The organism is Streptomyces lacaronensis (genome assembly GCF_047337785.1).
In the GTDB taxonomy this organism is placed as follows: Bacteria; Actinomycetota; Actinomycetes; order Streptomycetales; family Streptomycetaceae; genus Streptomyces; species Streptomyces lycopersici.
Window position 1 is genome coordinate 9,618,813 of the sequence record NZ_JBLHDK010000003.1, and the last position, 57,671, is coordinate 9,676,483.

General features: G+C 72.4%; 34 protein-coding genes and 4 pseudogenes (2 of these 38 cut by a window edge). 11 read left to right on the forward strand and 27 right to left on the reverse strand.

Features of this window, described 5'->3' with window-relative positions; translation table 11 throughout:
• Together ACMTAK_RS41960 and ACMTAK_RS41965 are read right to left on the reverse strand one after the other, a co-directional pair.
• A protein-coding gene (locus ACMTAK_RS41960; RefSeq protein WP_413810974.1) for an MFS transporter crosses the window boundary here: on the reverse strand, positions 1-728 show its 5' portion. It extends 547 nt beyond the left edge of the window; 728 of the gene's 1,275 nt are visible here — the first part of the coding sequence; its start codon is at positions 726-728; its stop codon lies beyond the left edge, outside the window.
• Positions 725-1,417, reverse strand: a complete 693-nt coding sequence (locus ACMTAK_RS41965; protein WP_413810975.1) for a FadR/GntR family transcriptional regulator — start codon at positions 1,415-1,417, stop codon at positions 725-727. The genes ACMTAK_RS41960 and ACMTAK_RS41965 overlap by 4 nt, the downstream gene beginning before the upstream one ends.
• Positions 1,418-1,948: 531 nt before the next feature.
• Between ACMTAK_RS41965 and ACMTAK_RS41970 the strand changes: the two genes are divergently transcribed.
• Positions 1,949-2,260 (forward strand): ATP-binding protein, encoded by a 312-nt coding sequence (locus tag ACMTAK_RS41970; RefSeq protein WP_413813163.1) that lies wholly within the window; start codon positions 1,949-1,951, stop codon positions 2,258-2,260.
• A gap of 267 nt (positions 2,261-2,527) precedes the next feature.
• Here ACMTAK_RS41970 and ACMTAK_RS41975 read toward each other — a convergent pair.
• Together ACMTAK_RS41975 and ACMTAK_RS41980 are read right to left on the reverse strand one after the other, a co-directional pair.
• Positions 2,528-3,694: pseudogene (locus ACMTAK_RS41975) on the reverse strand (ATP-binding protein); the annotation flags it as partial.
• Positions 3,694-4,692, reverse strand: a pseudogene (locus ACMTAK_RS41980) (acyl-CoA carboxylase subunit beta); the annotation flags it as partial. The pseudogenes ACMTAK_RS41975 and ACMTAK_RS41980, both read right to left, overlap by 1 nt.
• A 953-nt stretch (positions 4,693-5,645) precedes the next feature.
• Between ACMTAK_RS41980 and ACMTAK_RS52745 the strand changes: the two are divergent.
• The 3 genes and pseudogenes from ACMTAK_RS52745 (at position 5,646) to ACMTAK_RS42000 (ending at position 10,005) form a co-directional block, all read left to right on the forward strand.
• Positions 5,646-6,665: pseudogene (locus ACMTAK_RS52745) on the forward strand (transposase).
• 45 nt (positions 6,666-6,710) lie between these two features.
• A complete protein-coding gene (locus ACMTAK_RS41995; RefSeq protein ID WP_413810976.1) occupies positions 6,711-7,163 on the forward strand; it encodes a transposase in 453 nt (150 codons plus the stop codon).
• Positions 7,164-8,157: 994 nt separating this feature from the next.
• Positions 8,158-10,005 carry an AfsR/SARP family transcriptional regulator gene (locus tag ACMTAK_RS42000; protein WP_413810977.1) on the forward strand — a complete coding sequence of 616 codons (1,848 nt, stop codon included), beginning with the start codon at positions 8,158-8,160 and terminating at the stop codon, positions 10,003-10,005.
• A gap of 52 nt (positions 10,006-10,057) precedes the next feature.
• Here ACMTAK_RS42000 and ACMTAK_RS42005 read toward each other — a convergent pair whose 3' ends face one another.
• From ACMTAK_RS42005 to ACMTAK_RS42090, 18 genes are all read right to left on the reverse strand, one after another.
• Positions 10,058-11,014: an ornithine carbamoyltransferase gene (locus tag ACMTAK_RS42005; protein WP_413810978.1), complete on the reverse strand. Its 957-nt coding sequence runs from the start codon at positions 11,012-11,014 to the stop codon at positions 10,058-10,060.
• A gap of 37 nt (positions 11,015-11,051) precedes the next feature.
• The gene (locus tag ACMTAK_RS42010) at positions 11,052-15,140 is read right to left on the reverse strand and encodes a non-ribosomal peptide synthetase (protein ID WP_413810979.1); all 4,089 of its coding nucleotides are present in this window, start codon (positions 15,138-15,140) and stop codon (positions 11,052-11,054) included.
• A 27-nt stretch (positions 15,141-15,167) separates the two neighbouring features.
• Complete coding sequence (locus ACMTAK_RS42015; RefSeq protein ID WP_413810980.1) at positions 15,168-16,007, reverse strand: 2OG-Fe(II)-dependent halogenase WelO5 family protein; 840 nt, start codon at positions 16,005-16,007, stop codon at positions 15,168-15,170.
• Between the two features lie 25 nt (positions 16,008-16,032).
• Positions 16,033-16,704 (reverse strand): FMN-binding negative transcriptional regulator, encoded by a 672-nt coding sequence (locus ACMTAK_RS42020; protein WP_413810981.1) that lies wholly within the window; start codon positions 16,702-16,704, stop codon positions 16,033-16,035.
• Positions 16,691-18,058, reverse strand: a complete 1,368-nt coding sequence (locus ACMTAK_RS42025; protein WP_413810982.1) for a lysine N(6)-hydroxylase/L-ornithine N(5)-oxygenase family protein — start codon at positions 18,056-18,058, stop codon at positions 16,691-16,693. Before ACMTAK_RS42025 ends, ACMTAK_RS42020 begins: the two co-directional genes overlap by 14 nt.
• Positions 18,059-18,068: 10 nt before the next feature.
• A complete protein-coding gene (locus ACMTAK_RS42030) occupies positions 18,069-18,287 on the reverse strand; it encodes an MbtH family protein (protein WP_413810983.1) in 219 nt (72 codons plus the stop codon).
• A gap of 70 nt (positions 18,288-18,357) precedes the next feature.
• Positions 18,358-19,293, reverse strand: a complete 936-nt coding sequence (locus ACMTAK_RS42035) for a class I SAM-dependent methyltransferase (protein ID WP_413810984.1) — start codon at positions 19,291-19,293, stop codon at positions 18,358-18,360.
• Positions 19,290-21,110: a condensation domain-containing protein gene (locus ACMTAK_RS42040; protein ID WP_413810985.1), complete on the reverse strand. Its 1,821-nt coding sequence runs from the start codon at positions 21,108-21,110 to the stop codon at positions 19,290-19,292. Before ACMTAK_RS42040 ends, ACMTAK_RS42035 begins: the two co-directional genes overlap by 4 nt.
• Complete coding sequence (locus ACMTAK_RS42045) at positions 21,107-24,490, reverse strand: non-ribosomal peptide synthetase (protein ID WP_413810986.1); 3,384 nt, start codon at positions 24,488-24,490, stop codon at positions 21,107-21,109. Before ACMTAK_RS42045 ends, ACMTAK_RS42040 begins: the two co-directional genes overlap by 4 nt.
• Entirely contained in the window at positions 24,487-27,774 is a 3,288-nt protein-coding gene (locus ACMTAK_RS42050; protein WP_413810987.1) for a non-ribosomal peptide synthetase, read from the reverse strand. Before ACMTAK_RS42050 ends, ACMTAK_RS42045 begins: the two co-directional genes overlap by 4 nt.
• Positions 27,771-32,276 carry an SDR family NAD(P)-dependent oxidoreductase gene (locus tag ACMTAK_RS42055; protein WP_413810988.1) on the reverse strand — a complete coding sequence of 1,502 codons (4,506 nt, stop codon included), beginning with the start codon at positions 32,274-32,276 and terminating at the stop codon, positions 27,771-27,773. Before ACMTAK_RS42055 ends, ACMTAK_RS42050 begins: the two co-directional genes overlap by 4 nt.
• Positions 32,266-35,580 carry a non-ribosomal peptide synthetase gene (locus tag ACMTAK_RS42060; protein WP_413810989.1) on the reverse strand — a complete coding sequence of 1,105 codons (3,315 nt, stop codon included), beginning with the start codon at positions 35,578-35,580 and terminating at the stop codon, positions 32,266-32,268. Before ACMTAK_RS42060 ends, ACMTAK_RS42055 begins: the two co-directional genes overlap by 11 nt.
• A complete protein-coding gene (locus ACMTAK_RS42065; protein ID WP_413810990.1) occupies positions 35,573-37,324 on the reverse strand; it encodes a hypothetical protein in 1,752 nt (583 codons plus the stop codon). The genes ACMTAK_RS42060 and ACMTAK_RS42065 overlap by 8 nt, the downstream gene beginning before the upstream one ends.
• Positions 37,321-38,526, reverse strand: coding sequence for a 2-oxo acid dehydrogenase subunit E2 (locus ACMTAK_RS42070; protein WP_413810991.1), 1,206 nt, complete (start codon positions 38,524-38,526; stop codon positions 37,321-37,323). Before ACMTAK_RS42070 ends, ACMTAK_RS42065 begins: the two co-directional genes overlap by 4 nt.
• Positions 38,523-39,545, reverse strand: coding sequence for an alpha-ketoacid dehydrogenase subunit beta (locus tag ACMTAK_RS42075; RefSeq protein ID WP_413810992.1), 1,023 nt, complete (start codon positions 39,543-39,545; stop codon positions 38,523-38,525). Before ACMTAK_RS42075 ends, ACMTAK_RS42070 begins: the two co-directional genes overlap by 4 nt.
• The gene (locus ACMTAK_RS42080) at positions 39,542-40,492 is read right to left on the reverse strand and encodes a thiamine pyrophosphate-dependent dehydrogenase E1 component subunit alpha (RefSeq protein WP_413810993.1); all 951 of its coding nucleotides are present in this window, start codon (positions 40,490-40,492) and stop codon (positions 39,542-39,544) included. Before ACMTAK_RS42080 ends, ACMTAK_RS42075 begins: the two co-directional genes overlap by 4 nt.
• The gene (locus ACMTAK_RS42085) at positions 40,485-40,751 is read right to left on the reverse strand and encodes an acyl carrier protein (RefSeq protein WP_413810994.1); all 267 of its coding nucleotides are present in this window, start codon (positions 40,749-40,751) and stop codon (positions 40,485-40,487) included. The genes ACMTAK_RS42080 and ACMTAK_RS42085 overlap by 8 nt, the downstream gene beginning before the upstream one ends.
• Positions 40,752-40,766: 15 nt before the next feature.
• Positions 40,767-41,843: a hypothetical protein gene (locus tag ACMTAK_RS42090; RefSeq protein WP_413810995.1), complete on the reverse strand. Its 1,077-nt coding sequence runs from the start codon at positions 41,841-41,843 to the stop codon at positions 40,767-40,769.
• A gap of 283 nt (positions 41,844-42,126) precedes the next feature.
• Here ACMTAK_RS42090 and ACMTAK_RS42095 point away from each other — a divergent pair, with 283 nt between their 5' ends.
• Positions 42,127-42,297, forward strand: coding sequence for a mersacidin/lichenicidin family type 2 lantibiotic (locus tag ACMTAK_RS42095; RefSeq protein WP_179938161.1), 171 nt, complete (start codon positions 42,127-42,129; stop codon positions 42,295-42,297).
• A gap of 97 nt (positions 42,298-42,394) precedes the next feature.
• A complete protein-coding gene (locus ACMTAK_RS42100; RefSeq protein WP_413810996.1) occupies positions 42,395-45,721 on the forward strand; it encodes a type 2 lanthipeptide synthetase LanM family protein in 3,327 nt (1,108 codons plus the stop codon).
• Between the two features lie 59 nt (positions 45,722-45,780).
• On the opposite strand, the gene ACMTAK_RS42105 is transcribed toward ACMTAK_RS42100, so the two are convergent.
• The gene (locus ACMTAK_RS42105; protein WP_413810997.1) at positions 45,781-47,304 is read right to left on the reverse strand and encodes an MFS transporter; all 1,524 of its coding nucleotides are present in this window, start codon (positions 47,302-47,304) and stop codon (positions 45,781-45,783) included.
• Positions 47,305-47,400: 96 nt separating this feature from the next.
• Between ACMTAK_RS42105 and ACMTAK_RS42110 the strand changes: the two genes are divergently transcribed.
• Both ACMTAK_RS42110 and ACMTAK_RS42115 read left to right on the forward strand, forming a co-directional pair.
• Positions 47,401-48,129 (forward strand): TetR/AcrR family transcriptional regulator C-terminal domain-containing protein, encoded by a 729-nt coding sequence (locus ACMTAK_RS42110; RefSeq protein WP_413810998.1) that lies wholly within the window; start codon positions 47,401-47,403, stop codon positions 48,127-48,129.
• 411 nt (positions 48,130-48,540) lie between these two features.
• Positions 48,541-48,726, forward strand: a pseudogene (locus ACMTAK_RS42115) (integrase); the annotation flags it as partial.
• Between the two features lie 596 nt (positions 48,727-49,322).
• On the opposite strand, the gene couO reads toward ACMTAK_RS42115, so the two are convergent.
• The 4 genes from couO to ACMTAK_RS42135 all read right to left on the reverse strand — a co-directional run bounded on the left by couO (position 49,323) and on the right by ACMTAK_RS42135 (position 55,009).
• Positions 49,323-50,189, reverse strand: coding sequence for a 4-hydroxyphenyl-beta-ketoacyl-CoA hydrolase (couO, locus tag ACMTAK_RS42120; protein ID WP_413810999.1), 867 nt, complete (start codon positions 50,187-50,189; stop codon positions 49,323-49,325).
• Positions 50,190-50,232: 43 nt separating this feature from the next.
• The gene (locus tag ACMTAK_RS42125) at positions 50,233-52,197 is read right to left on the reverse strand and encodes an acetoacetate--CoA ligase (RefSeq protein WP_413811000.1); all 1,965 of its coding nucleotides are present in this window, start codon (positions 52,195-52,197) and stop codon (positions 50,233-50,235) included.
• A 143-nt stretch (positions 52,198-52,340) separates the two neighbouring features.
• Positions 52,341-53,651: an aminotransferase class III-fold pyridoxal phosphate-dependent enzyme gene (locus ACMTAK_RS42130; RefSeq protein ID WP_413811001.1), complete on the reverse strand. Its 1,311-nt coding sequence runs from the start codon at positions 53,649-53,651 to the stop codon at positions 52,341-52,343.
• Positions 53,648-55,009: an aminotransferase class III-fold pyridoxal phosphate-dependent enzyme gene (locus tag ACMTAK_RS42135; RefSeq protein WP_413811002.1), complete on the reverse strand. Its 1,362-nt coding sequence runs from the start codon at positions 55,007-55,009 to the stop codon at positions 53,648-53,650. Before ACMTAK_RS42135 ends, ACMTAK_RS42130 begins: the two co-directional genes overlap by 4 nt.
• 237 nt (positions 55,010-55,246) lie before the next feature.
• Between ACMTAK_RS42135 and ACMTAK_RS42140 the strand changes: the two genes are divergently transcribed.
• The 3 genes in view from ACMTAK_RS42140 to ACMTAK_RS42150 are tightly spaced (each overlapping or abutting the next) and all read left to right on the forward strand, a layout consistent with a single transcriptional unit that may run on beyond the window.
• A complete protein-coding gene (locus ACMTAK_RS42140; protein WP_413811003.1) occupies positions 55,247-56,602 on the forward strand; it encodes an MFS transporter in 1,356 nt (451 codons plus the stop codon).
• The gene (locus tag ACMTAK_RS42145) at positions 56,599-57,627 is read left to right on the forward strand and encodes a phosphotriesterase family protein (protein WP_413811004.1); all 1,029 of its coding nucleotides are present in this window, start codon (positions 56,599-56,601) and stop codon (positions 57,625-57,627) included. Before ACMTAK_RS42140 ends, ACMTAK_RS42145 begins: the two co-directional genes overlap by 4 nt.
• On the forward strand, positions 57,624-57,671 hold the beginning of the coding sequence (locus ACMTAK_RS42150; protein WP_413811005.1) for a phosphotriesterase family protein. Its footprint extends 930 nt past the window's final position; the window shows 48 of its 978 coding nt (coding positions 1-48); the start codon lies at positions 57,624-57,626; the stop codon falls past the right edge of the window. Before ACMTAK_RS42145 ends, ACMTAK_RS42150 begins: the two co-directional genes overlap by 4 nt.

Consider the following 57,671-nt stretch of genomic DNA (forward strand, 5'->3'; position numbering starts at 1 on the left):
ATGAAGAAGGACACCTGCCACGCCAGCCAGGATCGCCATGGGGTTCGAGCGTGTGTCCCACGAGACCGCACGCCGCCGTCCGGCCGGGACCCGCGTAGCCGAGGCAGCCACACGGCGAGAGCGGCGACGGCGACGACTACTCCCCAGGCCAGGGCGGAATGCCAGGTTCCAGGTAGGACCTCGGCAAGCGGGACGGAGATGCCGGACGACAGAGCAGCGACCATTCCCATAGCGGTGACGTAGAGAGCGCTGACGGTATGAACCCGCGAGCCGGGCACGTGGGTGCGGATCACCGTAGGCAGCAGGACGTTGCCAACCGCGATCGCCACCGAGAGGATCACGGTTCCGACGAACAAACAGGCAAGCGAAGGCAAGGACCGGATCACGGTGCCCGCTGCCAGCACTGCGAGGGCGGCCACGAGGAGGCGGGTGGTGCCGACCCGGTGCGAGGTGCGTCCGACAAAGGGCGAAGTCACAGCAAACACAAACAGCGGCAGGGTGCTCAGTACGCCACCCTCTGACGCAGTCAGCCCGGTGTCGTGCTCGATGGCCGGCAACAGTGTGCCCACACCCGTCAAGGTCACGCGTAGGTTGGCCGCCACCAAAAGGATCGCGATCAAGAGGCCGGCCGAAAGGGCGGGCGTAGTAACCGGCGTCTTCGGGGTTGCGATCCGGTCGGCCTTCGTAGCCGTGGTGAGGCCGGCGCGGGAGTCCCTCGAGGTGGTCACTTCTGTCGTTCCGTTCCGGTCTCGGTGAGCTTCACGATCTCGGTGGCGCAGTAGCGTGCACCGACCTCGTCTTGGGCAGCGATCGCCTCAACGAGACGCCTGTGCAGAAGGCTGTGCTCTGCGGCCGTCGTGCTGGGCCAGAGCGTGCCGCCGATCTGTTCGGTGACCGCGATGCTGAGGACGTCGTACACCTCGGTAAGAAGGGTGTTCCCGCTGGCACTCACCACGGCCTGGTGGAAGCGGGTATCGATCTCCGCGATGGCGGCCATCTCCGGTGAATCCGCTGTCGCCTCGGCTTCGTCGAGGAGGTGCCGCAGGCGATTCAGGTCGTCTTCGGTACGCCGCAACGCGGCCAAGCCCGAGGCGTACTCTTCCAGCACGGCGCGCAGTTCCAGCACGTCGCTCCGCCTCGAGGTGTTGGCACGTCTCATCAGTACCGAGTGCATTTCGCTCGATGTCCGGACGTACGTCCCGTCACCCTTCCGAGCCTCCAGCAGGCCCAGATGCACCAGCGCGCCGAGCGCCTCGCGCACCGTCGTACGCCCGACACCGAGTTGCTCGACCAGATCATGTTCCGCCGGAATCCGCATCCCTACAGGCCATGCGCCGGATGTGATCTGCTCACGAAGGGTGTCCACCAGTTGCGCCGACAAGCTCGCGACGCGGCGCGGCGCACGAAGATCTTTCATAAGGCGACCCTAACACCGAATGTCTGACATCTGTACGTGATGTAGGTCGCCACCCGCCTTGGTCCGCCTGGCGTGCATGGGTTTCGACGCGGCGAATGCGTTGATCGCGGTGGCGCGGGTGGGCGTCTTGACGACTCGGCCTAGGTGAGCAGCCGGTAACTTTTTTCCTTTTCGTCTGTGTCTTGACTCCGCTGATACCAGGACATACGTTGAATGTGAATCACCCATAACGTTAGTCGTCGATAACGACGGAAGAGTCGGTACCGGACGTCATCGTCATGACTGAGGGGCTACCCCCGCCGGATTCCCGGTGGCCTGGCGCCGCCACACCGCGCCCGAGACGTTCCTCTCCGGCCTCGCCGTCCCCCGCCCCACCGGGAACACCCCCAGGACAGCACCATGAATCACGACCTGCCCGTGAACCTCAGCAACAGCCTTGAGACAGTCTCATCCGCTCGGACAGATGTGGTCTTCCCTCTGCCTCACATCCCAGAAGGTCTTGCCGCCGTCCGCCGACGCGCCGCCCGCGCCATGCAACAGTGGCGCATCCCCTCGGACCTTGCGGACGATGCGCTCCTGGTCATCTCCGAACTGATCACCAATGCGGTCGTTCACGCGCTTCCCCCTGCGTCGCTGTGCTTGTCCCGGCAGGGTGGCCGGGCTGCGTGTGCTGTCCGCATCGAGGTCACTGACGCGGGCCCGGCGCTGCTGCGCCACCACGGCGGCAGTCCTCGGCAGCCCGAGGAGAGCGGCCGCGGGAGCGCCATCGTCGCCGCACTGTCCGCCTGCTCCGGAACCACGACCTACCAAAGCGGGACCACTCGATGGGCGGAAATCCAATAGCCCACGCCCTGACCAGGCCCCCGGCGTCCACCCCGCGCGGCAGCGTGCGGTCGCGCGGCAGACGTGTCACCTGCGGCTGGTGGAGGCGGTCAAGGGCGAGCTTCGCGAGCTCTGACGGCACGTACTCGGAAGTCACAGATGCCTGACCGGCGACGCGTCGTGGTCCCGCCGGGCGGTCGGCTAATCCTGCCGAGGGCAGCGGAAGCGCCAGTCAATCCTGGGGCTTACCTCCGAGTGGAGCCACAGCGATCATTCCTGTCAGTCCTTGATATCGCCCTCGGCCACGGTGTCGCCCTCGCCCACGGCGACCTTGACGATGGTGCCCTGCATCGGGGAGGCCAGGGTGTCACCGGAGGCGGCGGAGCCGGACTTCTTGACCGCCTTGCGCTTCGGCTTCTTCGAGCCGCCCGCCGGGGCGGTGGCCACGCCCAGGGAGGCGGGCAGCGAGACCTCAAGCCGTTTGCCGCCGACCTCGACGACGACCGTCTCCCGGCCGGTGGGCTCCTCGGTCTCGTCCGCGCCGGTCGGGGTGAACGGGGCGATGGTGTTGTTGAACTCGGTCTCGATCCAGCGGGTGTGGATGGTGAAGGGCTCGCTGGTGAACGCCGGGTCCTTGACCACCGCCTGGTGGAACGGGATCGCGGTCGCCATGCCCTCGACCTGGAACTCCGCCAGGGCGCGGGCCGCGCGCTGGAGGGCTTGTGTGCGGGTGGCGCCGGTGACGATCAGCTTGGCCAGCAGGGAGTCCCACGCGGGCCCGATGACGCTGCCGGACTCCACGCCCGCGTCCAGCCGCACACCGGGGCCGGCGGGCGGGGCGAAGGAGGTCACGGTGCCCGGGGCGGGCAGGAAGTTGCGGCCCGGGTCCTCGCCGTTGATGCGGAACTCGAACGAATGCCCCCGCATCGGCGGATCGTCGTAGCCGATGGCCTCGCCGTCGGCGATACGGAACATCTCGCGGACCAGGTCGATGCCGGTGACCTCTTCGGTGACCGGGTGCTCCACCTGGAGCCGGGTGTTGACCTCCAGGAAGGAGATGGTGCCGTCGTTGCCGACCAGGAACTCCACCGTGCCCGCGCCGACGTAGCCGGCCTCTTTGAGGATGGCCTTGGAGGCGGCGTAGAGCTGGGCGTTCTGGTCTTCGGTGAGGAAGGGGGCGGGGGCCTCTTCGACGAGTTTCTGGTGGCGGCGCTGGAGGGAGCAGTCGCGGGTGGAGACCACGACGACGTTGCCGTGGGTGTCGGCCAGGCACTGGGTCTCGACGTGGCGGGGCTTGTCCAGGTAGCGCTCGACGAAGCATTCGCCGCGGCCGAAGGCGGCCACGGCCTCGCGGACGGCGGAGTCGTAGAGCTCGGGCACTTCCTCCATGGTGCGGGCGACCTTCAGGCCGCGGCCGCCGCCGCCGAAGGCGGCCTTGATGGCGATGGGCAGGCCTGGCCGAAGCCGGTGATGATGTTGGGCGCGAAGAGCGCCTGCGTCTCCATGAACTCGTTGTCGTCCAGCACGTGCTCGATGGCCTTGCGCACGTCGTACGGCTGGTTCGCCGAGTCCGGGATCAGGGTGTCCATCTCCCGGTCCTCGTCCGAGACCTCCAGATCGGCCTCGTCGGGGAAGGCCGGGGGCTCGGAGAGGTTGTTGGAGGGGAGGTAGGACAGCAGCGCCTTGACGTACTCGATGCCGTCCTTCTCGTCCCCGGCCATGTAGTGCGCGACACCGGAGGTGGTGTTGTGGGTCCGGGCGCCGCCCAGCGCCTCGAAGCCGACGTCCTCACCCGTGACCGTCTTGATCACATCCGGCCCGGTGATGAACATGTGCGATGTCTGGTCGACCATCACCGTGAAGTCGGTGATCGCCGGGGAGTAGACCGCCCCGCCCGCGCACGGGCCCACGACCAGGCTGATCTGCGGGATCACCCCGGAGGCATGGGTGTTGCGGCGGAAGATCTCGCCGTACATGCCGAGGGAGACCACACCCTCCTGGATGCGGGCGCCACCGGAGTCGTTGATGCCGACGACCGGGCAGCCGGTCTTCAGCGCGAAGTCCATGACCTTGACGATCTTCTCGCCGAACACCTCCCCGAGCGCCCCGCCGAAGACCGTGAAGTCCTGGGAGAACACGGCCACCGGGCGGCCGTCGACCGTGCCGTAGCCGGTCACGACCCCGTCCCCGTAGGGCCGGTTCTGGTCGATGCCGAAGTTGGTCGACCGGTGCCGGGCGAACTCGTCGAGCTCGGTGAAGGACCCCTCGTCCAGGAGGAGGTCGATGCGTTCGCGGGCGGTCAGCTTGCCCTTGGCGTGCTGCTTCTCCACCGCGCGCGCGGATCCGGCGTGGGTCGCTTCTTCGATGCGGCGCTGCAGGTCCGCGAGCTTCCCCGCGGTGGTGTGACGGTCTGGAATCTCGATGTCGGTCGGCTGCGCGGGCTCGGTGCTCACTGCTTGGCTCCCTTCTGAGCGTTGGCGCTGGTGGCGTGCCAGGTGGTGAGCGAGAACCCGGTTGCCGAGGCAGCTGTGAATGAGTTTCCGAGCGGGAACGGTACTGCCATCCGCACCGGGGAACCCGGAATGAGGGTGGCCGGTTGGTGAAGCGGGGCCGTCAGACCGGCGCCTGGAGGCACCGTTACGTCATTGCGGCTCAACGTTCTTGGCAGGAACGAATCGGTCGGCAGCGGGGGGCGGCGTGGCAGGTGGCAGGCAGGGATCATCGGAGGCACTCCAGAGGTGATGGGCAATGGCCTGCGGGGCCGAGCTCAAGGTCAGAAGGTGTGGTGGGGGACGTACACACCCCAGACGTCGCTGGAGCGAGTGGGCGTGCTGCCTCGACCTTCATCGCCACGGAGGCTGTGGGGGCTCGCAGAGGCGGAAGAGGAGTGCCTGAGGGCCGGACTCGATGCCTTCTGTCAGACACACCGGGGCCCCGACCCGCACGGTGAGCGGCGGCACGCCGATGACCCTGGAGCACAGCCAGAATCCCTCGTTCATGTTGATGGTGGCGAGTGCGCACTGTCTCCCGGGGCTCCGGCATGCACGAAACGCACGTGACTGGGCTGCAGGCATCGTTCCTCAGCTACCTCAGGACCTGCCGTGCCCAGTAAGCCTGGACGCCGCGGCTCTGCCTGACCGCCGCGCTGGGCGGCGGCGCTCCTGGCCAGTGCCGCCGCCCCGAGTGCCTGGCACCACTCGCCGCACCCGACCGGTACGCGTTTCGAGCCCGAGCCGGTCGCGCCGGGAAGCGCGCCACCCAGGGGGAGGAACGGAACGGAGCAAGAGGCGCCCCAAGACTTCCATCGGTCTTTCGTGCATATCGTCCATGAACCGGCTGCCCGGCGGCGTGGTGCCATCTAGGCGCCGACAGGTACTTGGCGGACTGCTCAACGAGCCCAGTGTCGATGGAGCCGCGGTCGTGGCCGGAGCCGGTGCCGGAGGTGGCTCGGGCGGTGCGGGCGAAGTACTCGGGGCGTCAGGTGCCGCTGCCGGTCGCGGTACGTGATCGGCTCGGTGAGTTGTTCGCGGATGCCGAGTTCGCAGAGGCGTTCGCGGTAACGGGGCCGCGTGGCTGGTCACCGGGCCGCTTGGCACTGGTCACGGTGCTGCAGATGGCCGGGAACCTGACCGGCCGGCAGGCGGCCGAGGCGGTGCGGGACAAGCTCTCGTGGTCCTACGCGCTCGGGCTGGGCCTGGGGGATCCCGGTTTCGACTTCAGTGTCCTCTCCCAGTTGCGCACCCGGGTTGCCGCCCATGGTCTGGAAGGGAAGGTGCTGGACTTGTTGGTGGCCAGGTTGGTCGATCAAGGCCTGCTGGCCGTAGGAGGCAAGCAGCGCACGGACTCCACCCATGTGGTCGCGGCGGTGCGGGATCTGAACCGGTTGCTCTCGACGCCGTCCACCACACGCTCCAGCAACGTGACCGGCTCCCCGATGAGCACTATCTCGACTCCGGCTACGCCACCGCCGAAGGCCACCTGCCCCGCCGGACATACCAGTGCCACCTGGAATCCGGTCGTGAGCGAAGGTGTCCCCAAGACCGTGGGTCACCTTCGCCGCCCTCGACTGCATCCCCTGCCCCTTCAAACCCCAGTGCACCACCGCGAAGAAGAACCGGCGTCAACTCTCCCTCCTTCCCCGGCAGATGACCGAGGCACTCCGGCATGCCCGAACCCAGCAGAAGACCAGGGACTGGAACCGACTACGCCCTCCGGTCCGGCATCGAGGGCACCATCCGGCAGGCCACCGCTGTCACCGGCACACGCCGGGCACGCTACCGCGGCCTGGCGAAGACCCGTCTTGAACACATCTGCTCTGCCGTCGCACTCAACCTGATCCGCCTGAATGCCTGGTGGAACGACCGCCCCCTGGACCGCACCCCGCACCAGCCACCTCACCCGACTCGAGCACACCCTCACCGCATAGCCACAATGGGCAACAGGATCGGGCAAGGTCACCGCCCGACTGATCGTGCGCCGCGTCAAGCGCCTGAGCGCCGGTACCGTCCCGGCCGGGCAGGGCACGCTCTTCGACACCTGGCGCTACCACGCCGCGTTCACCGACTCCCCGCTCGCCTTGAGGGATGCCGAGCGTGATCACCGCCGGCACGCTGTCGTCGAGCAGGTGATCGCCGATGTCACGAACAGCGGCTTCGCCCACGCGCCGTCCGGTCATCTCCAGGCCAATGCCGCGTGGCTCGCCCTGGCGGCCCTGGCACACAACCTGACCCGCGCCGCCGGTGCCCTGGCCTCCGCGTGCCATGCCAGGGCGACCACCGCCACCATCGGTGACCGCCTGATCAACGTGCCCGCCCGCCTGGCCCGCTCCGCCCGCCGCCTCACCCTGCACCTGCCCGAACGCCGGCCCTGGAGCGAGGACTTCACCCGGCTGTTCAGCACGGTGCATGCACCGCCGGCCCTCTGACGCTCCCTGACCGGCCTGCCCGAAAGGGCCCGAGACCTGTGGACAAAGTGGAAGAGCTGGGCAGACCAGCGGCCACCCCATGCCCGAATCCGCAACTCAGCCCCAACACGGCCTGCACGACCCCGAAACGATCAACCCGGAATCAAGCCGGTGGATCCGGGCTGAGGTGTTCCAGAAACACCAACCACGACCAGCAAACCCAACCCAACAATAAATCTCGGTCGAACAGCCGACCGGCGAGTCTTGATCGGCGAGGATATCCCGCACGCCAGGGGCACCATTTCGCCGCGGGACGTGAGTAACTCGGGTTTCGCACCTTCCGGCGGCAACTTCCTGTGGATCAGAAATGCCATACGGCTTCTTCGGCGGCACTCGCTGCGGCTGTCCGTACGGCAAGACACCAGCGCCCCGCCGCTCCCATAAGGCGGTGCAGGGCCAGGTTCTTTACCGTCTCGGTAGTCAGCCCTTTCTGCATCCGCCAACGGAGGTGGTCGAGTAGGGAATAGACGTAGGCCTTGCATAGACCTCACCGGCCTCGTCGTCACCACGGCCCAGGGCACCGTCGGCCTCATCGTTTGTGCACGCTGAACCATCGTCTCCATTACTGTTGGAGAAAACCTACGCTGTCTGGGTGCTCTACAGTCGTCTGTTTTGCGTTACGCTGATCGCCATCGGCGGGGGCAGTGGGTGCAAAAAGTCCGAATCTCCCCAGTTTCCTGTATCGCGCCGTTCGATCCCGAGGGAGGTGGAAGGCGTGGAAGTGTAAGCGGGCGAGCCGCCATTGACCCCGCTAATTCCCCCCACCTGCATCACTTCTCTGCACGACGGATCCAGCAAGATGACAGTCATTGGACTCATCCTGTGAGGAGCAAGAGTTTTGCAGTTCAGCGTATTGGGTCCGCTCCAGGTTTGGGCCCTCGGGCAGCCTGTCGCCATAGGTGGCCCGAAGCAGCAGGTTTTGCTCGCGCTGCTCCTTGCCCGGGCCGGTGGTGTCGTGTCCGTCCCACAGATCGTGGACACGCTCTGGCCCCGCAAGCCGCCGCAGACCGTGGCGGCGCAGATTCACAACCGTATCTCCTCACTCAGACACATCCTCGGCGCGAAGACCATCGAGACCTTCCCTTCCGGCTATTCGCTGACGTCGTCCCCGGGCTCGATCGACGCCAAGGTCTTCGAGGAGGAGGTGGGCCGGGCCATGTCGTTACGAGCCACCGGGCGTCACGACGAGGCAACGGTCCTACTGCGCACGGGACTTGGCAGATGGCGCGGCCAGTCGGCGTTCCAGCACCTGGACGGCGAACCGTTCGACCGTGAGGCAAGTCGGCTCGAAGAGCTGCGGATCTTCGCTCTCGAGCAGTGCATCGAGGGCGACCTGGAAACACGGGACGCCGCCGAGCTGGTGCCCGAGCTGGTCGATCTCGTCGCGGCGCACCCCACCCACGAGCGCCTGCACCACCACCTGATGCTCGCCCTCGACCGCAGCGGGCGGCGGAGCGACGCGTTGAACGTCTATCTCGGCCTCCAGCGGCGGCTGGCCGACGAGTTGGGCACCGACCCCGCCGCCGACATCCAGCACCTCTACCAGGAGCTGCTGTCCAAGGACCGGGTCGTGCCCGCCCATGCCGCCGAACCGCAACCGGTACGGCCACGGCTCCCGGCCAGCGCGACCCGGCCGGACCGCAGCGCACCGGTCGGCGCCGTAGCCAGCCAACTCCCGCCGGACATCTCAGACTTCATCGGACGCGGCCGGGAGCGGCGGCTCATCGTCGACGCGCTCACCTCCGGCGTCACCACACAGACAGGCACCGCCGCACGCGCCGTCATCATCAGCGGCATGACCGGAGTGGGCAAGAGCGCCCTCGCCGTCCACACCGCGCATCTGACGCGGGACAGCTTCCCCGACGGTCAGCTGTACATCGACGCGTCGGCCTTCCCGCGCAACTGGGAGGGGCTTCGGGGCGTCCTGGGGCGGCTGCTGCACGGCCTGGGCGTATCGGAGGACGAGCAGCCCGACTCCTGGCCCCTGCGCCAGGACATGTACCGCAGTCTCATAGCCTCGCGCAGCGTCATGGTGCTCATCGACAACGTCACCGAGGCGGACGACATGCGGGCCGTCCTCCCGACCGGCGGCAGCTCCGCGGTGTGCATCACCACGCAGGTGTCCAGCCTCGCCGTCGACGGCGCAGTCCGGGTGCCGCTCGATGTGCTGGACGCGGACGAGTCCGGTGCGCTGCTCTCCTCCGGTCTCTCCCCGGAGCAGCTGGAGGGCCAGGGGCGATGGATCGAGGAGGTGCTGGCGGTGTGCGGAGGGCTGCCGGCCGCCCTCCGGGCCGTCGGCAACGTCCTCGCGGCCCGCCCCCACTGGACCCTGCAGCGGTGTGCGTCCGCGCTGACCGGAGCTCAGGATCCGGCACGTGAGCTGAGCCTGCTGGGACGCAGCCTGGCCGAGGCCTTCGACGAGGCGTGCGTCCGGCTCTCCGAGGACAGCAGGAATGCGCTGTCGGCCCTGGCCGCCGTCGACGCGGAGCGGCTGACCCCCACCACGGCCGGTGTGCTCATCGGCTGTCCCGCCGCGACCGCGGCGGCCTTCCTCGACGAGCTGGCGGACCGCAATCTGCTGTGCCCCGTACGAGCGGGAGAGCCGCGGAAGTGGGTGTACGTCATGCACGCGCTGCTGCGGACGCATCTCCAGGCCACGCTGCCCGACGCCCAGTACCTCACCGTCCTCGGCCGCGCGCTGCGGGAGGCACCGCATCTCGTACGGCGCAGGCCGATGCGGTACGGGGAGGCGCCGGAAGCCGTGCTGGAGTTCGCCGGTGGCGGCCCGGCCGCCGCCGGATAGCGGCCGCCGGGGCCGGGTGCGGACCTCCGCACCCGGCCGTCCGCGACGGCCCTCAGCGGTTGGCGGTGCCTTCGCCGAGCACCCGCAGAAGGGCCGCCGCCGCGGCGGACGTCTTGTGGTACGCCTGCCGGGACACCAGCGACAACGGCGCGTCCAGCACCTCGGAGGTCGCCTCCTGGCCCCTGATCGCCGGAAGGTCGTGCAGGAACACCGCCTCCGTCTCACTGCTGAACCGATCCATGGTGCTCCTGGTGACCCGGAAGGGGGCGAAGCGCGCCTGCCAGTCCGGATCCTCGTGCGCCACGCCCATGGACTGCCACCTGGTGGTGTAGAGGCCGTCGACGGGGTGCGGTGTGTCCGGTACCGAGTGGCGCTGGCTCACCACGTCCCGCCCGGCCGCGCCGTTCATCCCGGCCAGCTCATCGTCCGGGAAACCCGCCCCCTCGGGGCTGTACACGTCCAGCCGCATGCCGGGGACCTTGCAGGCCAGCTGGGCCAGCGACCGCACGGTGTTGTTGACCAGGCCGAGGTAGGCGAGCCGCAGGTTCTCCGTGTTGCCGAAGTGGTCCCGCAGCGCGCACAGGTCGGCGATGGCCTGCGTCGGATGCTCCTCGTAGGTCAGGGCGTTGACGGTGGCGGGCAGCGGCTCCGCGAGCTGCCGCAGCTCGTCCTGGGGGCCGTTGGTGCGGACGACCGCCGCGTCCACGTAGTGCGCGAGCACCGCTCCGGTGTCCCCCCAGCTCTCTCCCGTCGACACCTGGAGCTCCGAGGAGCCCAGGTGCAGCGTGTGACAGCCCAGGGTGACCGCCGCGTTCCAGAACGACGACCTGGTGCGGGTGGACGGCGCGGTGAACAGCAGGCCCACCCGGGCCCCCTGGAGCCGGTCCGTGAACTTCTTCGGGGAGTCGCCGAACCGGTACGCCGTCTCACCCACCTCCGCGACCTCGGCGGTGGTCAGCCCCGAGAGGCTGAGGAAGGAAGCACGGCACGCTTCGCTGACGTCGAACACAGACTGCCTCCGGGAAGGTGTGGGTACGGTCCTCGGCTCAGCGGCCGGGGGCGACCGCGTGGACGGTCTTCATCAGGTGCGCGGCGAGTTCGCCGACGATGGGTTTGGTGATCAGGGAGTAGTGCGTCGCCTCGATCTCGGTCTCCTGCGCGGGGCCCCGCGTCCAGTCGCCCCAGTCGGTCCTGGCCACCAGGCCGCGGCGGAGCGAGTCGGCGGCCCAGACCACGGACACCGGGGCGGCGATCACCTCCGGACTCCACCCGGTGAACACCCAGTTGTGCAGGGAGGCCAGTACGGCACGGTCGGCGACGGCCTGGGGCTCTGCGGCCGGGCGGATCTGCCACAGGCTCTCGGCGGCCCGCAGGATGTGAGAGCCGAGGTCCGGCCCCGGCGGCCGGCGGAACCGGGCGCCCAGCCGGTCGGCCTGGTCGGGCGTCAGCCCGCCGGACCCCGGGGGAGCGAGGGTGTTCAGCACGGTCAGCGGCCCCGCCGACCAGTCCGGCTCGGCCGGACGGGCGTACCGCACGGGTGAGCAGCCCGCGTCCCAGATGGACAGGGAGTGGACCGCGATGCCGCGCCGTTCGAGCTGAGCGGCCACACCGTGCGCGATCAGCCCGCCCAGCGACCAGCCCACCAGATGGCAGCCCCGCTCACCGGCGACCCCGGCCACCGCGGTGGCGTACGCCCGCAGCATGGCCTCCGGGGACTCCCAGCCGGTGCGGGTGCGCGGGTCGGTGCGTCCGTCGAAGACGGCGTGGACGGCCTGCCGGTCCGGCAGGGCGTCCACCAGGTCCTGGTAGACGAGGGCGTCCCCGCCCAGCGGATGGAAGCAGACGACGGGGATGCCGTCGGAGGAGCCGCGCAGTTCCAGGAGGTGGCCACCGCCCTCGGCGGTGACCGGCGCGGCGTCCGAGTGGCTCCGCAGATACTCCGCGCAGCGGCGCGGGGTGGCCCGCTCCAGCAGCGTGGCATGGGGGAGCGGGACGGAGAACTCACGGCGGACCCGGGCGATGAGCCGGGCGGCGAGGAGCGAGTGGCCACCCAACGAGAAGAAGTGGGAGTCCGGACCCGCCGAGGGCACGCCCAGCACCTCCCGCCACAACTCGACCAGCCGCCGCACGATTCCGTCCCCGCCGCAGTCCCCACCGCCGTCCCCGCCGTCGGTTGCCGCCCGGGACGCAGCGCCGTCCCCGACGTCCTCCGCGGGCTCCTGGGCGCACAGCGCCCGCAGCGCCCTCCGGTCGACCTTGCCCGCGACCGTGGTGGGGAGGGTGTCCAGGCGGGTGATCCGCGCGGGCACCATGTACCCGGGCAGCCGGGCCGTGAGGTGCTGCCGCAGTTCGTCCTCGCCGACGGGCGAGCGCGGCGCCACCGCGAAGGCGTGCAGCCGGGGCCCGCCCGGGTGGCTTTCGTCCACCACCGTCTCGGCGGCCTCCACCGCCGGATGGGCCAGCAGGGTGGAGGTCACCTCGCGCAGCTCGACCCGGTTGCCGCGGATCTTGACCTGGTCGTCCAGCCTGCCCAGATGCTCGACCGCCCCGCCCTTCGCCAGCCGCACCCGGTCACCGGTGCGATAGACCCGAACCGGTCGGCCCTGCGGCCCCCAGGGCAGCGTGGGGAAGCGTTCCGCCGTCAGCTCCGGCTGGTTCAGATAGCCGGGGCCGACGCCCTCGCCCGCGATGTACAGCTCACCGACGGCCCCGTGGGGCACCAGCCGGCGTTTGTCGTCGGCGATGTACAGGGTGGCGCCGTGCACCTCCGTGCCGATCAGCGGCCGCTCCACCGAGGAGTCGACTTTCTGCACGGTGGAGTTGACCGTGCACTCCGTGGGCCCGTAGCAGTTGAACACCCGCAGACCGCTGCGGGCCAGCGGCCGCCACAGCGGGGCGGGCAGCGCCTCCCCACCGGAGACCAGCCGCCGCAGCGGCAGGTCCCGGCGCTCCAACAGCCCGGCCTCCACGAGCAGTTGCAGATGGGCGGGGCTCACGTCCAGCAGGGTGATGCCCGCCTCCGCCACGTAGGACATCAGCGCGTCCGGGTCCAGCCGCACCGGGCCGGGCACGACGGCCACGGTGGCGCCGTCCAGCATGGGCAGCAGCTGCTGCAACGACACGTCGAAGACGAGTGGGCCGTTGAGGGAGACGGTCTCCTGCCGCCAGTCCTCGACCTCGAAGCACTCCGCCAGCCCCGCCTTGACGTTCAGCATGTTGGCGTGGGTCGCCAGGGTGGCCTTCGGCCTGCCGGTGGTGCCCGAGGTGTAGATGGCGTACGCGATGTCGTCGTGTCGTGTGGTCCGTACATCCGCGGTGCCGCGCCGGGCGGGCGGCAGGGCGCGGACGTCGATGAGTTCGGTGCCCGGGAGCGCGTACCCGGGCGGGCCGAGCACCCGGGTGAGCCCGGCGTCCTCCGCGATCCAGCGCTGCCGCTCCCGCGCCTCGCCCGGCTCGATGGGGACGTACGCGCACCGGGCCAGCCAGCAGCCGACCAGGGCCGCGACCGCGTGCACGGAACGGTCGGCCACCACCCCCACGAAGGTGCCGGGACCCGCGCCGTCGTCGATCAGCGCCGCCGCGACGGCCTCCGCCCGGTCCACCAGCTCGCGGAAGGTGAACCGCTCGCCCGGTGTGCGCACGGCGGTGCGCTCCCCGTGCAGATCCGCCAGCGCCCGGACGATCCGGCTCGTGGGCTCCCGTACGGCGTTCCGCGGCGGGTACGCGCGCGCCGTCAGCCGGCGCCGCCACTGTGGTACGGACAGCAGCTGGAGGTCGTCCACCGGGGTGCCGGGCTCGCGTTCACCGTGCTGGAGCAGGGTGAACAGCGCCTGAGTGGCGGCTGCGACATACGCCTCGTCGAACAGGGCCCCGTCGTACTCGGTCACCAGCCGCGGACCGCTCTCCCCGTACAGCAGGTTGAAGGTCAGGTCGCAGCGGGCGCGCTTGGCCGCGTCGCCGTCGAAGCCGCTCGCGGTGACGGTGAGACCCGGCCACTCGGGCTGCCCGCCGGGCGGGGCGGCCTGCACCTCCACGGCGATCCGGTACAGCGCGCCGCGCTCCCCGGAGGGCCGCGCGGGCACCGCCTCGGCGATCTTGTCGAACGGCACGTCGTCATGGGAGAGCGCGCCCATCACGGTCTCCTTGCCGCGGGCCAGGGCCGCGGCGAAGGACGGGTTGTCGGCGAGCGGAGTGTGCAGGGGCACGGTGTTGACGAAGAAGCCGAGGGTGGTGTCGAAGTCGGCCGACGTGCGGCCCAGGGTGGTGCCCCCGAGCACCACGTCGGTGCTTCCCGAGAACCGCTGGGCGAGGATCTGCACGGCGGTCTGGAGGATCACGAAGGGCGTCACCTGGAAGGCCGCGCTCAGCCCGGCGAGAGCGGTCACGGCCTCCGGCGGCAGCGGCACCTCGTGCACCGCGGCGGGCCCGGGGCCCCGCGCGCCCAGCGGGCTGGTCGCGAGGAAGTCCGCCGGCGGAAGCTCGGCGGGCAGCGCGGTCCGCCAGTACGCCAGGTGCCGCTCGGCCGCGTCGTCGGCGAGGATCTTCTGCTGCCGGCGCGCGAACTCCCGGAACGGGGCCGGTTCGGTGGCCGGATGCCACGTCCCGTGGTCGGCGAAGGCGCGGTAGGCCTCGGCGAGTTCCTGCTCGAAGACGCCCAGGGACCAGGCGTCGACGCCGATGTGGTGGAACGCGAGCAGCAGTGTGTGGTCGGTCGCGGACCGGCGCACCAGCCGGGCCCGGAACGGGGGTTCGCGCCGCAGGTCGAAGGGGCGCAGGGTGAAGGCACGCGCCTCATCCAACGCCGCCGCGGCGACCTCCTCCTCCCCGTGCTCCTCCTTGCGCTCCCCCTTGCCCCGAGGGGGCGCCGTCGGCGCCGCCGTGACACCGGTCAGGGCGGGTCTGCCGGGCAGCACCCGCTGGAGCACCTCGTCCGGGGTGTCCAGGAACACGGTGCGCAGGATCTCGTGCCGCTCCACCAGGGCGTTCACGGAGCGCACCAGCGCGTCGGCGTCGAGCCGCCCGCGCAGCCGCAGACAGCGGGTCACGTTGTACGCGTTGGATTCCGGGTCCAGCTCCTGGCTGATCCACAGGCGGAGCTGGTTGGCCGCTATCGGTTCGGTGCCGGTGTCAGTCATGGCGTGCTCCCTCCGGCGGGGTGCGGGTCAGGACCACAGGAGGAGGTTTCCGGTGCTGGACACGCCGATGAAGAAGGACAGCGTGACGCGCCGTCCGCCGCCTTCGTTGGCGTGCACCCTGTGGTAGTTGCGGGGGTCGAAGAACACGGCGTCGCCGCAACGCGGGGACACCGTCACCCGTGGCTCGTCCGCCACCAGGTGCGACTGGTACCAGTACCCGTCGCGGTGGTCCTCGTCGGCCGGCCGCCAGCGGCGCCGGTACACGGTCACCTCCCCGCCCGACTCGGGGAGGGACAGGTAGCAGTTGAAGGCGAGCTGGCACAGCGGGGTTTCGTCGAGCGCGCCGGGCAGTTCGCGCTCGACCTCGTCGAAGTGCAGGCCCGCGCCCTCGCCCATCTCGCGGATCATGCCCGCGAACAGCGGCCGGCCGCCCACGGTGGCCGTGGTGGCCCCGCCGTGCCAGGCCGCGTCGAGCCGGTCCAGGGCCAGCCGGAAGGGGTCGCTCCCGGCCAGCAGCCGGGTGCGCTGCTGCTCTGCCTCCTTGGCCTGCTTCCAGTAGGAGTCGGCCACGGAGCCGTTGTTGTAGAAGTCGAACACGGCGGGGCCGAGCTTCTTGATCCGCAGCCCCACCACGGCGGCGTCGTACTGCCCCATGCGGTCCTCCGCCAGGGCCGCGACGACCTGGCGGCACTCCTGCTCGGTGAAGAAGTTCCGTACGTGCAGCGCGCCCAGCACCCCGGCCGCCACCTGGTTCAGCCGCCCGCCGTCCAGCTTCTCGGCCACCTCGACGTCGAACAGGGTATGGACGGGTGTCGTACCGCCGTGGGCCGTGCCGCGGTTTCCGTCGACTGCGTATTTCTGCATCATGAACACCTCCGGCGTTCAGGTGGTCTCAACTCGGCCGGGACACCGCGGCCCGGTAGTAGTCGCACATCACGGTGGCCAGGTCGTTGCTCCTGCCGCGCGGACTGCGGGCACACCAGTCCATGACGGCGTGCCTGACGTCGTGCTCCTTCTCCTGGCTCAGCTTGAACATGGCGTCGCACTCCTCGACGTGCAGCTCGAACGCGCCTACGCCGGGGAGGAGTTGCCGGAAGTAGCCGACCGAGGAGTCCATCGACCACTGCTCGCCGAAGCGTTCCTCCAGCTGTCCGGCGGTGGCGGACACCACGCCGAGGGTGGCTTCCTCGTCCTCCACGAGCCGCAGCCGCCCCTGGACGTGCACCGCGGTGAAGTTCCAGGTAGGGGCGGCGGGGGTGGTGTCGTAGAGGGAGGGGGAGACGTAGCCCGCCGGCCCCTGGAACACCAGCCCGGCCGGCTGCCCGTCGGTCAGGGACTTCCAGTGCGGATTGGCGCGGTTCATGTGCCCGTGCAGCACCGCCCCCTGCCAGCGGCCGGTGCGCTCCAGCTCCTCCCGCTGCCGGGGCAGGACGATCACCGGCACATGGCTGGCGTACGGCGGCTGTCCTTCGCGGTTCGACATCAGCAGGGCCAGCGGATTGTCCTGGACGATCCGCACCGGCCATCGCTGGTCCTCGGTCCGGTAGTGCTCAGGTACGAACATCGCATCCCCTCGTGGCCGCGGCGTCCGCGCGTACGGTGTCCGCGATCTCCCCGGCCCGTACGGCGGTGTTGGACAGCAGGCTGGAGGAGATCCCGTGGCTGTGCTCGGTCGCGCCCTGGAGGTAGATGCCGCACGTCACGTCCCCCTCGGTGACGACGCGGTACTGCCGGTCGGCCTCCACCCGGCCCAGCTCGTCGGCCTTGCACAGCCCGGCCATGCTGCCCAGCAGGCCGCGTACGTCGGCGGGGCGGTAGCCGGTCGCGTAGACCACGCAGTCGGCCCGCATCGTGGTGTGCTCCCGGGTGACCAGCGACTCCACCGTCACGTCCACGCCGTCACCGGCCTGCTCCACGGACGTCAGCCGGGTGGCGCCGAGGATGTTGAGCCGGGTCCGCCCCTGCACCTTCTCCTGGTAGACCCGCCGGTACAGCTCGTCGATCAGCTCCGGGTCGACCACCGAGTAGTTGGTGTTCCGGTGGTAGTCGAGGAGCATCCGCCTGGTCTCCGGCGCGGCCGTGCAGTAGTCGTCGACGGCCCCCGGGTCGAAGATCCGGTTGGCGAACGGGCTGTCGTCGGACGGGCTGTAGCCGTAGCGGGAGAACACCGCGCAGATCTCCGCCGACGCGAACCGGGTGTGCAGGAACTCGGCCGCCTCGGCCGCGCTCTGCCCGGCGCCGACCACGACGATCCGCCGTGGTGCCGAGGGCAGTTGCTCCACCCGGTGCAGCAGCTCCGAGGTGTGCCAGACGTGTTCGGAGCGCAGCGCGTCCGGGGGCAGATACGGTTCCAGGCCGGTGGCGACGACCAGGTTGCGGGTGCGCTGCACGACGGTCCGTTCCCCGGCCGCCGTGCGCTGCCGGACCACGACGTCCATGTGCTCCACGGCGTCCCCGCGGGAGACCGGGCGCACGTCCACGACCTCCGACCCGTAGCTGACCTGCTCCTCGAAGAAGCCCGCCACCCACGCCAGATAGTCGTGGAACTCGACCCGGGAGGGGAACAGCAGCTTGTGGTTGATGAAGTCCGACAGCCGGCCGGCGTGGTGGAGGTAGTTGAGGAAGCTGTAGGGGCTTCGCGGATCGCGCAGCGTCACCAGGTCCTTGAGGAACGAGATCTGCATGGTGGCGCCCTCGAGCAGCATCCCGGCGTGCCAGGAGAACCGCTCCTTGCGCTCGAAGAAGACCGCCTCCAGCGGTCTGCCCGGTCCCGTCGGCGCGGTCTCGGCGAGCGCCGTGGCCAGCGCCAGGTTGGAGGGCCCGAAACCGATCCCGGTGACGTCGGCGATACGGCCCCGGCCCGCGCCGCCGGCCAGGTCGCCGTCGTCTCGCCGCTCCATCAACGTGTTGTCCGTCATATCCCGCTCCTCAGCCGTCCTGCCGGGTCCGGACCAGCGCTTCGCGCAGGCTTCTGGGCCGCATGTCGGTCCACACCCGGTCGATGTGCGCCAGGCACGTCTCCCGGTCGCCCCGCATGCCTTCCTCGCGCCATCCCGCGGGAAGGTCACGGTCGCCCGGCCAGACCGAGAACTGCTCCTCGTCGTTGATCACGACGCGGTACTGCCGCTCGTCACGCTCGCTGTGCATGGCTGTCTCTCCTCCGCTCGCTGACGTGCTCGAAGCCGTCCGGGGCCGTCCGGGGCCGTCCGGCCGTGGGTCACGGACGGCAGATCAGGACGCACGAGAGGGTGGAGGCGTTCGCCCGCGCCTCGTCCTCCGTGCACCCGGTCATCGGGAACACCGCCTCCGTCAGCACCTCCAGCCCGGCGTCCCGTACGTAGGCGGTGACCTCCTCGGGCGTCCGCCACAGATTGATGTGGTCCGGCGCCGGGCTGTTGACCGGGATGTTGACGAAGAGCCGGCCGCCGGGCCGGACCAGGTCCCGCAACCGGCGCAGCGCCGCCTCCGGTTCGTCCACGTGCTCCAGCAACTCGCTCGCCACCACGTGGTCGAACCGCTTGGTGGCCGGGGCCGTGCGCAGGTCCTGCCGGTGCAGCCGCGCGGTGTGCCCGAGCCGGGCCAGCGCCTCGCGGGTGCACGCGATGCTGCCCTCGCTCACGTCCCAGCCGGTCACCCGGGCGCCGGCCCGCTCGGCGGCGAGCGCCAGCAGCAGACCGTGCCCCGGGCCGACCTCCAGCAGCGTGTCGCCCTCCCGCACCGTGGCCAGGAAGTCCGTGACGTAACGGTGCAGGGCCCGCGTCTGGTTGACCCAGAACAGCTGCGAGAGCAGCAGGCCGTCGGTGTAGCGGGCCATGTAGGCGGCGTCCAGGCCTATACCGTCCAGCACTTCCTGGAAGGTCCGGTAGCGGTACTCGCCGGTCAGCTGGAAGTGATAGTCCTCCTCCAGCATCCGTTCACAGGTCCAGCGGTAGCCGTCCGCACAGCGGTCCAGCTCGTCACCGGCGATGGCCAGGACCGACCGGGCGACGCTCTCGCAGAAGCCGAGGTGTTCCTCCTCGCAGCCGCCGAACCGTACGGCGAGGAAGTCGCCGTGCTCCGGCCACCGGGCCAGCACCCGCTCGGCGATCCGGGACAGCGCGTGCCGCCCCTCCAGGGCCTCCGGCAGCCGGGTGTGTTCCGTCGGTGTCGTCATCCCAGCCCCATCCGTCGCTTGATGGCGTCGAGCCGGTCCGCGTCCACTCCGGCGGCCCGCGCTCCCGCGGTGTCCACCGCCCGCCGGGTCAGCTCGCCGATGTGGCGGACGTATGTCTCGGTGAGCGTCCGGGCGTCCTCGGCCGACAGGTGGTCGTGGGCGTGGGTCAGCTCGACGACGAGTTCGCGCTCGACCGCCGTCACCACCAGCTCCAGCTGGTAGCGGCGCGGCGCCTCGGCGCTCTGGAGCACGCTCGGCACCTGCGCGGGCGAGCCGAAGACGGCGTCGTCCACGGACCGTTCGAACCGGCCCAGGTAGTTGAAGCTCAGCCGCGACTGCGGCAGCTCCGCCAGCCGTGCGCCCTCCCCGCCGGAGAGGTACCGCAGCAGCCCGTACCCCAGGCCGTGGTGCGGCACCGCGTCGAGTCGGCCGCCCACGGCCGCCACCTCGTCCGCGGGGTCGCCGCCGGCACCGGTGGGCAGTGGAAGCCGGACGGGGAAGATCGAGGTGAACCAGCCGACCGTGCGGGCCACGTTCGCCCCGCCCTCGACCACCTCCCTGCCGTGGGCCTCCAGATCGAGCTGGAGTTCCGTCGCCCCCGTCGCCCCCGGCCAGGCCCGCAGCAGCGCCGCGAGGAGCAGATGCAGCGGGGACAGGCCACGGGCGGGCGCCTCCCGCAGCAGGGCCTCCGTGACGTCCTGGCCGAGCTGTCTGCGTACGGTGGCGCTGCGGCCGATCGTGTTGCGCCGCGGGCCGTCGCCTGGCACCTCCGGGGCGGTGAACGGCAGGGCCGCCGCCGAGGCGTCCGGGACGGACCGCCAGTACGGCAGCTGCCCGGTGACATCCGGATGCTCCACCCAGCGGTGCAGCAGCTGCGCCCAGCGCCGGAACGAGGTCGTACGGGCGGGCAGCCGGGGTTCCCGGCCCTCCTCCAGCGCACGGTAGGCGCGCTCCAGGTCGTCGGTGAGCAGTCGCAGCGAGATGCCGTCCACCACCAAGTGGTGGGCCACCAGCACCAGCCGCTGCCGGGCCGCCGGGCCGTCCTCCCGCAGCAGCAGGGCCGACATCAGGGGCCCGTCGGCGAGGCTCAGGGACCGCTGCGCGGCCTCGACGGCCGCGCCCTCCCGCGCCCGTCGCGCCGCGTCCGGCTCCTCCGGCAGGCGCACCACGGTCAGCGGGGGCTCCGGGGCGGTGGCGCGCACCTCGTGCCGCCAGCCGTCGCCCGGGCCGTCCCCGTGCCCGTCCCCGGCCGCGTCCTGGCGGAAGACGCTGCGCAGTACGTCGTGGTGGGCCACGACCGCGCACAGCGCACGGTGCAGCAGCTCCGGGTCGACGTTCCGGCGGACCGGGAGGTACAGCGTCTGGTCCCAGTGCCGGGAGCCTCCCAGATCCTGTTCGAAGAACCAGCGCTGAACGGGCGTCAGCGGGACGTCGCCCAGTGGCTCGTCCTCCGCGTCCCGCGCCCCGTCCTGATCCGCCGCCAGCTCCGCCAGCCGCGCCACGGTCTCCGCCTCCAGCACCTGCTGCGGGGAGACGGCGATCCTCTCGGCACCGGCCCGCGCCGCGATCTGCATGCTGATGATGGAGTCGCCGCCCAGCGCCCAGAAACTGTCGTGCACCGAGAGTTCCGGCACCCCCAGGCAGTCGGCCCAGATCCGGACCAGTGCTTCTTCGGTGGCGTTCCGCGGCCGCCCGCCGTCCGCCGGGGCCGGGGCGGGGGCGGCGGTGGCACGCTGCTCGTCCAGCAGCCGCTGGAGCTCTTCCCGCTGGGCGGGGGACAGCCGGTTGAGCCGTTCGGTGAAGCCCGAGGTGGTCATGACCGATCTCCTGTGGGTACGGGAATGTCTCCGGTCGTACGCGGGGCGCGGTGCGGGGGCGCGGCGTCGGGCGGGGGCGTGGCCGGTTCGGTGTCGGGTGCGGACGTCGGGCGCCCGCGCAGATGGGCCAGTGCGGCGCGGTCGGACGCGGCGGCCGCCCCGAGCTCCGCGTCCACCTCGGCGAGCAGGGCGCGCGGGGTGCGCACCCTCATCAGCCGGCTCACGCCCAGGCCGACCGAGAACACGTTCCTGATCCGCCCGGTCAGCCGGATGGCCAGCAGCGATTCGCCGCCCAGCGCCAGGAAGTCCGCGTCCGGCTCCACCCGGCCCGTGGGCAGCACGTCCTCCCACAGCCGCAGCATCGCCTCCAGCGCGGGCCGCTCGCCGGAGGCCGCCACCGGGGAGGCGCGCCGCGGCGGCTCCGGGTCCGGGAGGGCGCCGCGGTCGACCTTGCCACTCGTGGTCACGGGCAGAGCCGGAAGCCGGACGACGCGCCAGGGCACGAACGGCGCGGGCAGCTTCTCGCGCAGCGCCGACCGCAGCCGCGCCTCCGCCTCGGCCCAGTCCCGCGGCCCCGCACCGTCGGAGGGGATGCCTGAGGGGACGACGTAGCCGATGAGGCGGCGTTCCCCGGCCAGTTCCCGGACGACGACCGCCGCGTCCCGTACGCCCGGCAGGTGGCGCAGCGCGGCGCGCACCTCGCCCGGTTCCACCCGGTGCCCGCGGATCTTGACCTGGTCGTCGGCACGGCCGAGGCACTCCAGGGTGCCGTCCGCGTGCAGCACGCCCAGGTCGCCGGTGACATACATCCGGCTGCCCGGCCGCGCCGCCAGGGGATCGGGCAGCAGCCGCTCCGCGGTGGCCCCCGGCCGCCCCAGATAGCCGCGGGGTACGGCGGCCCCGCCCACGCAGATCATCCCGGGCACCCCGACCGCCACCGGACGCCACGCCTCGTCCAGGACGTACAGGTCCACCCCGTCGATGGGGGAGCCGACGCCGGGGCGCGCGGGGTGGTCGCCCGGGTCGCCGGTCAGCCGCAGGCTGCTGACGACCTGGCACTCGGACGAGCCGTACTGGTTCTCCAGCCGGACCCGCGCCTCGGGGCCGTCCAGCAGCCGGCGGACCGGGCCGGTCACCTCCAGTGGCTCACCGGCGGTCATGATCTCGCGCAGCCGGGGGAGCCGTACGCCGGTCCGGTCGGCCGCGGCGGCGACCTGGCCGAGTGCCGTGGGCGACATGTACCAGCGCTGCACCTCCCGGTCGCGGACCAGCGCCACCAGGCGTTCGAAGTCCGTACGGTCCTCCTCGTCGGCGAGGACGAGGCAGCCGCCGCCGCCCCAGGCGGTGAAGATCTCCTGCGCCGAGACATCGAAGGTGAACGACACCTGCGCGAGCGTCCTGGCGGGGGAGGGGACCGAACCGTGTGCCAGCTCCCAGGCGAGCATCCCGGCCACCACCCCGTGCTGCATGGCGACGCCCTTGGGGCGTCCCGTGGAGCCGGAGGTGTAGGTGACGTAGCACAGATCCTCCGGAACGCTCCCGGAGCCGGGCGGCACGGCGGGCGTGCCGCCGGTGGCTTCGGGCCCGTCGAGGTCGGCGCGCAGCCGTGGCGGACCCGCCCCGGGGAGGCGGTCATGGGTGCCCTCCTCCGTCACCAGGACCGCCGCCCCCGAGTCGGCGAGCAGGAACTCCAGCCGTTCGTCGGGGTGGTCGGGGTCCAGTGCGAGATACGCCGCCCCCGCCTTCAGCACACCGAGGATGCCCACCAGCGCCCGGGTGCTCCGCCGCAGCAGCAGCGCTACCACGGTGTCCCGGCCCGCCCCGAGGGCGCCCAGCCGGGTGGCCAGCCGTGCGGCGCGGGCGTCGAGTTCGGCGTAGCCGCACACCCGGCCGTGGTCGTCCACGGCCGGCGCGTCGGGGGTACGGGCCGCCTGCCGCGCGACGATGTCGTGGAGCGGCATCGCGGCGAGCGCGGCCGGGCCGTCGCCGGTGCGGGTCCGGGCGGGGCCCCGGGCCACCGAGGGCCGCGCCGAGGACTCCCGTACGGCGGACACCGGCTCGTCGGGACCGGCGGCCATCGCGGTGACGGCCGCTTCCACCCGCCCCAGCACGGTCCGGATCTCCTCGGGGCCGAACCGCGCGGGGTCGTAGAACAGCCGCAGCCCGAGGGCCCGTTCGCCGGGCAGCACCACGAACGTCAGCGGGTACGTGGTGTCCTCGACGTACCGCCACAGCGTCACCGAGGTGCCGGGGCCCAGGTCCAGAAAGGTGCCCTGGTCCGGATAGTTCTCGAAGGCCACGATGGTCTCGAACGGGGGCGCCTCCGCGACGCCGCCGCACGCCCGCCGCACCTCGGGGATGCCCAGGTGCTGATGGGGGAGGGCGGCCGTCTGGCCGCGCTGGATGCCCCGCAGCCAGTCGCGCAGCGTGCCCCCGTCGGAGGCGTCCAGGCGCTGCACCACGGTGTTGATGCACGGGCCGACGATGCCGTCCGCACCGGGCAGGTCCGGCGGCCGGGACGCCACCGTGACACCGAACACCTGCGGGCCGGGCCCGATGTGCGAGAGCGCCACCGCCCACGCGCCCTGGAACCAGGTGCTGAGACTCACCTGTGCGGCCCGCGCGGCCTCCCGCACGGTCGCCGACAGCGCCTCGGGCAGCTCGTGTTCGGCGCTGCCCGCCGCGGCGCGGCCCCGGCGCTCCCGTGCGTCGCCGGGGCGCAGCACCAGCCGGTCCGCCGGGGGCAGGGTGCCGAGCCGGTCCTTCCAGAAGCGCGCGGCCGCCTCGTCGTCCTGCCGGTCCAGCCAGTCGACGTAACTCCGGAAGGGCCGGACCTCCGGCAGGGCCGCCGCGTCCACCCCGCCCGCCCGGTGGACCGCTCCGACTTCGGCGAGGATCTTTGGCATCGACCAGCCGTCGATCACCAGATGGTGCACCGTCCACACCAGGAAGGTCCGGTCCCGGGCACGCAACACCGCGAGCCGCGTCAGCGGCGGCCTGGCCAGGTCGAAACCGCGGGCGCGGTCGGCGGCGAGGAACTCCTCGACGCCCGCCTCGGTCTCCTCGGGGGACAGGCCGGTCAGGTCCAGCTCCTCGACCGGCATGGTGCAGGAGGACGCGACGACCTGGACGGGCGTCTCCACCTCCTCCCACACGAATCCGGTGCGCAGCACCGGATGGCGCCGCACCACCGCCTGCCAGGCGGCGCCCAGGGTGTCCGCGCGCGGCGGGCGGGCCGGTGGTTCCGTCGTGCACTCGAACACGAACTGCTCGGTGTAGGCGCCGGGTTCCTCGGCCCGCAGCGAGTGGTAGAGCATGCCGGTCTGGAGCGGGGTGAGCGGATAGATGTCCTCGATGCCGCCCCTCGTGCCGTCGCTCATGCGGTGGTCCTCCCGTCCTCGGGCGCCGGCCCCTCGACCTGGTCCAGGAGTCGGCCGAGCGCGTCGTCGTCGACGTCGGCGAGAGCGGGCAGCGCCGCGCGGTCGACCTTGCCGTTGACCGTCAGCGGTACGGTCGGCACCCGGTGGATCCGGGTGGGCACCATGTGGTCCGGAAGGGTGTCGCGCAGCGCGTCCCGCAGTCCGCCGAGCAGGTCCGGGCGGTCCGGCGGGGTGACGGCGTACGCGACGAGCTGGGAGCGGCCCCCCGGCCCCGGTTCGGCCACGACCGCGGCCGCCTCGACACCGGGACACTTCAGCAGGGCGGCCTCGACCTCGGCGGGCTCGATCCGGTAGCCACGCACCTTGATCTGGTGGTCCGTCCGGCCGACGAAGGTGAGTTCGCCCCCGGGCAGCCGCCGCACCCGGTCCCCCGTGCGGTACATCCTGGCGCCGGGCCGTTCCGCGTACGGATCGGGGAGATACGCCCCCGCGGTCAGGCCGGGCCGGTCCCGGTAGCCCCGGGACACGGCGAGCCCGCCGACGTACACCTCGCCGACCGCGCCGACCGGTACGGGGTCGAGTTCGGCGTCCAGGACGTAGAGCCTGACGCCGTCGAAGGGCCGTCCGATGGGCAGCGTGGCGCTGAGGTCCGCGGTGTGCTCCTGCCAGGTCTGCACGATGGTGCCCTCGGTGGGGCCGTACGCTACGAAGAACCGGCAGCGGTCGGTCCACCGGCGCCGCAGCTCCGCCGGGATGAGGTCGCCGCCGGTGAGGGCGAGCCGGACGTCGGGGACCGCCGCCGGGTCGACCAGGGAGAGCAGCGCGGGCGGCAGATACACCAGCGTGGCGCCGCAGGCGCGGATGACGCTCTCGATCGTCTCTTCCGCCCGCGCCACGTCCGGCGGGCCCAGGCACAGCGTGGCGCCGCAGGCGAGCGCCATGAAGATCTCCCACACCGAGGCGTCGAAGTTGAAGGAGACGACCTGGAGCACGCGGTCGTCCGGGCCGATGCCGAAGTCGGCCCGCGAGGCGGTGATGACGTTGGCCAGGGCGCGGTGGGTGATCTGCACCCCCTTGGGCCGGCCGGTGGTGCCCGAGGTGTAGATGACGTAGGCGAGCTGGTCGGGCCCGATGCCGGGTCCGGCCCAGGTGTCGGGTCCGGTCCCGGCGCCCGGTGCGGTGTCCGGGACGGCGCCGACGTCGATGACCTCGGGGACCTGGGCCGCCATGGCGAACGCGGGAGCCTCCCCGCGGGTGAGAACGGCGGACAGCCGCGCGTCGCGCGCCATGTAGGCCAGCCGCTCGGCGGGGTAGGCGGGGTCGAGGGGGAGATAGGCCGCGCCCGTCTTCAACACGGCCAGCAGCGCCGCCATCTGCTCGGGCGAGCGGCCGATGTGGACACCGACCAGGTCCTCGGGCCCCAGCTGGCGCGCGGTCAGGGCCGCCGCCAGGGCGTTCGCCCGGGCGTTCAGCTCCCCGTAGGTGACGCCGCCGCCCGCATGCCACAGCGCCTGGTGATCCGGCCGCGCCGCGGCCTCGCGCTCGACCATGCGGTGCACCGGCAGCCAGGCCGCCTCGCTCTCCGTCCGCCCCGGCTCCGCACCGCCGAGCAGCTCGGCGTGCTCCTCGGCGGTGAGCATCGGCAGCCGGGTGGCGGGCTGTCCAGGGTCCGCGGTGGCCAGGGCGCGCAGCGACGCGACGAAGTGGCCGTGCAGCCGCTCGGCGGTGGCGGCGTCGAACAGGTCGGTGGAGAACTCGACGTACCCCGCCAGCTCCCCGTCCCGCTCCTCCAGATACCAGTTGAGGTCGAACTTCGAGGTGCCCGTTCCCGGGTCCATGACCCGTGCCCGCAGCCCCGGCGGCGGCACCGCCTCCCGGCCATCGGCGAACAGCACCAGGGCGCACTGCACCAGCGGCGGCACCCCCAGGGCGCGCCGGACCCCGGCGGCGTCGGCGATCGCGTCCAGCGGCAGCTCGGCGTGGTCCTGGGCGGCGGCGATGTCCTCGTGCAGCCGGGTCAGCAGCGTGCCGGTGCCGGGACGGTCGTCCAGCCGGATCCGCAGCGGCACCGTCTTGGTGAGGTAGCCCACCACCTGGTCCAGTTCGGGCCGCACCCGCCCGGCGACGGGGAAGCCGAGGACGAAGTCGTCCTGGCCCGTGTACCGCCGCAGGGTCAGCGCGCACCCGGCGGCCAGCGCGGTGAAGAGGGTGACGCCCCGCTCCCGGGCGTACGACGTCAGCGGCCCGACCACCGTGCGCGGCACCCGCACCGGGATCCGCGCGCCGCGGAAGCCGCGGACGGCCGGGCGGGGGCGGTCGGCGGGCAGCTCCAGCACCTCCGGCACGCCGTCCAGCCGCTGCCGCCAGAAGTCCGCCAGCCGCTCCCGCCGCTCGTCGGTGAGCCGCCCGCGCTCCCAGGCGGCGGCGTCCACGGCGCCCAACGGAGTGCCGTCCGCTGCCGGGCCCTCGCCGCCGTACAGCCCGAGCAGATCGTCCACCAGGACGCGCAACGACCAGGCGTCGCACACGAGGTGATGCAGGACCAGCACGAGCAGGACGCTGTCGTCCGTCAGCCGGATCAGCGTGGCCCGTAGGGGCGAGCGGGCCAGGTCGAGCGGCGCGACGGCGGCTTCGCGCACCAGCGCCTCGGCCCGCTCCTCCCGCTCCCCGGGCGGCAGACCGCTCAGGTCCTCGGTGTGCCAGCCGGGGTCGGGCCGCTCCCGCACCGTGGCCACCGCCCGCCCGTCCCGTTCGGTGAAGACGGTGCGCAGCGCGCTGTGCCGCCGCGCCAGCTCCTCCAGCGCCGAGCGGATCCGCTCCTCGGCCGGGCGGCCGTCGGGCCCGTCGCCCCTGTCGAGACTGCCGAGTTTGCCGAGACTGTCGAGCCGCAGGGTCAGCGGTACGTTGTACGCGGCGTTCGCCGGGTCGGCGCGGTACAGCGCGTACAGCCCTTCCTGGCCGGGGGACAGCGGCAACTCCGCGCCGGCCGGCTGCCGTGGGATCCGCGCCGCCTCCTCCGTGGCCTCCCGCAGGGTGCGGCGGAAGTCGCCCAGCCGGGTGGCGGGGGTCAGCGACCGCAGCGGCAGCTCGACGCCCAGGGACCGCCAGCAGGCGGCGAGCACCCTGACCGCGCGCAGCGAGTCCCCGCCCAGGTCGCTGAAGAGGACGTTGTCGTCCGTTCCCGCCCGGCCCAGCACGGACTTCAGGGCCTCGGTCAGGATCTCGTCGACGCGGTCGTCGAGCGAGCCCTCCGGTGCGGCACCCGTCACCAGGTGTTGTGTCATGCCGGTCCCTCCCCTTCGTGCGCGGTACGGCCGTTCGGCGTCGGTGTGCGGTCGCCCCCGGCCAGCCGCGCCAGCCCGGCGGCCGTGGGGTGCGTGAACAGGTCCTGGGCGGTTACCGCGGTGTCGAAGCGGTCGTTGAAGCGCTGCGCGATGCGCATGGCCATCAGCGAATGACCGCCGAGGACGAAGAAGTTGTCGTGGAGGCCGATGCCGCTGACGCCGAGCGTCTCCTCCCAGATGCGCAGCACCGCCAGCTCCCGCTCGTCGCCCTCCACGGCGCCGTTTCCGTCCGCCTCGCCGTCGCCGGAGGCGGTCGGCGCGTCGGTGCCGTGCGGCGCGGAGTCCGGCGAGCCCCGCCCGGCGAGCAGGTCGTCGGGCGGGCGGGGCGAGACGGCCAGCTGATGGACCGGAAGGTGGCCCAGGGCCTCGGTGAACAGTTCGCAGGCCTGATCCGGGTCCAGGCCCGGGGCGAGATCCCGCGAGGTCAGTTCCCGGTGCCGCCGCTCCACGTCCCGTGCCATCCCGGTGTCCTGCCAGCGGTCCCAGTCGAGGGACAGCGCCGGAATGCCCAGGGTGCGTGAGGCGTGCACGGCGAAGGTGTCGAGGAAGGCGTTGCCCGCGCAGTAGGCGGCCAGCCCGACCGACCCGGAGAAGGAGCCCAGCGAGGAGAACAGCGCGAGGAAACCGGGCCGTACACCGGCCGCGTCCAGCGCGTCCACGAGCGCGTACGCCCCGGTCACCTTGGCGCTCAGGCCCTCCGCCAGGGCCTGCGGGGTCAGGAACTGGAGCATGCCGCCGCCGGGCGCGGCGGCCGCGTGGACGACGCCGTCGAGGGCGCCGAAGCGGTCGCGTGCCTCCCGCAGGACCTCCGCCATCCGGGCGCGGTCGGTGACGTCCGCCCGGCGCACCAGGATCCGCGGATCGCCGTCGAGCGCGTCGCTGTCCTCGGCGCCGCGCCCCACCAGGACCAGCCGGGCGGCGTGGCGCTCCGCCAGATGCGCGGCGAGGTGGCGGCCCGCACCGCCGAGGCCCCCGGTGATCAGATACGTGCCCCCGTGGACCAGGGCCGGGGCGTCGCCGCCGCGCGCCAGCGGCATGAAGCGGCGGGTCCAGCGGTGGCCGCCGCGATAGGCGGCCACGGGGTCGGCGCCGCGCTCCGCGGTGGTCTCCGCCGCCAGCGTCGCGGCGAGGGCGCGCAGTTCGGCCTCCGCGCGCTCGCCCGGGTCGATGTCGGCCACCCGGAGCCGTACGTGGCCCAGCTCCAGCGGCAGCACATGGGCGGCTCCGGCGAGGCAGGCCGCGACCGGGACCGGCCGTTCGGCGCCGGTGACGTCGAAGGCCGCGCGGGTGACGAGCGTCAGCTCGGCCGGTGCGGTGGTCCGCCCCAGCGCATGGGCCAGGGCCAGGAAACCGGCGGGCACCGGCTCCCCGTTCGAACTGCCCGACCACAGGTCGAGGATGCGCAGCGGCTCGCCGCCGTCCCCGGGCCCGTCCGCGCCGTGCTCCTCCCGCGCGGCGGCCAGCAACTGGGCACACTGGTCCGGATCGGCGGGGTCGAGGACGTAGGCCGGCCCGTCCTGGTGGAACGCGCAGCCGGCCGCTCCCGCGCGCGCCACCAGCGGTTGCGTTCCCCGCGCGGCGAGGTGGCGCAGCACCTGCCCGGCGAGCGGGGAGGCGTCGGCCAGGACGAGGGGGCGCCGCGGCGGGGTGGCCCGCGGCGCGGGCGGAAGCGGTGTCCGCTGCCAGCTCGCCGCGTACAGCCCGGGCCCGGCCGGGGTGCCGTCCGGGGGGCCACCGAGCGTCGCGGGGGTCTCCCGGGCCGGGGCGGCGGGGGTGAAGGTGCGCCGGGTGAAGGGGTAGCGCACCGAGGGCTGCCGGGTCCTGGTCTCCTCGGCGTAGAGCGCGGCGGGGTCGACGTCCGCGCCGCTCACCCACAGCCCGCCCAGGGCGCCGAGCAGCACCTCGCCGTCCTCGCTCGGGGCGTCGGGATGCGGCAGCGTGTGGACGACGGTGGCCTGAGCGGTACGCGGATGGGCGCGCACCACGGTCGAGAGCGTGGTGCCCGGACCCACCTCGACGAAGACCGGCCGTTCGGCCGTTACGGCGGCCAGCCCGTCGGCGAAGCGGACCGTGCGCCGCAGGTGGTCCACCCAGTAGCCCGGGTCGGCGACCTCGTCCCCGGCGAGCCGTCCGCTGACGTTGGAGATCAGGGGCCGGGAGGGCGGCCGGAGCGGGATGCCCTCCAGGAAGGAACGGAACGCGGGCAGGGCCGGATCGACCAGCGCCGAGTGCGCCGCGGTGGCGATGGGAACGCGACGGCAGTCGATCCCGTCGGCGGTGAACCCGGCTCGGGCGGCCTCGATGGCCTCGCCCGGCCCCGAGATCACGCACATCCGGTCTCCGTTGACCACGGACAGCGACAGCTGCGGGGTGAGCCTGCGGCGTATCTCGTCCTCGGAGGCCGCGACGCTCAGCATCGCGCCGCCGGTGATGCCGGACAGGATCTCGCCGCGCCGCACGACGACCGACAGCGCGTCCGCCTTCTCGAAGACCCCCGCGAAGTACGCCGCGGCGTACTCCCCGAGGCTGTGCCCCAGGAAGACGGTGGGGCGCACCCCGCGCGCCAGCAGGAGCTCGCCGAGGGCCGTCTCGGTGAGGAAGAGCGCGGGCAGTCCGACGGACGGATCCGCGAGCGGGTCGGAGGCGCCGGTGGCGCGGTCGCGGCGGGCCGACAGCGCGTCGCGTATCCGGGCGCGCAACTCCGGGTCGGGCAGCAGGTCCAGCCCCTCGTCCAGGGCGCGGCGGAAGACCGGCTCGTCCTCGTGGAGGCCCCGGCCCATGCCCGCGTAGTGCGCCCCGCCACCCGGGAAGAGGAACACCGTCGCGTCGGGCCGCTCGGTGTCCGCGTCCCCGTACAGCAGCGCCGGTGTCCGGCCCGCCCGGAGCCGGCCGAGGGCCGCGCGGCGGTCGGGCACCACGGTCGCGAGGCGGTGCCGCATGGGGTGCCGCCCGGCCAGGGTGTGGCAGACGTCCCCGAGGTCGGCCTCCGGCTCGGCCTCCAGGAAGTCGGCGCAGGCCGCGGCGGTGTGGCGGAGCGCGGTCTCGTCGCGGGCCGAGAGGGTGATCAGGTGCCAGGGGCGGCCGGACGGGCACCGGGGCGCCGCGGGAGCCTCCTGGAGGATCGCGTGGGCGTTGGTGCCGCCGATGCCGAAGGCGCTGACCGCCGCCCGGCGCGGCCCGTCGCCCGGTTTCCACTGCCCGCCCTCCCGGTCGAAGCGGAACGGGCTGTCGGCGACGTCCAGTTCGTCGCTGACCCGGGACAGGTTGACGCTCGGCGGCAGATGGCCGTGGTGCAGTACGAGCACGGCCTTGAGGAAACCGGCGATCCCCGCAGCCACATCGGTGTGCCCGATGTTGGCCTTGACCGAGCCCACGGCACACCGGCCGGTCGCGGTGGCGCCCCGGGAGCGGTACGCGCGGGTGAGAGCGGAGAGCTCGACGGGATCGCCCAGCCGGGTGGCGGTGCCGTGCGCCTCGACGTACCCCACGGTGTCCGGGTGCACATCGGCGTTGGCCAGGGCCTGGGCGACGACGCGCTGCTGACCGACGAGTCCGGGCGCGGTGTAACCGACCTTGTCCGCACCGTCGTTGTTGACGGCGCTGCCCTTGAGCACCGCGTAGATCCGGTCGCCGTCGGCGAGGGCGTCGGCCAGCCGCCGCAGCACCACCACCCCGGCCCCGTCGGCGGGCACGAAGCCCGCCCCGTCGGCGTCGAACGGGCGGCAGTGGCCGTCCGGCGACATGATGCCGCCGGGCTGGTAGCGGTAGCCGCGCGGCCGGAGCGCCGTCCAGGACACGCCCCCGGCCAGCGCCATGTCGCACTCGGCGGCGAGCAGGCTCTGCGCGGCCAGGTGCACGGCGACCAGCGAGGTGGAACAGGCGGTCTGCACATTGATGCCGGGTCCGGTGAGGCCGAGCTTGTGGCAGACCCGGGTCGGCAGGAAGTCCTTGTCGTTCGAGGACATCTGCTGGAACACGTCCATCGGGCTGGTGAGCAGCGCCTCCAGCGGCGCCGGCTGATGGGTGCTCACCGTCTGTCCCGCGAACACCCCGATATCGCCGGGGAAGCCCGCCGGGTCGTGTCCGGCGTCCTCCAGCGCGCGCCAGGCGCATTCGAGGAAGATGCGCTGCTGCGGGTCGAGCATCGCCGCCTCGGCGGGGGTGTAGCCGAAGAAGTCGGCGTCGAAGGCGTCCCCGTCGGGGACGACGCCGGCCGCGCCCACGAAGTCCGGGTGGCGGATGATGTCCTCACCGACCCCGGCGGCCCTCAACTCGGCCTCACCGAACCGGGAGACGGCCTCGACGCCGTCCCGGATCAGCCGCCAGTACTCCTCGGGGTTCCCGGCCCCGGGGAAGCGGCAGTCCATGCCGACGACGGCGATGTCGAGCAGCCCTTCGGCACCGGCGTCCGGTGCCGGGTGCTCGGGGTGATCAGCGTGCATCGCGTGTCCTCCCCTTCCTGGCACGCAGCGCGCTGACGGCGGCGTGCCGTTGGTCACGGGCGGCGTCGGGACCGGGATGCGACCCCCTGCCCTCGACGGCGGTCTTCCGGTCCGGAGCGGTCTCCTGGTCCGGAGCGGTCGCCTGGTCCAGATGGGCGGCGAGCAACCGGACGTTGTGGGCGCCGAACAGCTCGGTCATCGGTACGCGGGTCCGCCACCGGTGCTCGATGCGCTCCCGCAGCCGTACGAGATCCACCGAGGTGCCGCCCAGCGCGAAGAAGTCGTCGTCGGCGCCGACCCGTTCCAGGCCGAGGATCTCCGCCCACATCGCGGCGAGCGCGGTCTCGGTGGCGCCCCGCGGCGCGAGGTGGCCGTGTCCCGGCCCCTGCCGGTCCCGGCCCGGATCGGGCAGGGCGGTGTAGTCGGTCTTGCCGTGCGAGGTGAGCGGCAGCCGGTCCAGCACCACGAAGGCGGACGGCACCAGATAGCCCGGCAGCAGGGTGCGCAGATGCCCGGCCAGCCCGGAGGCGGTCGGCGGCGTGGGACCTGTGGCCTCCACGTACGCCACCAGCCGGCGCTCCTGCGGGGTGTCCCCCCGCGCGGTCACGGCCGCGTTGGCCACCTCGGGGTGGCTCCGCAGCGCCTCTTCCAGCTCACCCGGTTCGACCCGGACACCGCGGACCTTCACCTGGCGGTCGGCCCGGCCCAGGAACTCCAGCTGCCCGTCGGCGCGCCAGCGCACCAGGTCGCCGGTGCGGTACAGCCGTTCGCCCGGTGGTGCGGTGAAGGGATGCGGTACGAATCGCTCGGCCGTCAGCCCCGGCCTGCCGAGGTAGCCCCGGGCCAGCGGGGCGCCCCCGATGTGGAGTTCCCCCGGGGTGCCGACGGGGACGACGTTCATCGCCGGGTCCAGTACGTACACCTCGGTGCCGCCGATCGGGCCCCCGACGCCGGGACGGCCGCCGCCGGGCGGGCAGACGCCCGCGGTCGCGGCCACGGTGGTTTCCGTGGGTCCGTAGGCGTTGACCATCCGGCAGCGCCCGGACCAGCGGTCCGCGAGCGACGCGGGCAGCTCCTCACCGGCCGCGACGAGCACCTCGACCCCCAGGTCGTCCCCCGTGGGGACCGAGGACAACACCGAAGGGGACAAGGTGAGATGGGTCGCCCGGCTTCCGCGCACCTCGGCCACCAGGGCGCTGCCGGAGAGCGGGCCGGTGTCCCCGGGCAGGCACAGGGTGCCGCCGCTGAGGAGCGCCATGACCATCTCCCACACCGAGGCGTCGAACGTGACCCGGGCGAACTGCAACACCCGCGCGCCGCCCAGCTCCCCGAGGAGCCCGCGCTGCGCGGCGGCCAGGTTGACCACCCCCCGGTGTTCCAGGGACGTCCCCTTCGGGGCGCCGGTGGAGCCGGAGGTGTAGATGACGTACGCCAGGCTCCGCGGCGACGCGCACGGTTTCGGCACGGGCGTGCCGGAGGAGAGCGCGTGGCCGGTGGCGCTCCACCGGTCCAGGCGCAGCACCGGAAGGGTGTCCGGGACGTGGCCCGGCGGCTGCTCCCGGTCGGTGATCAGCAGGGCGGGGCGGGCGTCGTCCAGGACGTACCGGATGCGGTCGGCCGGGAGCTCGGGGTCCAGCGGCAGATAGGCGCCGCCCGCCTTCCACACCGCCAGCACGGCGGTGACGAAATCCGGTGTCCGGTCCGCCATCAGGCCCACCAGGCGCTCCTCCGACACGCCGTGGCCGCGCAGCACGGCCGCCAGCCGGTCCGAGCGCTCGTCCAGCTCCCGGTAGGTGAGCCGGGCTCCGCCCTGTTCCACCGCGGTCGCCGACGGGGTGGCGGCCGCCTGCCGGGCGAAGACCTCCTCGGCGCGCCCCGGCCCGCCCCGCGGCAGAGCGGGTCCCCGCCCGCACCGCAGCAGCCGCTCGCGCTCCGCGGGGCGCAGCAGGGGGAGTTGGCTCAGCCGCAGTCCGGGGTGGTCGAGGGCGGCGGTGAGCAGCACCTCGTAGCGGTCGATGAGCGCGTCGACGGTGGCGGCGTCGTACAGCCTGGTCGCGTACTCGGCGCGTACGGTCAGGGCGTCACCGTCGTCGGCCACCACCCACGACAGGTCGAACTTCGCGCAGCCGTTGTGCACCGGCACCGGCTCCACGGAGCAGCCGTCCAGCGTCAGCCCCGGGTGCGGTGGTTCGGTGCCGAACGTCGTGTGCACCAGCGGCGGCAGCCCGGGGTCCCGCTCCCGCACCACCTCGGCCACCAGCCGGTCGAAGGGCACCTGGTGCTCGACGGTGTCCCACACCGACTCCCGCACCCGCTCGGTCAGTTCACCGAAGGCGGGATCGCCGGACAGGTCCACCCGATACACCAGGGTGTTGACGAAGCAGCCGACCACGTCCTCGTCCTCCGCCCGCGGGCGGCCCGCCCAGGGGGAGCCCACCAGCAGATCGGGCTCGCCCCCGGATCGGGCCACCAGCGCGCAGTAGGCGGCCAGCAGCGTGACGAACGGGGTCACCCCGTGCTCCAGCGACACCGACCGCACCGCCGCGGCGAGGTTCCTGTCCAGACGGCGCACGCGCACCGCACCGGCCAGGTCCTGTACGGCGGGCCGCTCCCGGTCGGTGCGCGGGCCCGACCCGGGCGGCGGGCCCGCCAGCCGGTCACGCCAGTGGGCCAGCGCCTCCTCGACCTCGCGTTGCCATGCGGCGGTGGCCTGCCGGGCGCTGTGCGTGCGGTACGGGACGGCGGGGGAGAGGGCCGGGGGTTCCGGCCCGGCCGCGTGGGCGGCGTAGGCGGCGGACAGCTCGTCGAGGAGGACGCGCAGGGACCAGCCGTCGACCACCGCGTGGTGGAAGACCAGCGAGAGCACATGGTCGCCGTCCGCGAGCCGCAGCAGCCGCGCCCGCATCACCGGTCCGCCGCGCACATCCACCGGGCGCAGCGCCTCGTTCGCCATGGCCGCCCGCCAGCCGCCGGGGGGCGGTTCCTCGACTGGCAGGTCCGGCCGGAAGGCCGGGTCCCGGTCGTCGTGGACGCGCTGGTGGAGGGTGCCGTCATGCCAGTGCAGCGTGGTGCGCAGCGCCTCGTGCCGCGCCACCAGCCCGGCCAGCGCGCTCCGCAGCGCGGCGGTCTCCAGCGGGCCGCGGATCCGCAGGACGACGGGGACGGTGTACGCCGCGGTGTCGGGGTGGACCTCCTCCACCAGTAGCAGGGCCTTCTGCTCGACGGAGGCCCGCTGCTCGGCAGGGCGCCCGTGGCCGGCGCGGCCGCCGGGCACGAGCCCGGTGCGTACGGCGCTGTCAGTCATGGGCTCCTCCTGGGCCGTCGTGGTGGTCGCCCGCCGGGCCGGGCCGGTGGTCGCTGTCCGCCGAGCCGGGCCGTTGGCCGTCGTCCGCCGTTGTCACGCGCACCTCGCCCCCGCCGTGCGCCCGGTGCGGGCCCGCGGCGGCGCGGAGGAAGCCGACGGCGGGGTGGTTTCTGCCGGTGTCCCGGTAGTGGAGGACGAGTTCGGCGGCGCCCCGCTCGGCCGCCAGGTCCACCAGAGAGCGCAGCAGCAGGTCCTCCACGCCCTTGCCCATCACCACGCAGGACACGGAGAACAGCTCCACATGCCACGTGGCCTCCGCGACCCGCACGCCGATCACCGCCGCGGTGCCGTAGTCGCCGTACCGGTCGGCGACCCGGGCGGACAGCAGCAGCAGCCCGGCGCCGGAGGCGGCGGTGAACGCCTCGGGAGCGTGGGGCAGGGCGAGGGTGAAGTCGTGGGCCCGGTCGGCCACGTCCGACTCCGCCGCGATGTCCTGCCCGTCGTGCTCGGTGAGTCGCGTACGGACACCGAGGTCGCGCAGGAACGCGGCGTAGTCGTCCGCCGCGCCCGCCACGTCGTCGGTGTCGGTGGGCCGCGCGTCCGCGGGGGCGTCGCCGGGGTACGCGGTGACCGGCGGCACCAGGTCGAACGCGCCCGCGTCCAGCAGCCCGAGCCTGGCCCGGTCCGCGGAGCCCTCGCAGACCACGACCCGGCCAGGGAACTGCCCGGCCTCCGTCTCGGGGGTGCGAGGCCCGGTCAGCACGGCGACGGTGGACGTGGTCACGCCCCGCGCCGTGGCGAAGGCGGCCAGGTCCTCCGCGACCGTGCGGCCCTCCGCGATCCACTCGGCCGGGACCCGGGCGAGCGCGGGCGCCAGCGCGGCGAGCGCGCGGCGGGCCTCCACGGCGCGGCGGCCGGTGCGGTACGCGAGCGGACGCTGAAGCGGCAACTCCTCCAGCGCGGTGGCCAGTTCCGCGGCCATGTCGTCGCCGGGCGGCGCGGCCGCGTCCAGTACGAGCCCGTCGAGGTCGGCCAGCACCCCGTGGCAGCCCTGGCCGTGCCGCGCCAGCAGCACCCGCGCCAGCTCGCCGCCGAGCCGGAAGAACACGTCCTCGGTGAACGGCACCCGGGCGAGCCGGAAGAGCGCCGGGTGGGAGGCGTGCCGCACACCGACCGCGCGGACCGCGTCCTCCAGGTCCACCACACACGCGTGGGGATCGTCCGCCAGCCGTGTGCGTACCGCCTCCCGCGACGCCACGGCGCGGGCCGCTGCGCCCCGCGGATCGCCGCTGTCGCCCACGCCCGGCGAGGGCGCGCACGGCAGCGGGGGCAGCACCCACACCAGCAGGGCGCCCCAGCGGCGGGCCGCGTCGAGGGCGGTGGCCGCGAGCCGTTCCAGGTCCCGCGGATCGCCGCCGGGCCCCTCGGGCTCCTCGGAGTCACCGCGCGCGGCACCGGTGGCGGGACGGTCCTCAGGGCGGGCGCAGACGACGACCGCGTCGGGGCGGAACCGCGCGGTGGCGCCGTCGTCCCGCAGGCACTCCTGCGCGATCTGGTTGAACGGCCCCATGAACAGCTCCGGTTCGGCCCCCGCGTCGTCGAGCGGCGTACCGAGGTGCGGCACCAGCGGGTCGGCGGTGAACGAGGCGAGCACCGCGACGCGCAGACCGGGCGCGTCGGGGGCGGTACGGCGCTGCCAGGCGCGCACATTGCGGCCCGCGTCGGCGGGCAGGACGGGCGTCATGGTGCCTCCGGGGATTCGGGGGCGGGAGCGACGGGCAGGCCGGGGTGCTCCAGGGTTTCCTTGAGCGCGCGGAGGAAGGCCATGGCCGTACGGCCGTTCAGCACCCGGTGGTCGTAGGCGAGCCCCAGGTTGACGACGCGCCGCCGGCGGGGGGTGTCGTCCGGGTCCAGCACGACCTCCTCCAGCACACCGGGCAGCACCACGCTGCACGTGTGGCCGGGGAAGACGATGGGGCGTGCGAGCACCACGTCGTCGTCGGTGTGGAGCGAGAGCGCCACCCCGCTGTCCGCGAGGTGTTCGGCGCGGAAGCTCCCCCGCAGGGACCGCATCCGGAACTCCATCAGCCGGCGCGCGATGTCGGCGTACGACAGGGTCTCCGCGTTCCGTACGGTGGCCACGAACAGGCCCTGCCCGGTGTCGATGGTGACGCCCACGTGCGCGGTGGGATGGACGCGGACCGCGTCCTCGCCGACGAGCGTGGCGAAGCAGTACGGGAAGCGCGGGCGCAGCGCGGCCATCGCGGCCACGAGCAGTTCGGGCAGCCCGATGAGGGCCTGGTCGGTGCGGCTCAGCCGGGCGGCGTGCTCCAGCGCGGCGTCGACGTCCACCCGGACCACCACGAACGCCGAGGGGACGGTGCGGTGCGACGCGCTCACGGTGGCGGCGACGGCCCGCTGCTGGGCGGACAGCGGCTCGGTCCGGCCGTCCGCCTCCTCCGCCCCCTCTGCCTCTCTCACGTTTTCCGGAGATCCGGCGTGCCCCGGTGTGCTTGACGCGTTCGCCAGCAGCTCTTCGACATGCGAGCGCCGTACGACCGTGCGGCCCAGGCCGTGCAGGCGTTCCGGCGGGATGCCGTGTTCCTCGGCCAGTTCCCGGGCCGCGCGCGTCACGGTGCAGGTCTCCTGCGGTGTGTCCGCGGGCCCGGCCGTCGGTGGGTGCGCCGGGGCGCTGCCGCGCTCGTACGCGGCCCGGTCCGGGTGCAGTACGGCCACCGGGTCGCCCACGGCGCAGTCGCTGCGGGGCTTCACCCGCAACTCCAGTACGCCGTCGCCGGGGCTGGTGAGTTCGACCACGGCCTTGGAGGTCTCCAGCAGCGCGATCTCCTGGCCGTCGGTGACCTCCTCGCCGTCCTCGGCCAGCCACTCCAGGAGCAGATAGGCGGTGTCGTTGCTGTTGAACTTCGGTATCCGTACCGCGGTCACCGCACGGCCCTCCTGACGGTGTCGCGGATGGTGTCCTGCTGCACGAGGACCTGCCTCTCCAGATGCGGTGCCGCGGGGATGACGCTGTCGCGGGAGGAGATCAGCTGCACCGGGCGGCGCAGCCGGCCCCACAGCTCGTCGTGGAGCCGGGCGGCGACCTCGCCGCCCCAGGTGCCTCCCGCGGTCCCCTCCTCCACGACGGCGATGTGCGCGCCGTCGTGGAACGCCGCCACGGGCGGCCCGGTGTCGAAGGGGTGGAGGCGGGAGGGCACCAGCAGCCGGCAGCAGATCTCGTCCTCCAGCAGCAGTTCACGCATGGCGCCCAGCGCGCGGTGCACCATGCCGCCCGCGGCGATGAGCAGACAGTCCGCGGTCTCCTCACCGGCCACGCCGACCTCGGCCCACCGGCCGGACCCGCCCAGGTAACGGACCTCGAAGAGGTCGTCCACCGCACGGCCGGTGACCATCCGGCGGGCGTAGAGGGTCTTGTCCTCGAAGAACACGCACGGCTCGCCGAGGGAGAGCATGTGCGTCAGGACCGTGTGGTTGTCGTGCAGGGGCGACATCTCGAAGAGGGAGAGGCCGGGCACCCCGATGAAGTGTTTCTGCGGGCTCTGGCTGTGCGTCGGCCCGTAGCCCCGGTTGCCGCCGACGGGGCAGCGCACCACCAGGCGCAGCGGCACCCGGTGCCCGTACATGGAAACCGACTTGGCGGCGAAGTTGACCAGCGGGTCGAAGCACAGGGTGGCGAAGTCGCCGAACATGATCTCGGCGATGGCGCTCTCCCCGCACAGCGCCAGCCCGCTCGCCATCCCCACGATCGCGCCCTCGCTCAGCGGCGTGGACCGCACCCGCTCCGGATGTGCCCCGGTCAGCCCTTTGGTGACCTTGAAGGCGCCGCCGTACGGGTCGGCCACGTCCTCGCCGAGCAGATACAGATGCGGGTCGTCGGCGAACAGGGTGTGCAGGGCGCCGTTCAGATCCTCCGCCACGCGGGGTGCGCCGGCCGTGGTCGTCATGCCGTCCCTCCCGTGTCCGTCGGCTGCCACCGCGCGGGTGGCCGCGCCACCACCTCGCGTACCAAATCCGCCATGAGGGCCTCCTGTTCGGCGTCCAGACGGCGGAACTGCTCCGGCTCGACGGCCGGGTACAGCCGGTACCAGTCGTGGCGCCGGGCCTCCTCGACCACCTCGGGGGGCCGGGTGTCGTCGCCCTTGCTGTGCGGGCCGAGCCGGTGCGTGGCGAACTCGACCACCAGCGGGCCGCCGCCCGCGCGGACCCGGCCGACCGGTTCCGCCAGCCGCCCGCGCGCCGCGTTGATGTCGATGCCGTCGACGCGCTCGTACGCGATGCCGAAGGCGGCGCTGCGGCTCGCCACGCTGCCCGCCATCTGCGCGGATGTCGGCGTGGACTGGGCGATGCCGTTGTTCTCGACGACGACCAGCAGCGGAAGGTGCCACAGGGCGGCCATGTTCAGCGCCTCGTAGACCGCGCCCTCGCCCCAGGTGCCGTCCCCGATGTGCACGACCACCAGTTCCGACCGGCCGCGCCGCTTGGCGTGCAGGGCCATGCCACAGCCCACCGGAAGGCTCTCCCCCTGCACACCGGTGGACAGGAAGCGGTCCCGGTGGACGTGCTGGCTGCCGCCCACGCCGTTGCAGACGGCCCCCTCGCGCCCCAGGATCTCGGCCAGCAGCCCCGCCGGGTCGTCGTACCGCGTCAGATAGTGGCCGTGCCCGCGGTGGTTGCTGAGGACGTAGTCGTCCCGCAGGAGCGGGCGCAGCGCCACGGGCACGTATTCCTGTCCCAGACAGGTGTGCACGGTCCCGTGCAGCTCACCGGCGGCGAACAGGTCGAGCAGCGCGGTCTCGAAGTGGCGGATCAGCAGCAGGGTCCGCAGATCCTCGTCGCTCACCGCGGAGAGCGGCTGGGGCAGGACGGCCGTGTGCAGCATGGTGTCAGACATTTCGCTGCTCCGCTCTCGCTGCGGGCACCGCACCGGCCTCCACGCCCTTTTCGCGCAAGGCCGAGCGGATATCACCGACGGAGGTGATCCGGGTGAGTTCCGCATAGTCGAAGGAAACGCCGTAACTCTTCTCCAGGCGCATGATGAGATGCACGTGCCGCACGCTGTCCCAGTTCTCCAGTTCGCCCGGGCGGGAGGAATCCACGACCCGGTCGGGCGTGATGCCCAGGACATCGGCGACGATCTCGGTCAATTCCACTCCGGACACCTTTCGTCATCCTTGCCGGGCCATGGCGCGGTTCGCCGGGCGGCCGGAATCCCGGGACGTCGCCCAGGCGACCGTCACATCGGCCATGTCCGCGGTGATCCGGCACAGGGAATCCTCGGCGTGGCCGAAGACATTGGTGAGGGGTGAGGAAACGCGCTCCCTCGGCGGCACCGTGATCATCAGCGGTCGGCCGCTGCGCAGCCGGAACGCGCGCAGGGCCGCCACCAGATCGCCGAGGGCCGCGTCCAGCACGCGGGCGCAGCGCGCCCACCCCCGGCCGTCCGCCTCTGCCTCCGTCTCCGCGGGCAGCCATGGGCGCCAGGCGAACGGAACGATTCCGGTACCGCCGCTCCCCGCCCGCAGATCCCCCGCCTCGTCGACCAGCCGCCGGAAGGTGCGGTCCGGCCCCGGCGCGGCCCCGGGCGCACCGGCCCACCCCTCGGCGGGCTCGTCCGCCGCCGGCGGGTCAGCGGGCTCGTTCCCGGCCGTCAGCAGCCCGGCGACCCGGTCGGCCAGCAGCGACAGGAACGTCTCGGTGTAGGGCAGATGCGCCAGCTGGTCCAGATACGGGTCGTGGACCTCGCCGGTGTCCAGATGCCCGGCCCAGCCCTCCGCCCAGGCGGCGGTGACCGCGGGCAGCCGGGCTACGCGGCGGGCCAGCTCCTCCTCGGCCAGGGCGGTCTCCGGGTCCCCGCCCGCGGCGCGGCCGTCCGGCGGCGAGGGGCAGACGACCAGCAGGACCCGGCAGGCGTGCCGGGCGCAGAAGGACGCCAGCCGCTCGGTGAACTCCCGCACCGCCGCACGCGGGGAGAGACCCTGGTGGTCCGCTCCGTCCGCGTGCCGGAACCAGTCCTCCCAGCGGACCAGGAGGATCACCGTGCCGGCCTGCGGCGCGGTCAGCAGAAAGGGCGTCAATTGCCCGTAGGGAGCCCAGGTCACGCGGTCCAGGAACGCACCGGAAAAGGGATGCTCGGTCAGTTTTTCCCGGAACAGGTCGAGGGTGAAGGAACCCGCCACGGCGACGCCGCCGGATTCCCGGTATTCCGGGACGTCAAAGCCGGGGGAACGCAACTGTCCAGCCATGCACCAGCAACCTCCAGAGGGCTGATGTGAGGAGAAGGGAAGAGCGGTGGGATGCCGCGGGAGCGCTCGATTCGGGAAGGACGCTACCGGTCGCTTCCATGAATGCACTCTGGAACCGCTATTGCTCTCCTATCGTCCGGGCACCAGCCGGAACGGTCGGGTATATAGAGCGGAGGTAGGGATTCCGTACCGGTGCGGGTTAGCGTCGGGATGTTTCCACGGCGCCCGGCCCAGAGCCGGGTACCGCGCCGTATCCACGCATTTTTTACGGAAGGGGACTTCGATGAACAGCACGGTGACCGCTTGGAAGGACACCACCTACCGGCAGGGCCTCGCGGTGGAGCCGGGGCACCCGGCGGGAACGGTGGACCTGACCGCCGACCTGCCCGACGACAGCGCGATCGGGGCCGCCGAGACCCTCTCCACTCAGCCGTTCTTCGACTGCTGCGGCTGATCCGCCCGCAGGACCCGTGACACCACCGGTGGCCGCCCCAGGGGGCGGCCACCGCGTGCGTCGAGGCCGTCGCAGGAGTCGCAGGAAAGGACTTTCCATGCCGTCCAGCCGTCCGCCCGGCGGGCACACCGCCTCCCTCGCCCCCGGCTTCTGGGCCGCGGCCTGCTCCGTACGGGAACGCCTCGGCCCGTCCCACCCGTCCCCGGATCCCGCGGACCCGGCCCTGGCGGCTGCCCGGCTCGCGGGCTGGCGGGCGCTCGCCCCCTTCCGGGGCCCGGAGGAACGCTTCACCGAAGGGCTCCGCGCGGTCGGGGCGACGGCGCCACTGCTGCACCGGCTGCTCGGCGAGGACCCCGAGGCGCTCACCGCCCGGCTGCCCGGACCCCCGGCCTGGGCGAACCGCGTGCGCCACGCCCATCTGACCCCTCAGCAGACGGGCGAGGAGCCGCTGCCCGGCCTGCTGCGCGTCGCCGAACCCCTGGTCCGGCAGGCCCGGGCCAGGCTGCACACGGCCCTGCGACGCCTCGGCCCCCTCCCCGCGGAACTGGACGGGCTGTACGAAGCCCTGCGGGCGGGCGTGCCCGTCAACCGGCTCGCCGTGCTGCTCAAGCCCACCATGATCCTGGAGATCAACGTGGCGCGCGTCCAAGGGCGGCTGACGTCCGGGCACACCGGCGAGGAGCGCTACCGCCTCTTCGTCGACTCCCTCACCACACCCGAGGAACAGCACCGCCTGTGGACGGAGTACCCGGTGCTGGCCCGGTGCGTGGCCGAACTGCTCGACGGCTGGGTGGCGGACCGTATCCGCTTCGCCCGGCATCTGCGCGATGACCTCGACGCCCTCTGCGACCAGCTGCTCTCCGGCACCCGCCCGGGCGGCGTGGCGGCCATCCGCTTCGGCCACGGCGACGTCCACCGCCGCGGCCGCTCGGTGTGCCGGGTGGACTTCCGTGACGCGCCGCCGGTGTTCTACAAACCGCGCTCGCTCGCGGTGGACGAGCAGTTCGCCCGGCTCGTCCACCGGTTCAACGAGGACAGCCCGTACGCCCTGCGCACCCCGCGCACCCTCACCCGCGCCGACCACGGCTGGGCGGAGTGCGTGACGGCCCGGCCCTGCGCCGCGGCCCCCGACGTGGCCGGCTTCTACTGGCGCACCGGCGCGCTGTTGGCCCTGGTCCACGCGCTGCGCGGCACCGACTTCCACCACGAGAACATCATCGCCGCCGGTGAACACCCCGTCCTCGTCGACCTCGAAGCGCTGCTGCACCCCACTGCCCCCGGAAAGGCCCAACCCGGCGCCCAACCCGGTGCGGGCAGGGCCGGGGACGAGGAGCCCGCCCGCGCCGCCCTGCGCGAGTCGGTGCGCGCCACCGCCCTGCTGCCCGCCAAGGTGGTCCTCGACGCGGCCGCGGCGGGCGCGGGCGCCGCGGACTACAGCGGGCTGAACGGAGCCGCGGACCAGCCCTCCGTCGTCCCGGTGCCCGTCGAGAAGAACACCGGGACCGACGAGGTGCACATCGTGTGGGAACACGTGCGCACGCCCGGCGCGGAGAACCGGCCCCGGCTGCCGGACGGCACGTACGCCCGCCCCGCGGACCACACCGCAGACGTGCTGGCGGGATTCCGCCACGGCTACGACTGGATCAGCGCCCGGCGCGCGGAACTCCTGGCCCCCGGTGGCCTGGTGGCGGGCTTCGCCCGCGCCCCGGTGCGCTTCCTGCCCAGGGCGAGCTTCGTCTACGCCAAGGTGCTCACCGAGAGCATGCACCCGGACTTCCTGCGGGACGCGCTGGAACGGGAGCGCAGCACGGCCCGGCTGTGCGCCGGACGCCACGCGGGAGCGGCCGGCGAAGCCGTCGTACGCGCCGAGATGGACGCGGTGCTCCGCGGCGACATCCCGCTGTTCGAGGCCCTGCCCGGGTCGCGGAAGCTGCTGCTCGACGACGGGCGGTCGGTGCCCGGGTTCTTCGGGGAACCGGCCCTGCAGGCGGTACGCCGGCGCATCGGGGCCATGAGCCCCGAGGACAGGGCGTTCCAGGAGCGCGTCATCGCCGGGTCGTTCGCCGACGGCGTCGACGTCAGTCTGCTGGAGGCCCCGCCCGCCCGTCGCCGCCGTACCCCGGTCCGCGACGCCGACCCCGGCGAACTCGTCGCCGCCGCCACGGACATCGGGGACCGGATACGGCGGCTGGCGACCGTACGGGACGGCCGGATCGGCTGGATCGCACCGCAGCCGGTGGCCCACGGCGTCTGGGACCTCGCCCCGCTCGGCGAGGACCTCTACGCCGGGCTGTCCGGCATCGGTCTCTTCCTCGCCCGGCTGGGCCGGATCAGCGGCCGGCGGCGCTTCACCTCGCTGGCGCTGGACGTGGCCGACGAGGTGGTACGCCGGGTCCACACGCGCGCCGCCGCCACGGCTCGTGGCCCCGCCGCGGGCAACGGCACCGACGACGACATCGGCGCGTTCGGCGGCTGGATGGGACCGCTGTACTTCCTGGCCCACCTCGACCGGCTGCGCGGCGGAACCCCGCATCTGGCCGCGGTGCGCGAGCCGGTGCTGGCCGCTGCGGAACGGGCCCTGGGCGGCACGAAGGAGTTCGACGTCGTGGGCGGCTCGGCGGGCTGCGCCCTGGTGCTGCTCGCCCTGGTCGACGCCGGGCTCGACCGCGACGGACGGGCGACGGCCCTCGCCCGCCGCGCCGCCCGGCACCTGGTCACCGGCGCCGTTCCCGGCGGCACCGGCCGGGGCCGGGCGTGGCCGCACCACCGGATCGACAGCGCCCGCCCGCTCACCGGTTTCGCCCATGGCACGGCGGGGATCGTGACAGCCCTGGCCCGGCTGGCCTCCGTGGCCCCCGACGAGGGCTGCGCCGAGGCGGTGGCCGGCGGACTGGCCTATGACACCGAGGTGTTCGACGCCGGGGAGGGCAACTGGCCCGACTTCCGCGGCGAGGCGCCCTCGCCGTTCCGGTCGCTGTGGTGTCACGGGGCCGCGGGCATCGGCATGTCCCGGCTCGACCTGATCGGCAGGCCCGGTACGGACGGCCGGGAGGAGGAGCTGGCCGCCGACGCCATGGTGGCGCTGCGCCCCGACGGTCCCGGCCACGAGGCGGACACCGACGCCCACCGGCTTACCGGCCGGGGCAGCGACAGCATGTGCCACGGCGACCTCGGCAATCTCGAACTCGTCCTGCTCGCCGAGCGAACCGGACGGATCCGGCCCGGCCGTCTGATGCGCTCGCTCGGGGAGAAGCTCGACGCCGCCGCGGCGGGGGACTGGGTGTGCGGCTCGCCGACCAGGAGCGAGACCCCCGGCCTGATGACCGGCCTGGCGGGCGTGGGACACCAGTTGCTGCGGTTCGCCCACCCCGATCAGGTGCCCTCGGCCCTGCTGCTGCACCCGCCGCTGCCGGAGCACACCTGATCGGTGGGCGCCCACGAGGTGGCGTCCGGGCGCCGCGCGCCCGGACGCCGTACCCCCGCTCAGCCCGGCTGTCCCGCCTCCTCCGCCTCCGGCTCGGAAGCCGCGGACCGGGCGGCGCGGCCCGGCAGGGCGAAGAACGCCACGGCAGCACCGGCCAGGGCGGCCGCCACCCCGATGGTCATGGTGAGGGACTGGGCGTCGGTGAAGGCCGAACGGGCCGTCTCGGCCAGGGCACTTCCGCCCGCGTGGTCCTTCGCGTACGACAGCGTCGCCCCCAGCGAGGACACCGCGTGATCGGGCAGTCCGTCCGGCAGGTCGCCCCGGTAGGCGGTGGCGAGCAGACTGCCCAGACCGGCCACCCCCAGCGCGATGCCGAGCTGCTGATGGGTGTCGTTGAGCGCGGAGCCCATACCGGCCCGCTCCGGCGGCACCGCGCCCAGCACGGTGCTGGTGGCCGACGGCCCCGCGACGCCGGAGCCCACACCGGCCAGCGCCAGCCCGGCGGACACCGCCACGTAGCCGCTGCCCTCGGACAGCGAGGCCAGCACCGCGAAACCAGCCGCGGTGACGGCGAATCCCGCCACGATGCAGGCCCGCGGCCCGAACCTGGCCGGTGCCCGGCCGCCCACCGTGGAGCCCGCGACGACCCCCGCCGCCAGCGGTATGGCCGCGAGCCCGGTCTCGAACGCGCTGTAGCCCAGTACCAGTTGCAGATACTGGCTCAGGATGAAGAGCGTGCTGCCCGTCGCGACCGTCATCACCGCCACCGCGAAACTCGCCCCGGAGAACCTCCGGTCCCGGTACAGCCGCAGATCGACCATCGGCACCGCGGAGCGGGTCTGCCGTACGCCGAAGGCCACGAGCGCCACCACCGCCACCAGCGCCCCGCCCAGCACCGCGGGGGAGGTGTACCCGTACGCCGGGGCCTCGATCAGCGCCCACACCAGGCCGGTCATCCCCGCCGTCACCAGGACGGTGCCGAGCAGATCCAGCCCCCGGCCGTCCCCGGCCCGCGTCTCGGGCACCAGCCGGACGATGCCCACCAGGGCCACCGTCACCACGGGGACGTTGATCAGGAAGACCCCGGCCCAGCTCCACACGTCGACCAGCGCACCCCCGAGCAGGGGCCCGGCGGCCATGCCCACGGACGCGACCGCGCTCCACACCGCGAAGGCCCGCGGACGCTCCTTCTCGGGGAACACCGCGACGAGCACCGCGAGCGTCGCGGGCATCACCAGCGCCGCGCCCACGCCCATCAGGGCCCGCATCGCGATCAGCCACTCCACCGAGGGGGCCGCCGCGGCCAGCGCCGACGCCACGCCGAACACCAGCAGCCCCGCGACCACGGTGCGCCGCCTGCCGTACCGGTCGGAAACCACCCCCGCCGTGATGAGGAGTCCGGCGAAGACCACGACATAGGCGTCGATCACCGCCTGGAGCTGGCCCGTCGACGCCTCGAAGGCGTCGCCGATGGCGGGCACCGCGACATGCAGAACCGTGTTGTCGATGACGATCACGAGGAGTGCGGCACACAGCGCCACCAGGATCGCCCACCGTCGCGGATGACCTTCTTCGTCGCTCATGGTCCTCCCTCGTTGCTGTTCTCAAACAGTGTAGGAATGCATCCACCACTGTAGGAGTCGCGGACGGGAAACGGCAACGAGGTAGGCTGCGGCCTCGTGAGCGCGAAGCCGAACGAGAACAAGGGAAAGAAGACGCTGGAGAACGCACCGGGAGCGGTATGGTTCCGCGCGGAGAAGACCTCACGCACACGGCCTCATCTGTCACACGAACGGATCATCGCCACCGCTGTTGAGCTGCTGGACCGCGATGGCGTGCAGAAACTGAGCATGCGCCGCCTCGCGGAGCGGCTGGGTGCCCATGCGACCAGCCTCTACTGGCACGTGGCCACCAAGGACGACGTCCTCGATCTGGCCCTCGACGCGGTGTTCGCTGAACTGGATCTGCCCGACGAGCACAGCGCCTCCTGGCAGGACGACATCGAGGCGTTCATGACCGGGCTGCGGTCCGTCCTGCTGCGCCACCCATGGGCCGCGGCCCTGGCCAACTCCCGCCCCCTCATGGGCCCGCACGCCCTGCGGTCCTCGGAGTTCGCCTACACCGCGCTCACCACCGGCGGCTTCGACGGGGTGCACCTGTCGTCCGCCGCGGCCACCATCACCCACTATGTGATCGGCTCCGCCTCCTCCGAAGCGGTGTGGCGCAAGCGCTCCGACGAGGCGGCCACCCGCTCGGCCGTGGACGCCCACCTCCGCGCCCACATCGACGAATACCCCACCCTCGCAGGCCACTTCCCGCTCCTCGACGAGGACGACTGGGACGCCCACTTCCACCGCGGCATGCGGCTCCTGCTGGCCGGCCTCACCTCACTCGAGGCCCGCGGCTAGCCTCGGCATTCCGGTGCGACGTGAAGTTGCTGTCATGCAGTGGTAACGGTCCATCCCGGGTACTGCTGCGCAGCGAGGCGATGAAGGGCGCGGAGTTGCTCGTGTTGCGACACGAGAACGCGGTTTTGCGGCGTCAGATCAACAGCCGGATCCTGTATGAGTCCGTTGACCGGTTCTGGCTGGCTGCGCTGTCCGGCGCTGGCTCGCCTGAGGCACCCGATCGCCCGTAGCACTCCAAAATGGCTTCACAGGTTGTGAACCCCTGTCCGGGGCACGGATACACGTGCTTGCCGTCATCGAGCACGCCGGCCGACGGATCCGGGTCCTGGGTGCCTGGAGGGTGTCTTTATTGCCGTACGATAGTTGACCTTGGGCTTTGTGATCGTCCAAGTGTGGGCATGATCAGTGATCGTGGGTCTGCGATTGCTCTACCTGATCTTCTGTCGACTACTGGGCTGCTTGGTCTTGCTGGGCCGGTCGACCGCTGCGAACCATGCCGAGATCCTCGCGCTTCGTCATGAGGTCGCTGTGCTTCGTCGGCAGGTAGAGCGGCCGCGGCTCTCATGGGCTGATCGTGCCGTGCTTTCCGCTCTCGCGCATCCTTGAGGATCGACCAGACAGTCGAGGCGGCGATATCGTGTCGCAGGCCGACGAGCTCGCCGTGGATGCGGCGGTATCCCCATCCCGGGTTCTCCCGCGCCAGCCGCACGACCAGTTGCCGCAGCGTCTCTGGTTTCGGTGACCGACCCGGTCGGCGAGACGGGTAGGTCCACTTCCAGGCGATGAGCCGTGAGTGCCAGCGCAGGACCGATCGCGGAGTGACCGACAAGGCCACCTGGGTACGCCGCTGCTTGCTGACGAGTCGGAGCAGTGCCGCCATGACGGACCTGTCGCTCCAGGAGAAGCGGGGTGGTGGCTGGGACCGCCGCGCGATCGCGAGTTGATGGCGGAGCATCAGGATCTCTGCGTCTTTCGCTGCACTCGAGCGAGCGAACAGGGCAAGCCATCGGAAGGTCTGGCAGGCGAGCAGGTAGATCAGCCGTATCACCACGACCGGCATGCTGCCTCAGAACGGCTTGGTGAGCGTCGGCCAAAGTCGAAGATGGCTGAACAAGCTCTCACCTGCGTGGATGATGTACCGGCTCCCGCACTGCCGGCCAACCGAATGCGGCGTTGCGGGATGCTTCTGGCCGCTACTTCAGCCCCAGCATCCGGGCCGCGTTCTCCTTGAGGATCAAGGGCCGTACGTCGTTTTTGATCTCCAGCTCGCTGAAGTCGGCCATCCAGCGGTCGGGGGTGATGACGGGGAAGTCCGAGCCGAACAGCACCTTGTGTTTGAGGAAGCTGTTGGCGGCGCGTACGAGCTGGGGCGGGAAGTACTTCGGTGACCAGCCCGACAGGTCGATGTGGACGTTGGCCTTGTGGGTGGCCATGGAGATCGCGGCATCCTGCCAGGGCACCGAGGGGTGTGCCATGACGATGGTCAGGTCGGGGAAGTCAGCGGCGACGTCGTCGAGGAGCATCGGGTCGGAGTAGCGCAGCTTGATGCCGCGTCCGCCAGGGAGGCCGGCGCCGATGCCGGTCTGCCCGGTGTGGAACAGGGCGGGGACGCCGAGTTCGGCGAGAGTCTCGTAGAGCGGGTAGTGGCGGACATCGTTGGGCTGGAATGCCTGCAGGCTGGCGTGGAACTTGAAGCCACGTACGCCGTGTTCGGTGACGAGTCGGCGGGCACGGTTGATCGCGGCCTGTCCGGCGTGCGGATCGACCGACCCGAAGGGGATCAGTACGTCGGCGTGTTCGGCGGCCTGGTCGGCGATCTCCTCGCTGGAGAGGGCCGGATGACCGGTTGCCGCGGTGGCGTCGACCGTGAACACGACCGCAGCCATGCGCCGGGCGCGGTAGTGCTCGGCGATATGGGTGAGGGTGGGCGTGCGGTTCTCAGAGGATTTGAAGTAGGACGCCGAGGCGTCCATGAGCTCGTTGTCGAGTGAGTAGCAGCCGTGGGTGTCCTGTTCGACGTGGACGTGGACATCGATGGCGTCCAGTGCGGTGAGTTCCATGGTGTGTTCTCTCGGTACGGGTGGCCGTCGCGGTGCTGTCGCGTCAGTGCGCGGGGCGCTGGGCGGCCAGGGCGGTGAATGCGTCCAGCGATGTCGGCTCGGCCAGGGTGTCGCGGCTGACGACTTCGGACAGGGCGGCTCCCAGCAGGATCTTCTTCGCCGGGAGTTCGAGTTTCTTGCCGGTACGGTTCCTCGGGATCACCGGGACGGGGGTGATGCTGTCGGGCACATGCCGCGGGGAGAGAGCATCTCGCAGCGCTGTCGTGATCCGCTTGCGCAGGGCATCGTCCAGCTCGGCGCCGTTGCGCAGTGCGACGAACAGGAGCAGTTCGCCGGGGCCGCCGGTGGGGTCCTCCAGGTGGATGACCAGGCTGTCGTCGACTTCGGGCAGTTCTTCGACGACGCGGTAGAACTCCGCGGTGCCCAGGCGCACCCCGCCGCGGTTGAGGGTGGCGTCGGAGCGTCCGGCCACCGTGCAGCTGCCCGTCGCAGTGAAGCGCACCCAGTCGCCGTGGCGCCACACACCCGGATAGGTGTCGAAGTAGGCGGCCCGGTAGCGGGAGCCGTCGGTGTCGCCCCAGAAGCCGACGGGCATCGAGGGCATGGGCTGGGTGATGACCAGCTCGCCGAGCGCGTCGGTCACCTCGTGGGCCTGCTCGTCGTAGGCGGTGGCGGCGACCCCCAGACAGGGGCCGGAGATCTCTCCTGCCCAGACTGGCTGCAGTGGGCCGCCCTGCAGGATTCCCGTGCACACATCGGTGCCGCCGCTGCCTACGTTGAGCAGTACACCGGGGCCGAACTGCTCGGCCACCCAGCGGAATCCCTCGGGTGGCAGGGGGCTTCCCGCGGCGCCGATCTGGCGCAGCCGGGACAGGTCGTGGTCCTTGGCCGGGGCCATGCCTTCTTTTCGGCAGGCCATCAGGAATCCGGGGCTGGCACCCATAAGGGTGGCGCCGGTCTCCTCGGCCAACTGCCACTGCCAGTCCAGGCCGGGGTGGAGGGGGTTGCCGTCGATCATCACGATGGAGGCGCCCACCAGCAGCCCGGAGACCAGGGAGTTCCACATCATCCACGCGGTGGTGGTGAACCACAGGATGCGGTCGCCGGGGCGCAGATCCCAGCTCAGGGAGTGGTTTTTCAGGTGTTCCAGCAGGATCCCGCCGTGGCCGTGGACGATCGGTTTAGGTTTGCCCGTGGTACCGGATGAGAACAGCACGCACAGCGGGTGGGCCAAGGGGACGGGGGCGAAGCCGGGGTCGGCGGGTGTGGCGAGCAGGTCCGCCCAGGCGACCGTGTCGGTGAGTTCCCCGGGCCCGTACGGTACGTGGACGGTGTGGCGCAGGGTAGGCAGGCCGGCGCGGATCGCGGCGACTTCGTCGCGTCGGTCGATGTCCTTCACGCCGTAGCGATACCCGGCCGTGGCGAGAAGGATGGTGGGCTCGATCTGGGAAAACCGGTCGATGACGCCGCGGGCGCCGAATTCCGGTGCGCAGCTTGCCCAGATGGCGCCCAGGCTCGCGGTCGCCAGGAACGCGACGAGGGTTTCGGGGATGTTCGGCAGGTAGGCGACGACCCGGTCGCCCCTGCCGACACCGAGGCGGCGCAGGCCGGCCCGGGCACGGGCGACCTGGTCGGCCAGCTGCTGCCAGCTCAGCTCCATGGGCCCGCGGGTCTGCGAACGCGCCAGCACGGCCACGTCGTCGGGCGCGGTTCCTTCCGGCCGCAGGGCGTGTTCGGCGTAGTTGAGGGTCGCGCCGGGAAACCATTCGGCGCCGGGCATGTCCCGTCGGCCGAGTACCCGGTCGTAGGGGGTGTGCGTACGGATGTCGAAGTGGTCCCAGATCGACGACCAGAAGCCTTCGAGGTCCGTGACCGACCAGCGGTGCAGGTCTTGGTAGCCGGTGAAGACGAGACCCCGGGCGCGCTCCAGCCAGGTGAGATAGTCACCGATCGCGGTGGCGCGGAGCACGTCGGGAGCCGGTTCGCGCAGCATCTCCGGCTCGTTCATGGGGTGGTCTCCTTCGCCGGACGGAAACGAGCGATCCGGTACGGCCGGGGCGGGTGTGTTTTCCATGGAGTGGAAGCACTTTCGGGTTGTGCGGCACGGCTGTGGGCGATGGGAGGTCGCCGGATCACGGAAAGGGCCGGGGATCACCGGGAGAGTGTGGGGATCTCCGCGTCTGCGATCCGCTGGAAAGCGTGGGCATACGCCCGTGTGGCGCGATCGAGGTCGTCCGCGTCCAGCGCGGTCGACAGATTGATCATTCCGCGCGGAGTCGTGTAGACCCCGTCGAGGAGCAGCGCCAGGTGCAGGGCGCTGAGCAGGGGGGTGGCGGTGGCCGCGCGGGCCTGCCCGGCGTTGACCGGCGCGGTCGGCGTGAAGTGTACGTTCAGGATGGATCCGGCGCGGGTCACCGTGATCGGGATTCCGGCCCCGGCCGCGGCAGCGGTGATGGCGTCGGCGAGGCGGCGTGCGTCCTGGTCCAGGCGGTCGATCGCGGGGGCGTCGAGATGCCGGAGGGTGACGGTACCGGCGGCTGCGGCGGTGAGGTGGCCGTTGAAGGTGCCGGAGTGCGCGAGGCTGCCGTCGGTGGTCGCCGCGGTCAGTCGCAGCAGCTCCTCGCTTCCGCCGATCGCGCCGATCGGCATACCCCCGCCGATGACCTTGCCCATGACCGTCAGATCCGGGTGCAGGCCGAGCCGGGTCTGCTCGCCGCTGACAGCATTGCGCAGTGACTGCACCTCGTCCAGGACGAACAGGGCCCCGCGCGCACGGGCCAGCTCGGCAACACCCCGCAGGAATTCCGGTCGGCCCGGGATCACACCACCGGCGCCGAGGAAGGGCTCGGCGAACACCGCGGCGATGTCCTCGGTGAGCGCTTCTCGTACGGCGTCGACGTCGTTGTAGGGGGCGGTGACGACCTCGGGGCCGTCTGCGAGCAGCGGGGGCGCGCTGCCGTGGTAGGCGCCGTCGAACAGCAGCAGCCGCCTGCGTCCTGTGGCGCGCTGGGCCAGCCGCGCGGCGAGCACCGACGCCTCGGTCCCGGAGTTGGTGAACCGTACCCGCTGCACCGCCGCGATGCGGGCGGCGAGCAGCTCCGCGAGTTCCAGCTGCAGCTCGTGCGGGCTGGGGAAGACCGCGCCTGACGCCAGTACCGCGGCGGCGGCCGTCATGGCCGGCGGGTACGCGTTGCCGTGGATGAGTGAGGTGTAGTTGTTGACCAGGTCCAGGTACTCGATGCCGTCGACGTCGAGTAGCCGCGAGCCGTGGCCCTCGGCAAGGATGACCGGGTACGGCGGGAAGTAGGTGACGAACCGGGTCTCGCCTCCGGGCAGCGCCGCGGTGGCCCGCTGGAAGGCGGTCGCCGACCCGGGGGTGCGGGCCCGGTACTCGGCGAGCAGTGCCTCCAGCACGGCGGAGTCCCGGGCCGGGCGCGGACGGCCAGCAGGCAATGTCGTCATGCGGTGGGGCTCGCCTTCTTGCTCAGCGTGGTCAGGGCGGCGTCGAGGAGTTCGAGCAGCAGATCGGTCTCCTGGGCGGTGATGGTCAGCGGCGGGGCGACGAGGACCGCGTCGTTGATCCCGCCGGTCGCCGGGTAGACGAGCAGTCCGTGATCGCGGGCGGCGAGCACGGCGGCGCGGGTGAGGGAGCCGACGGGCTCGCCGGGGTTTCGGGTCGCGCGGTCGCTGACCAGCTCCAATCCCTGGAGCAGACCGAGGCCGCGGACCTCTCCGATGACCTCGTGCCGCCCGGCCAGCTCTTCCAGGCCCGCGCGCAGCTGCTTGCCGCGCGCTGAGGCGTTCGCCACCAGATCCCGGGACTCGATGGCCTCCAGGACGGCCAGGGCCACGGCGCTGCCGAGCGGGTTGCCGCCATGCGTGTGCCCGTTGGTGACCGACGCGGTCCCGGCGGCGATGGTGTCGATGAAGTGCTCGCTGACCAGCACCGCCGACACGGGCGCGTATCCGGCCCCCATCCCCTTGCCGAGGACCACCATGTCGGGGCGTACGTCCCAGTGCTGCGCCGCCAGCATGGTGCCGGTGCGGCCCATGCCGGTCATGATCTCGTCGGCGATCAGCGGCAGGCCGCGCTCGCGGCACAGACCGGCCAGCGCGGGCAGGTAGCCCTCGGGCGGTGTGATGGCGCCGCCGGCCGCGCCGCCGACGGGCTCGACCACCACGCCGGCCGCGGCAGAGCCGTAGGAGTCCAGTACGCGGGCCGCCCCCTCGGTCAGGAACGCGGTGAACGACGCGTCGTCACGGCCCTGGGCGAACCGGTAGGCATAGGGCGGAGTGAGTTCGTTGAACCCGTGCAGCAGAGCTTCGGCGACCCAGCGGCGCTGCGGATGGCCGGACAGCGACAGCCCTCCGAGGGTGGCGCCGTGGTAGCTCACCGCATGGGAGACGAACCGCGCCCGCTCGGGCTCGCCCCGCTCCCGCCAGTACTGCAGGGTCAGCCGCAGCGCGGTCTCCACAGCCTCGGACCCGCTGTTGCACAGAAAGACGTACGGATATCCCGTCATCTCGCTGAGCCGGTCGGCCAAGCGCTCCGACTCATCGCTGTGAAACGCGCCGCGGTGCGCAAAGGTGATCCGCTCGGCCTGCTCCCTCATGGCGCGCAGCAGTTGGGGATCGGCGTGGCCCAGGTTCGCGGTCACCGCCCCGGAACACCCGTCGAGGTAGCTACGCCCCTCGCTGTCATAGACGAACACCCCGCGGCCATGGCTGACGAAGGGGAGATCCTCGCCGAAGGAAAACTTGATCAGCCGACTGCCGTCGGGCTGCATAGCCGTACGGGGCGGCGAGGTGGCAGGGCGCATGCTGGACTCCTGGATCGGGCGGGGACGAGGAAGGGAGCAGGCACAGTGCGGGGTAACCGTGGCGCCTCCCGCCGGGCTCGGCGGCAGGCCGGATGGGCGGGGGTGGTGAGTTGTTGTGGCGGTGTTACGCCTGCGTCGAACCATTGACCATTGTACGAGGGACAAGTAATCCTGTCCAACGTACAAGTCTTGCGGCTGCCCCCCGCACCCACTGCTTCGATGCCTCCCGGAGTCACCATGACGGCAACCTCCCCCTCCCAGGACAGAACCTCCTCCGCGCCCCCTGAGACGGGGGTCCCGTCCACCGGCTCGCGCCGGGTGCTGGTCTCGGCGTACCTCGGCAGTGTCATGGAGTGGTATGACTTCCTGCTGTACGGCACGGCCTCCGCGCTCGTGTTCAACGAGCTCTTCTTCCCCGAACTCAGCTCGGCCGCCGGCACTCTCGCCTCGTTCGGAACACTGGCCGTCGGCTACGGAGCCCGCCCCCTCGGCGGCATCCTCTTCGGACACTTCGGCGACCGCCTCGGCCGCAAGAGCATGCTGGTGACGAGCATCCTGCTGATGGGCGTGGCAAGCACCCTGATCGGGCTGCTGCCCACCTACCACACCATCGGTATCTGGGCCCCGGCGGCCCTGGTGCTGCTGCGCCTCGTGCAGGGATTCGCCGTCGGCGGCGAGTGGGGCGGCGCGGTACTGATGACCGTCGAGCATTCCGGCAAGGGACGGCGCGGGCTGTGGAGCAGCGTGGCGCAGATGGGAGCGCCCTCCGGCCTGCTCCTGTCGACCCTCGTCTTCTCGCTGGCCTCCAGGCTGCCCGAGTCCGCCTTCATGGCCTGGGGCTGGCGAGTGCCGTTCCTGATGACCGTTGTCCTGGCCACCGTGGGGCTGTGGATACGCCTCGGCGTGGCCGAGACCCCGGCCTTCAAGGCCGCACAGTCCGAATTGGCCGCGAAACGTGAACGTGGCGAGCGGCCGCGCCCGCCGATCGTCGAACTGCTGCGCACCCAGCCCAGGCAACTACTGCTGGCGGCGCTCATCGGGTTCGGCCCATTCGCGGCCAACTCGGTGCTGATCACCTTTGTGATTTCGTACGCCACCCAGGTCGGGCACAGCCGCGACACCGCCCTGAACGGCCTCATGATCGCCTCAGCGGTCTCTCTGGTCTGTCTGCCGCTGGCCGCCGCGCTGTCCGACCGGGTGGGCCGCCGCCCGGTCTACCTCGCCGGCGCGGTGCTGCTCGGCCTCAACTCCTTCTTTCTCTTCCCGCTGGTGAACGCGCACTCCACCGGGCTGTTCATCCTGGGCTACGGGCTGGCGCTGGGCCTGCACTCCCTGATGTACGGGCCGATGGGCGCCTTCCTGGCCGAGCTGTTCGGTACCGGAACGCGCTATACCGGAGCCTCACTGGGCTACCAGATCGCCTCCGTGGCGGGCGGCGCACTGGCTCCGATCGCCGCGACCAGCCTGCTGGCGGCGGGAGGCGGAGCGCCGCACGCCCTGTATGTGTCCTGCTTCATGGCGGGCAGCTGCGTCGTGACCGCGCTGGCCGTCCTGCTGACCCGGGAAACCCACCAGAAGGAACTCGGCGCATGAGCGGCGTCGCCCATACCGTTCTCGGGCCGGTCGCGCCCGACCGGCTCGGCCACGTCCAGCCGCACGAACACCTGCTCGCCGATCTCAGCCGCTACGCACCGGATGACGGCGTTGACGAACCCCTCACCTCCGCCAACTACTTCGCCGCGCGAGTGGACCGCAACAACCGGCGGGACATGGTGCTGGACGAGGTGGACACCGCCGCCGACGAACTGGCTCTCTACCGCGAGGCCGGCGGCGGCACCGTGGTGGACGCCACTCCGGTGGGCCTGGGCCGCGACCCGGCCGGGCTGCGCGAGATCGCCCGCCGCACCGGTGTCCACGTGGTGATGGGCAGCGGCTACTACGTCGCCGCCTTCCACCCGCCCCAGGTCGCCTCCCTCTCACGCGATGCCATCACCCGGCAGATCACCGGTGACATCGAGCAGGGCGCCGATGACACCGGCATCCGTGCCGGTGTCATCGGTGAGATCGGCATGTCATGGCCCGCACACCCGGACGAGGTCAAGGTCCTCCAAGCGGCCGCCCAGGCGCAGGCGGCGACCGGTGCCGCCTTGCTGATCCATCCCGGACGGCACCCCGAGGCCCCACTGCTGCATCTGCGCCACGCCGTTGAAGCGGGCGCGGACCCCACGCGAACCGTCCTGTGCCATGTGGACCGCACCCTCTTCGAGCCCGATGAGATGTTCGCTCTCGCCGCCACCGGCTGCATACTCGAATTCGACCTCTTCGGGACCGAGTCCAGCTACTACCCGCCGGATCCCACGGTCGATCTGCCGAACGACGGCATGCGGGTCCGCCACATCGCCGCGCTCATCGCGGCCGGACACGGCGACCGGATCACCATCGCCGAGGACGTCTGCCGCCGCACCCAGCTGACCCGCTACGGCGGCGAAGGCTACGCCCACATCCTGCGCCGCGTACTGCCGCTGATGCTGGCGCGCGGCATCAGTCCCGAGGACATCGCCAGGATCACCCGGACCACCCCCGCCCGCCTCCTCACCCTCCCCGGAAGGACCGCATGACAAGCACGGTATCCACCGCCCGCGGCCTGGTGGCCCGCCAGGAA

What these genes read in the sequence shown, in the direction of transcription:
- ACMTAK_RS42060 (WP_413810989.1), bottom strand. Translation starts at nt 35,580, where the DNA reads ATGACTGACAGCGCCGTACGCACCGGGCTCGTGCCCGGCGGCCGCGCC.
- ACMTAK_RS42145 (WP_413811004.1), top strand. Translation starts at nt 56,599, where the DNA reads ATGAGCGGCGTCGCCCATACCGTTCTCGGGCCGGTCGCGCCCGACCGG.
- ACMTAK_RS42075 (WP_413810992.1), bottom strand. Translation starts at nt 39,545, where the DNA reads ATGACGACCACGGCCGGCGCACCCCGCGTGGCGGAGGATCTGAACGGC.
- ACMTAK_RS42135 (WP_413811002.1), bottom strand. Translation starts at nt 55,009, where the DNA reads ATGCGCCCTGCCACCTCGCCGCCCCGTACGGCTATGCAGCCCGACGGC.
- ACMTAK_RS42035 (WP_413810984.1), bottom strand. Translation starts at nt 19,293, where the DNA reads ATGACGACACCGACGGAACACACCCGGCTGCCGGAGGCCCTGGAGGGG.
- ACMTAK_RS41970 (WP_413813163.1), top strand. Translation starts at nt 1,949, where the DNA reads ATGCAACAGTGGCGCATCCCCTCGGACCTTGCGGACGATGCGCTCCTG.
- ACMTAK_RS42040 (WP_413810985.1), bottom strand. Translation starts at nt 21,110, where the DNA reads ATGACCACCTCGGGCTTCACCGAACGGCTCAACCGGCTGTCCCCCGCC.
- ACMTAK_RS42100 (WP_413810996.1), top strand. Translation starts at nt 42,395, where the DNA reads ATGCCGTCCAGCCGTCCGCCCGGCGGGCACACCGCCTCCCTCGCCCCC.
- couO (WP_413810999.1), bottom strand. Translation starts at nt 50,189, where the DNA reads ATGGAACTCACCGCACTGGACGCCATCGATGTCCACGTCCACGTCGAA.
- ACMTAK_RS42080 (WP_413810993.1), bottom strand. Translation starts at nt 40,492, where the DNA reads ATGTCTGACACCATGCTGCACACGGCCGTCCTGCCCCAGCCGCTCTCC.
- ACMTAK_RS42045 (WP_413810986.1), bottom strand. Translation starts at nt 24,490, where the DNA reads ATGAGCGACGGCACGAGGGGCGGCATCGAGGACATCTATCCGCTCACC.
- ACMTAK_RS42050 (WP_413810987.1), bottom strand. Translation starts at nt 27,774, where the DNA reads ATGACACAACACCTGGTGACGGGTGCCGCACCGGAGGGCTCGCTCGAC.
- ACMTAK_RS42140 (WP_413811003.1), top strand. Translation starts at nt 55,247, where the DNA reads ATGACGGCAACCTCCCCCTCCCAGGACAGAACCTCCTCCGCGCCCCCT.
- ACMTAK_RS42030 (WP_413810983.1), bottom strand. Translation starts at nt 18,287, where the DNA reads ATGCACAGCGAGCGTGACGAGCGGCAGTACCGCGTCGTGATCAACGAC.
- ACMTAK_RS42015 (WP_413810980.1), bottom strand. Translation starts at nt 16,007, where the DNA reads ATGATGCAGAAATACGCAGTCGACGGAAACCGCGGCACGGCCCACGGC.
- ACMTAK_RS42095 (WP_179938161.1), top strand. Translation starts at nt 42,127, where the DNA reads ATGAACAGCACGGTGACCGCTTGGAAGGACACCACCTACCGGCAGGGC.
- ACMTAK_RS42025 (WP_413810982.1), bottom strand. Translation starts at nt 18,058, where the DNA reads ATGACGGACAACACGTTGATGGAGCGGCGAGACGACGGCGACCTGGCC.
- ACMTAK_RS42065 (WP_413810990.1), bottom strand. Translation starts at nt 37,324, where the DNA reads ATGACGCCCGTCCTGCCCGCCGACGCGGGCCGCAATGTGCGCGCCTGG.
- ACMTAK_RS42020 (WP_413810981.1), bottom strand. Translation starts at nt 16,704, where the DNA reads ATGTTCGTACCTGAGCACTACCGGACCGAGGACCAGCGATGGCCGGTG.
- ACMTAK_RS42125 (WP_413811000.1), bottom strand. Translation starts at nt 52,197, where the DNA reads ATGAACGAGCCGGAGATGCTGCGCGAACCGGCTCCCGACGTGCTCCGC.
- ACMTAK_RS42090 (WP_413810995.1), bottom strand. Translation starts at nt 41,843, where the DNA reads ATGGCTGGACAGTTGCGTTCCCCCGGCTTTGACGTCCCGGAATACCGG.
- ACMTAK_RS42055 (WP_413810988.1), bottom strand. Translation starts at nt 32,276, where the DNA reads ATGCACGCTGATCACCCCGAGCACCCGGCACCGGACGCCGGTGCCGAA.
- ACMTAK_RS41965 (WP_413810975.1), bottom strand. Translation starts at nt 1,417, where the DNA reads ATGAAAGATCTTCGTGCGCCGCGCCGCGTCGCGAGCTTGTCGGCGCAA.
- ACMTAK_RS42105 (WP_413810997.1), bottom strand. Translation starts at nt 47,304, where the DNA reads ATGAGCGACGAAGAAGGTCATCCGCGACGGTGGGCGATCCTGGTGGCG.
- ACMTAK_RS42010 (WP_413810979.1), bottom strand. Translation starts at nt 15,140, where the DNA reads ATGACTGACACCGGCACCGAACCGATAGCGGCCAACCAGCTCCGCCTG.
- ACMTAK_RS42130 (WP_413811001.1), bottom strand. Translation starts at nt 53,651, where the DNA reads ATGACGACATTGCCTGCTGGCCGTCCGCGCCCGGCCCGGGACTCCGCC.